The 48,461-nt window shown below is 72.3% G+C and carries 45 protein-coding genes; 29 read left to right on the forward strand and 16 right to left on the reverse strand.

Annotation, left to right across the window (positions count from 1 at the left end):
* Positions 1-724 precede the first annotated feature (724 nt).
* Complete coding sequence (locus MTQ10_RS02270; RefSeq protein ID WP_247461623.1) at positions 725-2,341, reverse strand: MFS transporter; 1,617 nt, start codon at positions 2,339-2,341, stop codon at positions 725-727.
* Between the two features lie 76 nt (positions 2,342-2,417).
* Here MTQ10_RS02270 and MTQ10_RS02275 point away from each other — a divergent pair, with 76 nt between their 5' ends.
* From MTQ10_RS02275 to MTQ10_RS02285, 3 genes are all read left to right on the forward strand, one after another.
* Positions 2,418-3,047 (forward strand): TetR family transcriptional regulator, encoded by a 630-nt coding sequence (locus MTQ10_RS02275; RefSeq protein WP_247461625.1) that lies wholly within the window; start codon positions 2,418-2,420, stop codon positions 3,045-3,047.
* Positions 3,048-3,248: 201 nt separating this feature from the next.
* A complete protein-coding gene (locus MTQ10_RS02280) occupies positions 3,249-4,466 on the forward strand; it encodes an alpha/beta hydrolase (RefSeq protein ID WP_247461627.1) in 1,218 nt (405 codons plus the stop codon).
* A 58-nt stretch (positions 4,467-4,524) separates the two neighbouring features.
* A complete protein-coding gene (locus MTQ10_RS02285; RefSeq protein ID WP_247461629.1) occupies positions 4,525-5,388 on the forward strand; it encodes a DUF4429 domain-containing protein in 864 nt (287 codons plus the stop codon).
* Positions 5,389-5,470: 82 nt separating this feature from the next.
* Here the strand turns inward: MTQ10_RS02285 and MTQ10_RS02290 are convergent, their stop codons facing one another.
* Positions 5,471-5,965, reverse strand: a complete 495-nt coding sequence (locus MTQ10_RS02290; protein WP_247461631.1) for a MerR family transcriptional regulator — start codon at positions 5,963-5,965, stop codon at positions 5,471-5,473.
* Between the two features lie 113 nt (positions 5,966-6,078).
* Here MTQ10_RS02290 and MTQ10_RS02295 point away from each other — a divergent pair, with 113 nt between their 5' ends.
* Together MTQ10_RS02295 and MTQ10_RS02300 are read left to right on the forward strand one after the other, a co-directional pair.
* A complete protein-coding gene (locus MTQ10_RS02295) occupies positions 6,079-6,900 on the forward strand; it encodes a serine hydrolase domain-containing protein (RefSeq protein ID WP_247461633.1) in 822 nt (273 codons plus the stop codon).
* 161 nt (positions 6,901-7,061) lie between these two features.
* The gene (locus tag MTQ10_RS02300) at positions 7,062-9,002 is read left to right on the forward strand and encodes a serine/threonine-protein kinase (protein WP_247461635.1); all 1,941 of its coding nucleotides are present in this window, start codon (positions 7,062-7,064) and stop codon (positions 9,000-9,002) included.
* A 9-nt stretch (positions 9,003-9,011) separates the two neighbouring features.
* On the opposite strand, the gene MTQ10_RS02305 is transcribed toward MTQ10_RS02300, so the two are convergent.
* Positions 9,012-9,692, reverse strand: a complete 681-nt coding sequence (locus MTQ10_RS02305) for a pirin family protein (protein WP_247461705.1) — start codon at positions 9,690-9,692, stop codon at positions 9,012-9,014.
* A gap of 107 nt (positions 9,693-9,799) precedes the next feature.
* Between MTQ10_RS02305 and fasR the strand changes: the two genes are divergently transcribed.
* The 5 genes from fasR (at position 9,800) to fabF (ending at position 14,709) form a co-directional block, all read left to right on the forward strand.
* Positions 9,800-11,005, forward strand: a complete 1,206-nt coding sequence (fasR, locus tag MTQ10_RS02310; RefSeq protein ID WP_247461637.1) for a fatty acid biosynthesis transcriptional regulator FasR — start codon at positions 9,800-9,802, stop codon at positions 11,003-11,005.
* Between the two features lie 88 nt (positions 11,006-11,093).
* Entirely contained in the window at positions 11,094-12,005 is a 912-nt protein-coding gene (locus MTQ10_RS02315) for an ACP S-malonyltransferase (protein WP_247461640.1), read from the forward strand.
* Between the two features lie 24 nt (positions 12,006-12,029).
* Positions 12,030-13,031: a ketoacyl-ACP synthase III gene (locus MTQ10_RS02320; RefSeq protein ID WP_247461642.1), complete on the forward strand. Its 1,002-nt coding sequence runs from the start codon at positions 12,030-12,032 to the stop codon at positions 13,029-13,031.
* Positions 13,032-13,109: 78 nt separating this feature from the next.
* The gene (locus tag MTQ10_RS02325) at positions 13,110-13,358 is read left to right on the forward strand and encodes an acyl carrier protein (RefSeq protein WP_004931691.1); all 249 of its coding nucleotides are present in this window, start codon (positions 13,110-13,112) and stop codon (positions 13,356-13,358) included.
* Between the two features lie 85 nt (positions 13,359-13,443).
* The gene (fabF, locus tag MTQ10_RS02330) at positions 13,444-14,709 is read left to right on the forward strand and encodes a beta-ketoacyl-ACP synthase II (RefSeq protein WP_247461644.1); all 1,266 of its coding nucleotides are present in this window, start codon (positions 13,444-13,446) and stop codon (positions 14,707-14,709) included.
* 170 nt (positions 14,710-14,879) lie between these two features.
* Here the strand turns inward: fabF and MTQ10_RS02335 are convergent, their stop codons facing one another.
* A complete protein-coding gene (locus tag MTQ10_RS02335) occupies positions 14,880-15,374 on the reverse strand; it encodes a DUF3145 domain-containing protein (protein WP_247461646.1) in 495 nt (164 codons plus the stop codon).
* Positions 15,375-15,637: 263 nt separating this feature from the next.
* Here MTQ10_RS02335 and MTQ10_RS02340 point away from each other — a divergent pair, with 263 nt between their 5' ends.
* Both MTQ10_RS02340 and MTQ10_RS02345 read left to right on the forward strand, forming a co-directional pair.
* Positions 15,638-16,537 (forward strand): SGNH/GDSL hydrolase family protein, encoded by a 900-nt coding sequence (locus MTQ10_RS02340; RefSeq protein ID WP_247461648.1) that lies wholly within the window; start codon positions 15,638-15,640, stop codon positions 16,535-16,537.
* A gap of 10 nt (positions 16,538-16,547) precedes the next feature.
* Entirely contained in the window at positions 16,548-17,519 is a 972-nt protein-coding gene (locus MTQ10_RS02345; protein ID WP_247461650.1) for an aldose epimerase family protein, read from the forward strand.
* Positions 17,520-17,761: 242 nt separating this feature from the next.
* On the opposite strand, the gene MTQ10_RS02350 is transcribed toward MTQ10_RS02345, so the two are convergent.
* Both MTQ10_RS02350 and MTQ10_RS02355 read right to left on the reverse strand, forming a co-directional pair.
* Positions 17,762-18,469, reverse strand: coding sequence for a hypothetical protein (locus MTQ10_RS02350; RefSeq protein ID WP_247461651.1), 708 nt, complete (start codon positions 18,467-18,469; stop codon positions 17,762-17,764).
* 239 nt (positions 18,470-18,708) lie between these two features.
* Entirely contained in the window at positions 18,709-21,201 is a 2,493-nt protein-coding gene (locus tag MTQ10_RS02355) for a beta-glucosidase (protein WP_247461653.1), read from the reverse strand.
* A 104-nt stretch (positions 21,202-21,305) separates the two neighbouring features.
* Here MTQ10_RS02355 and MTQ10_RS02360 point away from each other — a divergent pair, with 104 nt between their 5' ends.
* Entirely contained in the window at positions 21,306-21,887 is a 582-nt protein-coding gene (locus MTQ10_RS02360) for a TetR/AcrR family transcriptional regulator (RefSeq protein ID WP_247461656.1), read from the forward strand.
* A 3-nt stretch (positions 21,888-21,890) separates the two neighbouring features.
* Here MTQ10_RS02360 and MTQ10_RS02365 read toward each other — a convergent pair whose 3' ends face one another.
* Complete coding sequence (locus tag MTQ10_RS02365) at positions 21,891-22,229, reverse strand: YrdB family protein (protein WP_247461658.1); 339 nt, start codon at positions 22,227-22,229, stop codon at positions 21,891-21,893.
* A gap of 159 nt (positions 22,230-22,388) precedes the next feature.
* Between MTQ10_RS02365 and MTQ10_RS02370 the strand changes: the two genes are divergently transcribed.
* Complete coding sequence (locus MTQ10_RS02370) at positions 22,389-22,649, forward strand: hypothetical protein (RefSeq protein WP_356758674.1); 261 nt, start codon at positions 22,389-22,391, stop codon at positions 22,647-22,649.
* Here the strand turns inward: MTQ10_RS02370 and MTQ10_RS02375 are convergent.
* Positions 22,600-23,454, reverse strand: coding sequence for an EI24 domain-containing protein (locus MTQ10_RS02375; protein WP_247461660.1), 855 nt, complete (start codon positions 23,452-23,454; stop codon positions 22,600-22,602). The two genes, MTQ10_RS02370 and MTQ10_RS02375, sit on opposite strands and share 50 nt — an antisense overlap.
* Positions 23,455-23,505: 51 nt before the next feature.
* Positions 23,506-24,000: a MarR family winged helix-turn-helix transcriptional regulator gene (locus tag MTQ10_RS02380; protein ID WP_247461662.1), complete on the reverse strand. Its 495-nt coding sequence runs from the start codon at positions 23,998-24,000 to the stop codon at positions 23,506-23,508.
* An 89-nt stretch (positions 24,001-24,089) separates the two neighbouring features.
* On the opposite strand from MTQ10_RS02380, the gene MTQ10_RS02385 reads away from it, so the two are divergent.
* Together MTQ10_RS02385 and MTQ10_RS02390 are read left to right on the forward strand one after the other, a co-directional pair.
* On the forward strand, positions 24,090-25,088 hold the full coding sequence (locus tag MTQ10_RS02385; protein ID WP_247461664.1) for an NADP-dependent oxidoreductase: 999 nt from the start codon (positions 24,090-24,092) through the stop codon (positions 25,086-25,088).
* A gap of 184 nt (positions 25,089-25,272) precedes the next feature.
* On the forward strand, positions 25,273-25,692 hold the full coding sequence (locus MTQ10_RS02390) for an organic hydroperoxide resistance protein (RefSeq protein ID WP_247461665.1): 420 nt from the start codon (positions 25,273-25,275) through the stop codon (positions 25,690-25,692).
* A gap of 37 nt (positions 25,693-25,729) precedes the next feature.
* Here the strand turns inward: MTQ10_RS02390 and MTQ10_RS02395 are convergent, their stop codons facing one another.
* Both MTQ10_RS02395 and MTQ10_RS02400 read right to left on the reverse strand, forming a co-directional pair.
* Positions 25,730-26,875 (reverse strand): serine hydrolase domain-containing protein, encoded by a 1,146-nt coding sequence (locus tag MTQ10_RS02395; RefSeq protein WP_247461668.1) that lies wholly within the window; start codon positions 26,873-26,875, stop codon positions 25,730-25,732.
* Between the two features lie 138 nt (positions 26,876-27,013).
* Positions 27,014-28,081 carry an SCO2400 family protein gene (locus MTQ10_RS02400; RefSeq protein ID WP_247461670.1) on the reverse strand — a complete coding sequence of 356 codons (1,068 nt, stop codon included), beginning with the start codon at positions 28,079-28,081 and terminating at the stop codon, positions 27,014-27,016.
* Positions 28,082-28,363: 282 nt separating this feature from the next.
* On the opposite strand from MTQ10_RS02400, the gene MTQ10_RS02405 reads away from it, so the two are divergent.
* The 8 genes from MTQ10_RS02405 (at position 28,364) to MTQ10_RS02440 (ending at position 38,765) form a co-directional block, all read left to right on the forward strand.
* Positions 28,364-29,530 carry a mandelate racemase/muconate lactonizing enzyme family protein gene (locus MTQ10_RS02405; RefSeq protein WP_247461672.1) on the forward strand — a complete coding sequence of 389 codons (1,167 nt, stop codon included), beginning with the start codon at positions 28,364-28,366 and terminating at the stop codon, positions 29,528-29,530.
* Complete coding sequence (locus tag MTQ10_RS02410; protein ID WP_247461674.1) at positions 29,527-30,531, forward strand: zinc-dependent alcohol dehydrogenase; 1,005 nt, start codon at positions 29,527-29,529, stop codon at positions 30,529-30,531. Before MTQ10_RS02405 ends, MTQ10_RS02410 begins: the two co-directional genes overlap by 4 nt.
* A 249-nt stretch (positions 30,532-30,780) precedes the next feature.
* The gene (locus MTQ10_RS02415) at positions 30,781-31,749 is read left to right on the forward strand and encodes a hypothetical protein (RefSeq protein WP_247461676.1); all 969 of its coding nucleotides are present in this window, start codon (positions 30,781-30,783) and stop codon (positions 31,747-31,749) included.
* A gap of 133 nt (positions 31,750-31,882) precedes the next feature.
* Entirely contained in the window at positions 31,883-32,989 is a 1,107-nt protein-coding gene (chvE, locus tag MTQ10_RS02420) for a multiple monosaccharide ABC transporter substrate-binding protein (RefSeq protein WP_247461678.1), read from the forward strand.
* Positions 32,990-33,022: 33 nt separating this feature from the next.
* Positions 33,023-34,573 carry a multiple monosaccharide ABC transporter ATP-binding protein gene (gene mmsA / locus MTQ10_RS02425; RefSeq protein ID WP_247461680.1) on the forward strand — a complete coding sequence of 517 codons (1,551 nt, stop codon included), beginning with the start codon at positions 33,023-33,025 and terminating at the stop codon, positions 34,571-34,573.
* Positions 34,570-35,814: a multiple monosaccharide ABC transporter permease gene (gene mmsB, locus MTQ10_RS02430; RefSeq protein WP_247461682.1), complete on the forward strand. Its 1,245-nt coding sequence runs from the start codon at positions 34,570-34,572 to the stop codon at positions 35,812-35,814. Before mmsA ends, mmsB begins: the two co-directional genes overlap by 4 nt.
* A gap of 56 nt (positions 35,815-35,870) precedes the next feature.
* Positions 35,871-37,031, forward strand: a complete 1,161-nt coding sequence (locus MTQ10_RS02435; protein ID WP_247461684.1) for an aldose epimerase family protein — start codon at positions 35,871-35,873, stop codon at positions 37,029-37,031.
* Positions 37,032-37,142: 111 nt separating this feature from the next.
* Complete coding sequence (locus MTQ10_RS02440; RefSeq protein WP_247461686.1) at positions 37,143-38,765, forward strand: pyridoxal phosphate-dependent aminotransferase; 1,623 nt, start codon at positions 37,143-37,145, stop codon at positions 38,763-38,765.
* 123 nt (positions 38,766-38,888) lie between these two features.
* On the opposite strand, the gene MTQ10_RS31225 is transcribed toward MTQ10_RS02440, so the two are convergent.
* The 5 genes from MTQ10_RS31225 to MTQ10_RS02465 form a co-directional block, all read right to left on the reverse strand.
* On the reverse strand, positions 38,889-39,197 hold the full coding sequence (locus MTQ10_RS31225; protein WP_441350992.1) for a hypothetical protein: 309 nt from the start codon (positions 39,195-39,197) through the stop codon (positions 38,889-38,891).
* Positions 39,198-39,273: 76 nt separating this feature from the next.
* Positions 39,274-39,921 (reverse strand): DUF4360 domain-containing protein, encoded by a 648-nt coding sequence (locus MTQ10_RS02450; protein WP_247461688.1) that lies wholly within the window; start codon positions 39,919-39,921, stop codon positions 39,274-39,276.
* A 104-nt stretch (positions 39,922-40,025) separates the two neighbouring features.
* A complete protein-coding gene (locus MTQ10_RS02455) occupies positions 40,026-40,445 on the reverse strand; it encodes an RrF2 family transcriptional regulator (protein WP_247461691.1) in 420 nt (139 codons plus the stop codon).
* 44 nt (positions 40,446-40,489) lie between these two features.
* The gene (arfA, locus tag MTQ10_RS02460; RefSeq protein WP_247461693.1) at positions 40,490-41,995 is read right to left on the reverse strand and encodes an arabinosylfuranosidase ArfA; all 1,506 of its coding nucleotides are present in this window, start codon (positions 41,993-41,995) and stop codon (positions 40,490-40,492) included.
* A 173-nt stretch (positions 41,996-42,168) separates the two neighbouring features.
* Positions 42,169-42,318, reverse strand: a complete 150-nt coding sequence (locus MTQ10_RS02465) for a hypothetical protein (protein WP_247461707.1) — start codon at positions 42,316-42,318, stop codon at positions 42,169-42,171.
* A gap of 335 nt (positions 42,319-42,653) precedes the next feature.
* Here MTQ10_RS02465 and MTQ10_RS02470 point away from each other — a divergent pair, with 335 nt between their 5' ends.
* From MTQ10_RS02470 to MTQ10_RS02490, 5 genes are all read left to right on the forward strand, one after another.
* Positions 42,654-43,955, forward strand: coding sequence for an MAB_1171c family putative transporter (locus tag MTQ10_RS02470; protein WP_247461695.1), 1,302 nt, complete (start codon positions 42,654-42,656; stop codon positions 43,953-43,955).
* Positions 43,956-44,049: 94 nt separating this feature from the next.
* A complete protein-coding gene (locus tag MTQ10_RS02475; RefSeq protein WP_247461697.1) occupies positions 44,050-44,559 on the forward strand; it encodes a toxin in 510 nt (169 codons plus the stop codon).
* The gene (locus tag MTQ10_RS02480) at positions 44,556-45,782 is read left to right on the forward strand and encodes an MAB_1171c family putative transporter (RefSeq protein WP_247461699.1); all 1,227 of its coding nucleotides are present in this window, start codon (positions 44,556-44,558) and stop codon (positions 45,780-45,782) included. Before MTQ10_RS02475 ends, MTQ10_RS02480 begins: the two co-directional genes overlap by 4 nt.
* Complete coding sequence (locus MTQ10_RS02485) at positions 45,779-46,936, forward strand: MAB_1171c family putative transporter (RefSeq protein WP_247461701.1); 1,158 nt, start codon at positions 45,779-45,781, stop codon at positions 46,934-46,936. Before MTQ10_RS02480 ends, MTQ10_RS02485 begins: the two co-directional genes overlap by 4 nt.
* A 60-nt stretch (positions 46,937-46,996) precedes the next feature.
* Complete coding sequence (locus MTQ10_RS02490) at positions 46,997-48,436, forward strand: FAD-dependent monooxygenase (protein ID WP_247461703.1); 1,440 nt, start codon at positions 46,997-46,999, stop codon at positions 48,434-48,436.
* Positions 48,437-48,461 lie beyond the last annotated feature (25 nt).

The raw sequence follows: 48,461 nt of genomic DNA on the forward strand, positions 1-48,461 counted from the left end.
GCCCGCAGCGTGCGGCGAAAACGCAGGGCAAGGATCTGAGGGACAGGGCGTCGCACCGAGGACGGACACCCCCCGGCGCGGCCCCGACCCCACCACCGGACAGCCGGCGCTACACCAGCCACCCACCGAAACGGGCCGCCGCAGGCATCAGGGGCGCGGGGAACTGCGCGAAAGCCCCCCACCGGCCCGCGGTGAACAACGAAACCCCAGGCACCCCCAAAGGGGCGCGGGGAACTGCACGAACACCCCCACCGGCCCGCAGGTGAAAACGATGCCCCAGGCACACACAAGGGGCGCGGGGAACTGCGCACAAGGGCGTCACCGGCCCGCGGTGAACAACGAAACACCAGGCACCCCCAAAGGGGCGCGGGGAACTGCGCGAACGCCCCCACCGGCCCGCGGGTGGAAACGATGGCCCCGCCAAACTAAGGGGCGCGGGGAACTGCGCAGGGCGGCGTCACCGGCACGCCGGTGGCAAAAGGGGCCGCGGGGAACTGCGCGAAGAAGGGACTCGGCGCGCTGTCCCCCTCCGGCAGCGCGCCGCAGCCCGGCCCGCCCCCCGGCACGGCGAATGTGCCGATGGAACATTCCGTACCGGAGGACGTGACCCACTGTGACGTGCCGGCGCCCCCGAACAGGAGCGTTCCCGGACGATCTCACCCTGACGAGGGAAACAACTTGACATCATGACATTCCGTCATTTCCCTCGGCGGACGCCACGGCGTCAGATGTGCGCCGCCCCGGCCCCCGCCTCCGCGTTCTCGCCCCGCTTCGTCAGGAACGCCACCAGCACCGCCACGACGGCCACCCCGGCGGCGACGAGCGAGGCGAGGCTCATCCCGGAGATGAAGGTGTCGTGCGCGACGTCGGTGATCTTCGCGGCGATCGCCGCGGGCGTGTCCGGCGCGACGGGCGCGACACCGCCCTTGACCGCTTCGGAGGCCTGGTCGAGCTGTTCCGGCGTGAGCTGGGGCAGGCCGGCGGCCTTCCAGTTGCCGGGCAGGTCGCTGTCGACCTTGGAGGCCATCACGGCGCCCAGCACGGCCGTACCGAGGCTGCCGCCGATCTGCATGGCGGCCTGCTGGAGTCCGCCGGCGACACCGGACAGCTCCAGGGGCGCGTTGCCGACGATGACCTCGGTCGCGCCGACCATGACGGGCGCGAGCCCGAGGCCGAGGAGGGCGAACCACAGGGACATGACGGCGCTGCCGGTGCCGGTGTCCAGGGTGGACATGCCGTACATGGCGATCGCGGTGAGGGCCATGCCGCCGGCGAGCGGGACGCGCGGCCCGAACTTGGTGATCATCGCTCCGGCGAGCGGCGAGCCGACGATCATCATGCCGGTGAGCGGGAGCAGGTGCAGGCCGGCGTCGATGGGGCTCATGCCGTGCACGTTCTGCAGGTAGAAGGTGACGAAGAAGAGGCCGCCCATGAAGGCGATGGCCATGAGCACCATGAGCACGACACCGGCGGACAGCGGCACCGAGCGGAACAGCGCGAGCGGGATCAGCGGTTCCTTGACCTTGGTCTCCCACAGCGCGAACAGGGCGAAGCCGACCACGGACACCCCGACGAACAGCCAGGTGCGTCCGCCGCCCCAGCCCCAGTCGGAGGCCTTGATGAGGGCCCAGACCAGGCAGAACATCGCGCCGGAGAGCAGTCCGATGCCGAGCAGGTCGAAGCTGCGGGGGGCGTTCTCGGCGCGGTGGTCGAGCAGGATCCACACGCCGAGGACGACGGCGAGGACGCCGACGGGCACGTTGATGAAGAACACCGACTGCCAGCTGACGCGCTCGACGAGCACGCCGCCGAGGATGGGGCCGCCCGCGGTGGACGCGCCGATGACCATGCCCCAGATGCCGATGGCCATGTTGAGCTTCTCGGCGGGGAAGGTGGCCCGCAGCAGGCCGAGCGCGGCCGGCATGAGCAGCGCGCCGAACAGGCCCTGGAAGACGCGGAAGGTGACGACCAGCGCGATGCTGTCGGACAGTCCGATCGCGCCGGAGGCGGCGGCGAAGCCGACGACGCCGATCAGGAAGGTCTGGCGGTGACCGAACCGGTCACCGAGCTTGCCCGCGGTGATCAGGGAGACCGCGAGGGCGAGGAAGTAGCCGTTGGTGATCCACTGGACCTGTTCGATCGTGGCGCCCAGGTCCTGCTTGATGGCCGGGTTGGCGATCGCGACGATGGTGCCGTCCAGCGCCACCATCATGACGCCGACGGCCACGGTTATGAGGGTGAACCAGGGGTGCCCGCGCAGGCCGGCCTGCGGCGGGGCCGGCGGGGCGGCAGATGCCCGGTCCCCCGGTCCCGTGGTGTCGACGGTGGTCTGACTAGTCATGCGTGCGAGGCTAGTGACAGCTACTGACAATTGACAAATCATTTCAGAAGTCAGCGACTGCCGCATACTGGCGCACATGGAAACACTGCGCGAACGCAAGAAGCAGCGCACCCGTGACGCGCTGCTGCGCGCCGCTCTGGAGCTGTTCACGACCCGCGGGTACGAGGCGACGACGGTGGACGACATCGTCGCGGCGGTCGATGTCTCGCAGCGCACCTTCTTCCGGTACTTCGCCGGCAAGGAGGACGCCGCGCTCGCGGTGCGGGAGATGAGCGAGGCCCGTTTCGTCGAGGCGGTGCGGGCCCGCCCGCCGCACGAGGCACCGATGCAGGCGCTGCGGCAGGCGGTGATCGAGGGCTGGGACGGTCTGAGCGAGGCGGTCTCGGCGGTGGTCCCGGTGGAGCTGTACCTGCGCATGTACCGGGTGATCGAGTCGACGCCGGCGCTGCTCGCGGCGCATCTGCGGCGCTCCATGGAGGCGGAGGAGAAGATCGCGCGCATCCTCGCCGAGCGGGAGGGCGTGGACGTGGACACCGACCCTCGGCCCCGGCTGGTGGTGGCGCTGTTCGCCGGGGTGATCCGGGTGACGGAGCGGCAGTGGGGGACGGCCGCCGGCGAACTGGACGTCGCGGCGATTCGGGAGCTGACGGCGCGGTACCTGGACCAGGTGGGACCGGCGCTCGCGGAGGACTGGCGGACGCGCTGACCGTCCGCCGACGGCACCGGGAGAGGGACGGCGGGCCGACGGGAGAGGGCCGGAGGGCCTCCGGGCGGGAACCGGAGGAGCCCCCGGAACCCGGCCGCGGCCACCCCCGAGATCGCCTCCGCGGGCCCCGTCCCGCCCGAAACGTGATCCTGGTCACTCGATTCCCGCGAGACCCGCTCGTTCTCCTAGTGTGTCCTCCCAGTGACTTCCTTCGACACCTCACCGCCCCTGAACGTCTGGCGCGCACTGCTGGCGCTGGCCGTGGTGTTCGTGATGCTGGCGACCACCGGGTGGACGGCGCTGCGCCACGACCGGGTGGTGCCCGCGCTGGAGGCCTCGCTCTCCGCGTGGGAGGAGGGCAGCGTCCACGGGCGGCCCCTACCGGACCCGCGGGAGGGGCCCGCCCGTATCGCACGGTTCTTCGCCTCGCTCACCGCCCAGGACCGCACCGGTCTCGCCCGCAGCTATCCGCTGGCGGTCGGCAACATGAACGGCGCGCCCGTCGAGCTGCGGTACCGGGCCAACCGGATCGCGCTCGGGCAGGCCCGGGACTCCGAGCGGAAGCGGACGCACGACGACCGGCTCTCCCCCGCCGGACAGCGGGAGGCGGGCCGCCGGCTGCACCGCTACGAGTCGCTGATGGCTCCCGGCCGGCAGATCCTCGCCTTCGACCCGGAGGGCTCGGGCCGGGTCGCCGAGGTCTTCGGCGACCTCCGCCGGGCGCAGCGGATCTCGGTGATCGTCCCCGGCGTCGACACCGACCTGCTCACCTTCCAGCGCACCGCCCGCAGATACGCGGCCCCGGTCGGCATGGCGCAGTCGCTGTACGCGGCCGAGCGGGAGGCGAGCCCGGACACGCGTACGGCGGTGATCGCCTGGGCCGACTACACCGCGCCCGACGGGCTCGGCATCGACTCGGCGACCGCGATGCGCGCGGAGGACGGCGCCGTACGGCTGAACGCGCTGCTGCGGGCGCTGCCCGGGCAGGCGCCGGTGGCGATGTTCTGCCACAGCTACGGCTCGGTGGTGTGCGGGGTCGCGGCCCGCGGCATGCCCGGGCGGGTCGTCGACATCGCGGTCGCCGCGAGCCCCGGCATGCGGGTGGCGAAGGCCGACCGGCTCGGCACCGCCGCCCGTGTGTGGGCGATGCGGGACGCCACCGACTGGATCCAGGACGTGCCGTATCTGGAGCTGGGCGGGCTCGGCCACGGTGAGGACCCGGTGTCGGCGGCGTTCGGGGCGCGGGTGCTGTCCGCGCGGGACGCACGGGGTCACACCGGTTACTTCGAACCGGGCACCGACAGTCTGCGCAACCTCGCGGGCATCGGGGTCGGCGCGTACGACTCGGTGGAGTGTGCCCACAACGACGACGGCTGCCGGGCGGGTCTGCCCGGCGGCCCCACACCCGGACGCGCGTAGAGGCAGCGGGCTTCGCGGTCCGCGCGGGGTGGCGACGGAGGAGGACGTGCCGCATACGATGAGCCGCATGGGTGACGTACTGGCCGGATTTCATGCCGCCTGGGAGTTCGAGTCCGACTCCGTGCTCATCCGCTACGAACGGGGGATTCGAGCACCGAAGCTTCTCCAGGCTCTCGGCGAGCGGCGCGTGCCGCTCGCCGCGTTGGAAGCGGTGACCCTCACCGCGGGCAGGCGCGGCACGGTCGTGCTGCGCGCCCGCCCCCGCCCCGGCGCGGACCCGCTGATGGAGGCGGCCGACGGGCAGTTGCGGGAGAGCTGTGACCCGTACCGGCTGGTGCTGCCCGCCGGCCGGGAGACCCTCGCCGAGTACTACGCCGACGAACTGCGCGGCCTGTTGGATCCGCCGGGGCCGGCGGAGAGGTTCCTGGTGGAGGCGCCGTCGGTGCCGCGGTCGTTCAAGGCGTACGACGGCAAGGCGTCGTTCGACGGGAGCACGGTCCGCTTCCGCTGGTTCTGGACGGGCGCGTCGTCGGCGAAGTGGAAGGCCGGCGACCAGAGTTTCGCCGTGTCGGAGCTGCGCGGCGTGGAGTGGCGCTCCCCGGAGGTGTTCGAGGGGCATCTGCGGCTGCTGCGCGGGGAGTCGGAGCCGCTGCCGGCCGATCAGGACCCGTCGGCGGTGGTGTTCGGGCTGGGGTACGGGCCGGTGCACGAGTCGCTGCCGTTCGCGGCGGCGGTGCTGGCCGCCGTACGGGAGCGCGGTCCGTCGGCCGTACCGGCGGCGGTCCCGGTGGCGGCCGTGGCGCGCCGGGACCCCGCGGACATCGCCGAGCGGATCAGGCATCTCGGGGAACTGCACCGGGCGGGGCTGGTCACCGACGAGGAGTTCTCCATGAAGAAGGCCCAGCTGCTGGCGGAGCTGTGACCCCGCCGGCGCGGCGAGCGCGCCTGCCCCGGACGCCGCTCGGCACCCCGGGAGCCGCGGCTGCCGCCCCGGGCGGCGCGCGTCATCGTGTCCTTTTCGCGGCGCGGCCGGTGCGGGCCTCCGTGTAGAAGTCGATCTTCCGGTCGAGGACCGCGAGGGTGTCGCGCAGTTCGGCGATCCGGGCGAGGACGTCGCGCCGGGTCGCCTCCAGCAGTTCCCTGCGCTCCTCGTAGGTGCTGTCCCCCTCACGCACCAGCTGGGCGTAGCGCACCATGTCGGCGACCGGCATGCCCGTCAGGCGCAGTTTGCCGACGAGGTCGAGCCAGTCGAGGTCGCGGTTGGTGTAGCGGCGCTGGCCGGTGTGCGAGCGGTCGATGTGGTCCATCAGTCCGATCCGCTCGTACCAGCGCAGGGTGTGGGCGGTCAGCCCGGTGAAGGCGGCGACCTCGCTGATGGTGTAGCGGTCCTGGCCGTCGGGCCGGGGATGGCGCGGCGGCGGGGCGGCGCAGATGTCGGTCCGGGTGGCTTTCTCCTCGGCCTGCTCCGGGCCTGAGGCCGTGGTCTGCATCACCGTCATGGCCTCCACGCTATGACCTTCGAGTGCACTCCAAGCAAGCGTCGCGGGTGAGAACCGGGTGCGGAACGGACCCCTGGGCGAGTCGGGTCCGGGCAGCGCTTAGGCTCGACGGCATGTCGCTGAACAGCCTCGCGTCGATAGAGAACTGGCCGGTCCCCGCCGCCGCGGCGGGTGTCGTACGGGCCGACGGGACCGTGCTCGGTGTGCACGGTCCGGCCGGGCGGCGGTTCCCGCTGGCCTCGGTCACCAAGCCGCTGGCGGCCTACGCCGTCCTCGTCGCGTACGAGGAGGGGGCGATCGAGCTGGACGAGCCGGCCGGTCCCCCTGGCTCGACGGTCCGCCATCTCCTCGCCCACACCTCCGGGCTCGCGTTCGACGAGCACAGGGCGACGAGTGCGCCCGGGGAGCGGCGGCTGTACTCCAACACCGGTTTCGAGCAGCTCGGCGACCATGTGGCGAAGGCGACGGACATCCCGTTCGCGGAGTATCTGCGGCAGGCGGTGCTGGAGCCGCTGGGCATGACGGCGACGTCGCTGGAGGGCTCGCCCGCCAAGGACGGCGTGTCGACGGTGGAGGATCTGCTGCGGTTCGCGGCGGAGGTGCAGGCGCCTCGGCTGCTGGACCCGCGGACGGTCGCCGCGGCGATGACGGTGCAGTTCCCCGGCACGAAGGGCGTGCTGCCGGGGTACGGCCACCAGAACCCCAACGACTGGGGGCTCGGTTTCGAGATCCGCGACGGCAAGTCCCCGCACTGGACGGGCGCCTCGTCCTCGCCGCGCGCCTTCGGGCACTTCGGGCAGTCGGGTACGTTCCTGTGGATCGACCCGGACGCGGGCGCGGCCTGCGTGGCGCTGACGGACCGGGCGTTCGGGCCGTGGGCGGTCGAGGCGTGGCCGCCGTTCACGGACGCGGTCCTCGCCGAGCTGCGGACCTGACCCGTAACCCGCCTCCCCTCTTCCGCTACCCTCCCTGTGCGCACGGGGGACGTTCGCCCGACCGGCCGGCTGTGGGACGCGACGCATGCCCGGACGCGGGGACGGTCCGGGCATCGAGCCCCCGGCCGGGCCGACGTCGTGGATCACGGGGGAAGACAGGGATGGCAGGAGCACAACAGCAGGGTCAGTTCCGTCCGCTGGAGGCGGGCGACCCGGCGTCGGTCGCCGGCTACCGGCTCGCAGCCCGCCTCGGCTCCGGCGGAATGGGCACCGTCTATCTGTCGTACACGCCGGGCGGGCATCCGATCGCGCTGAAGATGATCCGGCCGGAGCTGAGCGAGGACCCCGAGTTCCGCCGCCGCTTCCGCCAGGAGGTGCAGGCCGCGCAGCGGGTGCAGGGCCTGTACACGGCCCCGGTCATCGACTACGACACCGAGGGCACCACCCCGTGGCTGGCCACCGCCTATGTGGCGGGCCCGTCGCTGGCGTCCGCGGTCGCCGAGCACGGCCCGCTGCCGCTGTCGTCGGTGCTGCTGCTGCTCGCCGGGATGGCCGAGGCGCTGTCCGTGGTGCACGGCGCGGGCATCGTGCACCGCGACCTGAAGCCGTCCAATGTGCTGCTGGCGTCCGACGGGCCGCGGGTGATCGACTTCGGTATCGCGCGGGCCGTCGACGCGACCTCGCTCACCGGCACTGGTGTCTCCGTCGGCACCCCGGCGTTCATGGCGCCCGAGCAGGCCGCCGGGCAGCCGGTGACCGCTGCGGCGGACGTCTTCGCGCTCGGGCAGGTCGCGGTGTACGCGGCACGGGGCCGCGGCGCGTACGGCGACGGCCCCTCGCACGCGGTGCTGTACCGGATCGTGCACGAGGAGCCCGATCTGGAGGGGCTGCCCGAGGAGCTGTCGTTCCTCGCCCGCTGTCTGGCCAAGGACCCCGCCGAGCGGCCCTCGCCGGCCGAGCTGATCACGCTGTGCCAGGCGGCGTCGCCTACGCCGCTGCGGCAGTCCGGGTCCTGGCTGCCGGAGCCGATCGAGGAGCAGATCACCCAGCGGGTCTCCGCCTCCGCCGCGCTCGCCGCCGCTCCCACGGCCGCGCCGTCCGCGCCGCCGCCCACCGCGCCGGTCACGCAGCTCGACGCGTCGTCCGCCGGGCACGCGGCGCCCACGGTGGCGGCGGGCCCGGCGACTCCGCCGCCGACGGCCGCGGCCGGCCCCGCCACACCTGCGCCCTCGGTCCCGGCCGGGCCGCCGACCCCGCCTCCGGCGCCCGTGCACGCCGCGCCGACCGTCGTCGCGGGCCCGCAGCCGCAGCACCCCGGCATGCAGGCCACTCCCCCGCCGGGTTTCGCGCCGGGCCCGGCGACGCCGCCGCCGTTCGCCCACGGGCAGCCGGTCCCGCACGGACCGCACCCCATGGCGGGCCCGCACACCGTGCCCGGCCCGCACCCCGGATGGCAGCCGCGGCCCCTGCCGCCGCGCAAGCGGACCGGCCGGTACGTGGGGATCGGCATCGCCGTCGTCGCGGGTCTGGTCTGGCTGGGCGGCTGCCTGTCGGTGGTGAACAACCTCAACGACGGCCAGGACTCCAAGAGCGGCGGCTCCGAATCCTCCGCTGCCTCCGGCGGCTCCGACGGCGACGGCTCCTCGGCCTCGCCGCAGGCTCTGCCGGACCCGGAGCCGGTCACCTTCCGCGGCGTCACCATCCCGCACGACTACTGGATCCGGTTCGCGGACTCCCCGCCCAAGCCGTACACCGAGGAGAGCTCCAACGCCGCCTACGGCGACAACGCGGAGCTGTACTACGACGACGACGTCTCGTACTCGGACGACAAGTCGCCGGTGATCGGCACCGACAGCGAGCGGATGGTGCTGCTGTCCAACAGCGAGAAAGGCTCGCTGGCCACCTGCCGCAGCGTGACCCGGTACACGAAGAAGGTCCATCTGTCGCGGCTGAGCAAGGGCTCGCAGCTGTGCGTGCACACGAACTCCGGACACATCGCGCTGGTCACCTTCCAGGGCGCGTCCCCGGAGAACGACCCCAGCGACTACATCACCGTCGACCTGACGGTGTGGCGCAACGCCGAGGAGCCCACCGAGTCGTAGCGAGCCGGATCACCCCGACCCGGACACCGGTCGGGGGTGCGTCATCTCCCACAGCAGCACCTCCGCCGGTTCCCGGGCGAGCAGCTCCAGCCCCTCGGCGTCCGTGATCCGCACCGCGTCCCCGGCGTCCAGCTCCTCCCCGGCGAGCCGGACCCGGCCGCGCACGACATGCGCGTACACGTACGGCGCGTCGGGTACGGCGGTGCGCTCCCCGGCGCCGGGACGGCTGACGTGCAGGACCGCGCCGGCCTCGGGCACGGGATAGGGCGTACCGTCGGCGAGGCCGCGGACGACCTCGTGGAAGGGGTCGCCGCCCGGTTCCAGCGGGGCCAGCCACATCTGCACGAACGTCAGCGGCCGGTCCCCGTCGTTGCGTTCGACGTGCCGTACGCCGGACGCGGAGCTGAGCCGCTGCACGTCCCCGGCGCGCACCAGGCTCTCCCGGCCGAGGGAGTCGCGGTGGGTCAGCTCGCCCTCGACGACCCAGGTGACGATCTCGGTGTGGCTGTGCGGGTGCTCGTCGAACCCGGCGCCGGGCGCGAGCCGCTCCTCGTTGCAGGCGACGAGCGCGCCGAAGCGGAGGTTGGCCGGGTCGTAGTGCGGGCCGAAGGAGAAGGCGTGCCGGGAGACGATCCCGGCGTCGGGTTCGCCGCCCGGATACCGGTCGCCGGCGCGCTGTACGTCCACCATCACGGCCCCCACCGTAGCGGTGCCGCGGGGTGCCGCGGAGCACGGCACGGGCGGGTGATCCCCACCCGGCCATACACGCCCCCGTCCCGATAAGGCACCCTTGTCCCGTGCCCGAACCCGAGAATCGCCGTCCCGGCTCCCTTCCGCATGACGCCCACCCGCACGCCGCGACCCTGAAGCGGCTGGAGAAGTCCTCCGGCTCGCTCGCCGCGCAGGCCATCGCGCGGATGGACGAGACGCTGCCGTGGTACCGGGCGATGCCCCCGGAGAACCGTTCCTGGATCGGGCTGGTCGCGCAGGCCGGTATCGCCGCGTTCACGGAGTGGTTCCGGCACCCGGACGCGCCGCAGGCGATCTCCACGGACGTGTTCGGCACGGCGCCGCGCGAGCTGACCCGGGCGATCACGCTGCGGCAGACCGTGGAGATGGTGCGCACCACCATCGAGGTGATGGAGTCGGCCATCGACGAGGTGGCCGCGCCCGGCGACGAGAGCGTGCTGCGTGAGGCGCTGCTGGTGTACGCGCGGGAGATCGCGTTCGCGACCGCGCAGGTGTACGCGCAGGCCGCCGAGGCACGCGGTGCCTGGGACGCGCGTCTGGAGTCCCTCGTGGTGAACGCGGTGCTGAGCGGGGAGGCCGACGAGGGCGCCGTCAGCCGGGCCGCGGCGCTCGGCTGGAACTCGCCGGAACATGTGTGCGTGGTGCTGGGCACCGCGCCCGACGGGGACAGCGAGCTGACCGTGGAGGCGATCCGGCGGGCCGCCCGCCACGCCAAGCTACAGGTGCTGACCGGGGTGCTCGGCAGCCGGCTCGTGGTGATCGCGGGCGGCAGCGACAATCCGCTGGCCGTGGCGAAGTCGCTGATCGGGCCGTTCGCGGCGGGCCCGGTGGTGGCCGGGCCGGTGGTGCCGGACCTGCTGGCGGCGACCCGGTCCGCGCAGGCCGCCGCGGCGGGACTGAAGGCGTGCTCGGCGTGGCAGGATGCGCCGCGGCCGGTGCTGGCGGACGATCTGCTGCCGGAGCGTGCGATCGCCGGTGATCCGAACGCGCGCGAGCAGTTGGTGGAGGAGATCTACAGACCGCTGGAGGAGGCCGGGTCGGCGCTGCTGGAGACACTGAGCGTGTATCTGGAGCAGGCGAGCAGTCTGGAGGGTGCGGCGCGGATGCTCTTCGTCCACCCGAACACCGTGCGCTACCGGCTCCGACGTGTGACAGATGTCACCGGATGGTCGCCGTCCGATGTACGCTCCGCTTTCACCCTTCGCATCGCGCTCATCCTGGGGCGTCTGGCCGACGGAGATCCCCAGACCTAGCCTTTGTCGAGGGTCCACAAAACCCCCTCGTGTTCTTCGTCCTTGTCCCCACGGGCGGCCGTGCCCGTCTGCAAGAGAGAGTGTGAGAGTGCTCGTACTCGTCGCTCCCGGCCAGGGCGCCCAGACGCCCGGCTTCCTGACCCCCTGGCTCGACCTGCCCGGTGCCGCGGACCGCGTCGCCGCGTGGTCGGACGCCATCGGACTGGACCTCGCCCACTACGGCACGAAGGCCGACGCGGAGGAGATCCGGGACACCGCGGTGGCCCAGCCGCTGCTGGTGGCCGCCGGTCTGCTCTCGTTCGGCGCGCTCGGCGAGGTGGCACCCGGTGCCGTCGCCGGCCACAGCGTCGGTGAGATCACGGCCGCCGCGTTCGCGGGTGTCCTCGACGACACCGCCGCGCTGACCCTCGTGCGCAAGCGGGGTCTGGCGATGGCGGAGGCCGCCGCGATCACCCCGACGGGCATGTCGGCGCTGCTGGGCGGCGACCCGGCGACGACGCTGCCGCACCTGGAGAAGCTGGGCCTGACCCCGGCCAACGTCAACGGTGCGGGCCAGATCGTGGCCGCGGGCACGCTGGAGCAGCTCGCCGCGCTGGAGGCGGACAAGCCGGAGGGTGTCCGCCGGGTCGTGCCGCTGAAGGTGGCCGGCGCCTTCCACACGCACCACATGGCGCCCGCGGTCGACAAGCTGGCGGAGGCCGCGCAGGGTCTCGCGCCGGCCGACCCGAAGGTGCCGTACGTGTCGAACAAGGACGGCAGGGCCGTGACGGCGGGGGACGAGGTCGTCTCGCGTCTGGTCGGCCAGGTCGCCAACCCGGTCCGCTGGGACCTGTGCATGGAGACGTTCAAGGAGCTGGGCGCCACCGCCCTGATCGAGGTGTGCCCGGGCGGCACCCTCACCGGCATCGCGAAGCGCGCCCTGCCGGGTGTGGCGACGCTGGCCCTGAAGACCCCCGACGACCTCGACGCGGCCCGCGACCTCATCGCAGAGCACGCCTGAGACGCCCAAGGAGCCGATTCGAAGATGGCGAAGATCAAGGCCGGCAAGGGCGCCCCGTACGCGCGCATCCTCGGCGTGGGCGGCTACCGCCCGACCCGGGTCGTGCCGAACGAGGTGATCCTCGAGAAGATCGACTCGTCCGACGAGTGGATCCGTTCCCGCTCGGGCATCCAGACCCGCCACTGGGCGAACGACGAGGAGACCGTCGCCGCGATGTCCATCGAGGCGTCCGGCAAGGCGATCGCCGACGCCGGGATCTCCGCCGAGCAGATCGGCGCGGTCGTCGTCTCCACGGTGTCGCATTTCAAGCAGACCCCGGCGGTGGCGACGGAGATCGCGGACAAGCTGGGCACGGACAAGGCCGCCGCCTTCGACATCTCGGCCGGCTGCGCGGGCTTCGGTTACGGCCTGACCCTCGCCAAGGGCATGATCGTCGAGGGCAGCGCCGAGTACGTGCTGGTGATCGGCGTGGAGCGGCTGAGCGACCTGACCGACCTGGAGGACCGGGCGACGGCCTTCCTGTTCGGTGACGGTGCCGGCGCGGTCGTGGTCGGTCCCTCGCAGGAGCCGGCGATCGGCCCGACCGTGTGGGGCTCCGAGGGCGACAAGTCGGAGACGATCAAGCAGACGGTGCCGTGGACGGCGTACCGTGAGGGCACGGTGGAGCGGTTCCCGGCCATCACCCAGGAGGGTCAGGCGGTCTTCCGCTGGGCCGTGTTCGAGATGGCGAAGGTCGCCCAGCAGGCGCTGGACGCGGCCGGGATCACCTCGGACGACCTGGACGTGTTCATTCCGCACCAGGCCAACGAGCGGATCATCGACTCGCTGGCGAAGACTCTCAAGCTGCCGGAGTCGGTCACGATCGCCCGTGACATCCGGACCACCGGCAACACCTCGGCCGCCTCGATCCCGCTCGCGATGGAGCGGCTCCTGGCGACCGGTGAGGCGAAGAGCGGTGACACCGCACTCGTCATCGGCTTCGGGGCGGGTCTCGTGTACGCCGCGACGGTCGTTACTCTCCCCTAGGCACTCCGTGCCGGATCACCCGGTCCGGACACGGTGGGTACCGCTACACCTCTGGAATATCAACGAAGGAGCGCCAACATGGCCGCCACTCAGGAAGAGATCGTCGCCGGTCTCGCCGAGATCGTGAACGAGATCGCCGGGATCCCGGTTGAGGACGTCCAGCTGGACAAGTCCTTCACCGACGACCTGGACGTCGACTCGCTGTCCATGGTCGAGGTCGTCGTCGCCGCCGAAGAGCGCTTCGACGTGAAGATCCCGGACGACGACGTCAAGAACCTCAAGACCGTCGGCGACGCGACCGACTACATCCTCAAGCACCAGGCCTGAGCCACTGCATGGGCCGGGTAGCCCCGGCCCCGCCACCCGGCGGTGGCGCCGCTCGATCCTCTGATCCGTTGGAGAAAGATTTCCCGTGAGCCCGACCAATCGCACCGTGGTCGTCACCGGTATCGGCGCAACCACACCGCTGGGTGGCGACGCAGCCTCGACCTGGGAGGGTCTGGTCGCCGGTCGTTCCGGCGTCAGCCCGCTGGAGCAGGAATGGGCGGCCGAGCTGCCGGTCCGTATCGCCGCGCAGATCGCCGTCGACCCGGGTGAGGTCATTCCCCGCCCGCAGGCACGCAAGCTGGACCGTTCGGCGCAGTTCGCGCTGATCGCCGCCCGCGAGGCGTGGAAGGACGCCGGGTTCACCGGCCGGGCCGGCGAGGACCCGTCCGTGGACCCGCACCGGCTGGGTGCGGTCGTCGCCTCCGGCATCGGCGGCGTGACCACGCTGCTGGACCAGTACGACATCCTGCGCGAGAAGGGTGTCCGTCGGGTCTCCCCGCACACCGTTCCGATGCTGATGCCCAACTCCCCGGCGGCGAACGTCGGTATCGAGCTGGGCGCGCAGGCCGGTGTGCACACCCCTGTCTCGGCGTGCGCGTCCGGTGCCGAGGCCATCGGCTACGCCATCGAGATGATCCGTACGGGCCGCGCCGATGTCGTCGTCGCGGGCGGTACGGAGGCGGCGATCCACCCGCTGCCCATCGCCGCGTTCGGCAACATGATGGCGATGTCGAAGAACAACGACGACCCGCAGGGCGCCTCCCGCCCCTTCGACGTCGACCGCAACGGTTTCGTCCTCGGCGAGGGCGCCGGTGTGCTGGTCCTGGAGTCGGAGGAGCACGCGAAGGCGCGCGGGGCCCGGATCTACGTGGAGGCCGTCGGCCAGGGCATCTCCGCCGACGCGCACCACATCACGCAGCCGGAGCCGTCCGGCACGGGCATCGCGGCGGCGCTGCAGAACCTGATGGAGAACACCGACCTGGACCCGGCGGAGATCGTGCACGTCAACGCGCACGCCACGTCGACGCCGCAGGGCGACATCGGTGAGATCAAGGCGCTGCGCAAGGCGTTCGGCGACCACGTGGACCACATGGCCGTCTCGGCGACCAAGTCGATGACGGGTCATCTGCTGGGCGGCGCGGGCGGTATCGAGTCGGTCGCCTCGGTGCTGGCCCTGCACAACCGGCTGGCCCCGCCGACCATCAACGTGGCCACCCTCGACCCCGAGGTCGACGCGGACATCGTGCGTGACGAGGCGCGGAAGCTGCCCGTGGAGGGCCGTATCGCCGCGCTGAACGACTCGTTCGGCTTCGGCGGGCACAACGTGGTGCTGGCGTTCCGCACGATCTGATCGCGGCGCAGAGCCGTGCAAGCACGGCAGGGCCCGTACCTCCGAGAGGGGGTACGGGCCCTGCGTCGTGTGTGCCGCCGGGTGCCGATGAGTGCCTTTGTGTGCGTCCGTCGCCTGGCCGTGGGGCGTGCGTGGCCGCGGGATGCCCTGCCGGTGCCGCCGGGGCGGGGTCAGACCACCTGGTGGAGCCAGCGGACCGGGGCGCCCTCACCGGCGTACCGGAACGGCTCCAGTTCGTCGTCCCAGGGCTTGCCGAGCAGCTTGGACAGCTCGGCCTCCAGGTCGGTCTCGCCGCGTCGGCTGCGCAGCAGGGCGGCACGCAGCCGGTCCTCCGGGATGAGGATGTCGCCGTGGATGCCGGTGACGGCGTGGAAGATGCCGAGGTCGGGGGTGCAGGAGTAGCGCTCGCCCTCGGCGGTGGCGCAGGGCTCGGCGGTCACCTCGAAGCGCAGCAGCTGCCAGCCGCGCAGCGCGGACGCCAGTTTGGACGCCGTGCCGGGCTCGCCCTGCCAGGAGAACTCGGAGCGCCAGGTGCCGGGTGCCGCGGGCTGCCGGATCCAGTCGAGGTTGACGCGTGTGCCGAGCACCCCGGCGACGGCCCACTCGACGTGCGGGCACAGCGCGCGCGGCGCGGAGTGCACGTACAGAACTCCACGTGTCGTCACCGGGACCTCCGGAGGGGCGGGTCGTCTTGCGGGCTGGCACAGCGGCGGCGGCAGGGCTGCCACGTTGATGGCGAGGCTACCGTGCGGCGGCGCGAGGAGTGTGACGTACCGTCGGTCCCGGTGTGCTGAAACCCCCGCCATTCACCCAGGGGGACGCTTGTGGGGGTGTGAGCCGTTGCACGGCACGACCGGGGAACCCTCGCGCGTTGTCATGGGGGGAGAGATCTTTCGCCGTTGTGTCGTCGGGCCTAGGGGGTCAGCGGATGCGGAACTCCAGCCGCAGGGTGCGGGCCGGGCTGGCCGTCGTCGTGGCGGCGGTGCTGGGGGCCGCCGGCTGTGACGCGGCGGGCGGGGCGCACGGCTCGTCCGGTGTGCCGGACGGGACGCGCCCGTCGGCGAGTCCGACGCCGTCGTGGAATCCGCACCCGGAGTCGATCGTGGCCGTCGGGGACTCCATCACCCGTGGTTTCGACGCCTGCTCGGTGCTGTCGGACTGCCCGGAGGTGTCATGGGCGACCGGCACCAGCACGGCTGTGGACTCCTTGGCGGTACGGCTGCTGGGGCGGGCGCGGGCGGCGACGCACAGCTGGAACTACGCGGTGACGGGCGCCCGGATGGCCGACCTGCCCGGCCAGATGCGGCAGGCCGCGGCGCGCGACCCGCAGCTGGTGACGGTGATGGCGGGCGCCAACGACGCCTGCCGCCGGTCGGTGACGCAGATGACGGCGGTGGCGGATTTCAAGGCGCAGTTCGAGGAGGCGATGCGCACGCTGCGCGCGGGCGCGCCGAAGGCGCAGGTGTATGTGGCGAGCGTGCCGAATCTGAAGCGGCTGTGGTCGCAAGGGCGGACGAGCGCGCTGGGCAAGCAGATCTGGAAGCTGGGCATCTGCCCGTCGATGCTGGCCGACGCGGACGCGCTGGACGCGGCGGCGAACAGGCGCCGGGAGACGGTGCAGGAGCGGGTGGAGGCGTACAACAAGGTGCTGGAGGAGGTGTGCGCGAAGGACCGGTACTGCCGTTTCGACGGCGGCGCGGTCCATGCCTACCAGTTCGGCACGGACCAGTTGAGCCACTGGGACTGGTTCCATCCGAGCACGGACGGGCAGGCGCGGCTGGCCGAGATCGCCTACCGCACCGTCACGGCGGAGCACCCCGTGGCCTAGGGTTCGCATCATGAGCGAACTTTTCGGCACACTTTCCGATCGCACCCCGGTCCACCGGTGGACGCTGGAGCGCGCGGGCGTGCGCGTGCGGGTGCTGTCGTACGGCGGGATCGTGCAGTCGGTCGAGGTCCCGGACCGGGAGGGCGCCACGGGCGATGTGGTGCTGGGTTTCCCGGACCTGGCGGGTTATCTCGCGCACCCGGGGCCGTTCCTCGGCGCGCTGGTGGGGCGGTACGCCAACCGGATCGGGGGCGCCCGCTTCACGCTGGACGGGCGGACGTACGAGCTCGCCGCGATCGACGGGCCGAACTCGCTGCACGGCGGCCCGCGCGGTTTCGACAAGCGTGTGTGGAACGTCGAGCCGGTCGAGCACGGCCTGCGTCTGACGCGGGTCTCCCGCGACGGAGAGGAGGGCTTCCCGGGCCGCCTGGAGGTCTCCGCGACGTACACCCTGGACGAGTCCGGGGCGCTGCATCTGGCGTACGAGGCGGTCACGGACGCGCCGACCGTCGTGAACCTCACCAACCACAGCTATTTCAATCTGTCGGGCGGCGGGCACGCGGGCGGGCACGAGCTGCGGCTGGCGGCATCCCGCTACACGCCGGTCGACGAGGTGCTGATCCCGCGGGGCGAACCGGCGGACGTCACGGGCACCCGCTTCGACTTCCGCACGCCCCGCAAGACGGGCTCCGGCTACGACCACAACTTCGTGCTGGACAAGGGCGTCACCGACCGTCCGGAGCACGTGGCGGAGCTGTACGACCCGGCGTCCGGGCGGGTGTTGACGGTGGCGACGACCGAGCCTGGCCTTCAGCTGTACACGGGCGACCATCTGGGTGAGCCGTTCGTGCCCAACGAGGGGGTGGCGCTGGAGACCCAGCACTTCCCGGACTCCCCCAACCGGCCGGACTTCCCGTCGACGGTGCTCCGGCCGGGCGAGGTGTACCGCTCGGAGACGGTGTACGGCTTCTCGGTGCGGTGACGTCCCACCGACCCGTCGGCGGCGCCCGCGGGCGGGGCGGGCCGCCCGTGGGCCGGGGCGGATGCCGGAGTATGCCGGGGGGCGGGATGCCCGAGTGTGCGGGGGCGGATGCCCGAGTGCGCGGGGCGGATGCCCGAGTGCGCGGGGCGGATGTCTGAGTGTGCGGGGCGGATGCCCGAGCGTGCCGCGGCGGATGCCCGAGTGTGCGGGGCGGATGCCCGAGTGTGCGGGCGGCGGGGCCGTCAGCTCTGTTCGCCGCGCATGCGCTTGACGGCGCGGCCCAGCAGGGTCATGGCGCCCAGGCAGACGGCGGTGACGGCACCGCCGACGACGAGGGCGGTCGGGTCGGCGCCTTTGACGCCGTTGATGAGCATGGTGGCGCCGAGGACCATGAGGACCGAGTACAGGCTGCGCCCGACCTTGGCCCCGGCGGGGACGACCCGCAGCAGCTGCGGGATCGTGCTCGCGGCGGCCAGTCCCATGCCGAGCGGGATCGCGGCGCCGAGCATGAGGGCGCCGAAGCCGAACGAGTTGCCGTACGCGCCCCAGCCGGCGCCCTTCACCAGCAGCCAGCCGACGGCGCCGAGGTTGAGCAGCGCGAGGACGCCGTTGACGTAGGCGGCGAGGGTGGCGGCGCGGCGGGCTCCGGGCAGATGGGCGGCCGGGGAGCGCCAGGCGTCCGGGGTGATGCCCCGCAACCGCTCGCGCAGGGCACGCATCCGGACCATGGCGACGGCGCCGACAGCGGCGAGGACGAGCCCGATCGCGGCGGCGGCGAATCCGGCGGGCTTCTCGGTGATGCCGTGGTGCAGACCGCCGAAGGTGAGCGGGACGCCGAGGACGAGCCCGATCGCGAACGTCTTCGACTTCTTCTGGATCTCGATGACCAGCTCACGCTGCCCGGCGTCGAGCGTGGGGTCGATCCGCATCTCCCCCTCGCCGAGGCTCATGCGCGGGGCCTGGGGCTGCTGCGGCTGCGGCGGGTAGGGCTGCTGGGGCGGGTAGGGCTGCGGCGGGTACGGCTGAAGGCCCTGCGGCGGCCCGTACGGGTTCGGCTGCGGCTGTTGGGGACACGGCCCGGGCTGCCCCTGATGGGGCGCGGGCTGTCACACCCGCCGCGGCCGTCACGAGCCCCGGCCAGGGGTCAGGTCCCGGGCCGGGGCGCTCACGTCGAGGCGATGTGCCCGGTTCAGACGTTAACCGCTGCGGTGAGTGCGCGGTCCGTGAGAGAGTGGCCCACCTGGATCTCGTACGAACCCTTCACAAAACGCCACGCTCCGCGTGACTCGTCCCATACCTCGAAGGCGCGCCGGGGCAGTTCGACGACGGCGTCGGCCGTTTCGCCGGGGGCGGCGTCGACGCCTGCGAAGCCGGCCAGCCAGCGGGCGGGGCGTTCCGGTGCGCCGGGGTCGGCGGAGGTGGGGGCCAGGTACACCTGGACGGTCTCGTGGCCGGGGCGGGGGCCGGTGTTGCGGACGCGGACCTTCACCGTCGTACCGTCCGTCTCGACGGATTCGTACGCCCAGTCGGTGTAGCCGAGGCCGTGGCCGAAGGGGTAGGCGGGGGTGCGGCCGGCGCGTTCCCAGGCGCGGTAGCCGATGAAGACACCTTCGCTGTAGGTGAGTCGGCCGTCGGTGGGGACGACCTGGGTGACGGGGGCGTCGGCGAGGCTGCCCCAGGTGGTGGGGAGCCGGCCGCCCGGTTCATGGGTGCCGGTGAGGACGTCGGCGAGGGCGGCGCCGCCTTCCTGGCCGGGGAACCAGGTGAGGAGGATCGCGGCGACCCTTTCGCGCCAGGGCAGTTCGACGGGTGAGCCGGCGTTGACGACGACGACCGTGTCGGGGTTGACGGCGGCGACGGCTTCGACGAGGGCGTCCTGGTGGCCGGGCAGGCGCAGGTCCTCGCGGTCGAAGCCCTCGGACTCGACGCGTTCGGTGGTGGCGACCACGACGACGGCGGTGTCGGCGGCGCGGGCGGCCTCGACGGCCTCGGCGATCAGTTCGTCGGGGTCGCGCTGCGGCTCCTGGTGGGCGAGCGCGAACAGGACGGAGCGGATCGGGCGGGCGGGGACGGGGTCGACGGCATGACGCAGGGAGACCTGGACGGGTGTGCCGGCGGTGAGGTCGACGTGGGCGTGGGCCACCGGGGTGCCGAAGGCGGCCTCGAAGGGGTCGCTGCTGTCGGCGGGCGGCTGGTGGCCGTCGAAGTGGGTGGTGCCGTCGACGGTGAGGGTGAAGGTGCCGATGCCGCGGATGCCGAAGGTGTGCGTGCCGGTGGTGCGGGGGGTGAAGGTGCCGGTGAGTTCGACGGTGTGGAGGCGGTCGTGGGTGACGCCGTCGGGCAGGTCGTCGCCGACCCACTGGACGAGGCCGGTGGCGGCGGGGGCGGTGCCGAGGACGGTGCCGTCGGCGGCGCGGCACACGGCGGTGAGGTCCAGGCCCTGTTCGGCGATGGAGAGTTCGGTGGCGGGGTCGGCGCCGACCGTGTAGGTGAGGGTGCCGTCGGGGAGCGCGGCGGTGAGGCCGTCGAGCGGGGAGACGACGTGGTCGGGGAAGACGGTGGCCGAGCCGCCGCCGAGGACGCGGGCGTCGCGGGCGGCGGCGCCGATGAGGGCGACGGTGCGGCCGGGTCGCAGGGGCAGGGCGGCGTTCTCGTTGCGGAGGAGGACGAAGGAGCGGCGGGCGATCTCACGGGCGAGGGCCGTACCGTCGACGGGCGCGGGCGGTTCGGTGACGGCGGGTTCGGCGCCGTCGAGCGCTCCGACGCGGGCGGCGAGCCGCAGGACGCGGCGTACGGCGTCGTCGACGAGGGCCTCGTCGACCTCGCCGGAGCGGACGGCTCGGGCGAGGTGCTCGCCGTACACGGTGTCGGGGCCGGGCATGGCGATGTCGAGGCCGCCGTGGAGGGCGCGGACGGTGTCGCGGGCGGCGGTCCAGTCGGAGACGTTGACGCCGTCGAAGCCCCACTCGCCGCGCAGGATCTCGCCGACGAGGCGGCGGTGTTCGGTCATGGTGGTGCCGTTGACCTGGTTGTACGCGGTCATGATGCCCCAGGGGCGGGCTCCGGCGACGATCGCCTCGAACGGCGCCAGATACAGCTCGCGCAGGGCGCGTTCGCCGACCCTGTTGTCGACGGTGAAGCGGTCGGTCTCGGCGTCGTTGGCGACGAAGTGCTTGACGGTGGTGGCGACGCCGCCGGACTGGACGCCCCGCACATATCCGGTGCCGATACGGCCGGTGAGGCAGGGGTCCTCGCTGTACGCCTCGAAGTGCCGTCCGCCGAGCGGGGAGCGGTGCAGGTTGACCGTGGGGGCGAGCAGCACGTGGACGCCCTTGCGGCGGGCCTCCTGGGCGAGCAGCACTCCGGCGCGGTGGGCGAGGCCGGGGTCCCAGGTGGCGGCGAGCGCGGTCGGGGAGGGCAGGGCGACGGCCGGGTCGTCGGCGCTCCAGCGCACGCCGCGCACACCGATCGGGCCGTCCGACATGACGAGGGACCTCAGGCCGATCTCGGGCAGCGCGGGCAGCGTCCACAGGTCCTGACCGGCCAGCAGCCGGGTCTTGGCGTCGAGATCGAGTGCGGCGAGGGCGGCGGAGACGACGGCTTCCCTGGCGGCGTCGGGCGTGGCGTCGGGTGCGGCGGTGCCGGCGGGCGTGCTCGACGGGCTGGGCGGGGTTCCCGGCATGGGGGTGCCTCCATGGTGACGTCCGTGCGGTGGCCCTCATGGTGCACCCGCTACCTGTAGCACGGTAGGTTTCGTTATCTTGCTGTTATATGACGAGATGAGGGATGCCGTACGGTGGCGCCATGAACGCACGGGTCAGGAGCGCCGAGCGGCGCGCGGAGATAGTCCGGGCGGCGCTGGAGGTGATCGCCGAGCGCGGCTACCGGGGCGCGAGCCTCGCGGCGGTCGCGGAACGGGTCGGCCTGACCCAACAGGGCCTGCTGCACCACTTCCCGACGAAGGAGGCGCTGCTGGTCGCGGTCCTCCAGGAGCGGGACCAGTGGGACGCGGTGCCCGACAGCCGGTGGCGGCTCGACCTGCTCGCCTCACTGGTGGACTACAACGCGATGCGCCCCGGCATCATCCAGACCTTCTCGGCCCTCCTCGGCGAGAGCGTCACCGAGGGCCACCCGGCCCGCGACTACTTCACCGAGCGGTACGGGCGGGTCCGGGAGAGCATGGCGGGCGTCCTGCGTGCCGAGTACGGCGACACCCTCCCGAACGGCCTCACCCCGGAGCGGGTGGCGCCCCTGCTGGTGGCGGTGATGGACGGTCTGCAATACCAGTGGCTGCTCGACCCGGCGTCGGTGGACATGCCGGGGGCGTTCCGGGACTTCCTGCGGCTGCTGGGCGAGGACACCCCCTGAGCCTCACTGCCCCCAGCGCACGGCGAGGCTCTTGCTGACGGCGCACAGCAGCGCGAGGGCGATCGCCCAGCCGACGGCCCCGGCCGCGAGCAGCGCCGCCACCCCCGCCCCGAACCACAGCGCCTCGAAGCCGACGCGGCGGGCACCGTGCGTGCGGTACGGCGCCTTGGGCGAGCCGAACAGGCCCCACAGCACGACCAGGACAGCCGGAGCGGCGAGGCCGAGGAGCCAGGCGAGCGGCGTCGGCACGTCCAGGGTGATGCCCCAGTAGGCGGCGGCCCCTACGGCGCCCAGCTCGATCAGGAAGAGGGCGGCCAGATTCGCTGCCTTGGCTGTTTTCATGCCGGGCAGTATCGCGCGGCAGGCGGCAGGGTCCGTCACGGGGGCCTCGACCGCCCCGTGGCCGACATCGCACCATGGCGGCCCCCGTCGCCGCCCGCGACACTGCGCGCGTCCGGCACCACGCGCCGCCCCACACGCGACGGAAGGACCCCGACCGCCGTGAGAATCGACCGACTTCGCCTCGGTGTGCTCGGCCTGGCCCTGCTGTGCGCTCTCACCACCGCCCCGGCGGCGGCATCGGCGGTCGCCGCCTCACCGCCCCCTCCCTCCGCGGAGGAGCAGCGGCTGGACGGTGTGGTACCGCAGGAGATCCTGCGCATGTCCGGGTTCGACGACGCGGCACCGGAGTTCGCCCGCGACGGGCTCGGCATCATCGCCCAGGTGCGGGAGATCCTGCGGGTGGCTGCGGCCGGGGCGTAGGTACGCCGGTGTCGTTGGCGTCGTAGCGGTCGCCCTCGTGGTCGTCGTCGCCGTCCCGCGTCTCCTCGCCGAGCAGTTCGCGGGAGAGCAGGGTGGCGCCGGCGACCGCGCCGGGCATCAGGAAGACGGCGGCGAGCGGTACGAGGAAGGCGAGGCCGAGCGGGGTGCCGAAGCCCCAGACCAGCATCTTGCGGGAGCGGAGCAGGGCGAGACGTTCCCGCAGCTGGACGCCGCGGCGCTGGAGGGCGACGGCGGTGAGTTCCTCGGTGAGGAAGAACCCGGTGACGAAGAAGCCGATCACCGGGACGACGGTCTGTCCGGCGAAGGGCACGAAACCGAGCGCGAACAGCAGCACACCCCAGATGCCGGCGCGCACCACGATCCGCAGGCTGTCCCGCGCGGAGATCCACAGCTCGCGCCAGAACGACAGCCCGGACTGCGGCGCGGTGCCGTCCGGGGACACGTCCCGGTCGACCTCCTGCGACAGGGTGTCGTAGAACGGACCGCCGATGAGCAGGGTCACGGCGGTGAAGGTGACGACGGCGAGGAGCAGACCGAGCGCGAACAGCACGACGGTGAGGAAGCCGCGGAACAGGCCCTGCCAGGGGCTGCCCCAGTCGTCGGCGAACGGCGTCGCCCAGGCCACGGCGTCCCCGCCCCACACGGCGAGCGCGACGAGCGCCGCGAGGTACAGCACCAGCGTGATCAGCCCGGGCAACAGCCCGAACCCGAACTGCCGGCCGTGCCGGGCCACCCACCGCTGTCCTTCCAGAAGATGACGGAAACCCGCCCCGAGATCACGCATGGCGGAGACTCTATCGGGGGCCCGGCGGCCGTTCGAACGGTCGCCCGGCTCTCAGCGTCCCGTGTCGTCCGGGGCTCCCCCGGCCCCCGCGTCGGCCGCTCCTCCGGCCTCCGTGCCCAGCATGCGGCGGAGGAGGTCGCGGAGGTTGAGGCGTTCGTCCTCGGTGAGGGCGGCGAGGGGTTCGCGGGCGAAGCCGAGGTTGTCGCGGAGGGCTCGGGCGATGCGGCGGCCCTCGTCGGTGGCGACGGCGACCTTGACGCGGCGGTCGGCGGGGTCGGGGCGGCGTTCGACCAGGCCTCGGGCTTCCAGGCGGTCGACTATGCCGGTGACGTTGGACGGCTCGCACTTGAGCTTGTGGGCGAGCTTGCGCATCGGCAGCGGTTCCAGGGTGAGCAGGCCGAGGAGCTTGGCCTGGGCGCCGGTCAGCGCGTGCTCGGCGGCGGCTTCCTCGTACTCCTCGTGGTAGCGGGCCACGACCGAGCCGATGAGGTCCACGACCTCCAGGGTCAGGGCGTCGGGGCGGCGGGTCGGGTGCGAGGTGGCCATGGGTCCAGAATACCCCGTTACTTGACAAGCTGAAATTTTCAGGCGCATGGTTGTTTCAGTTAATGAAGTAAATCGGAAAGGCCTCTGGCATGATCAACCGCGAATGGCATCTGCTCTCCCGCCCGGTCGGCTGGCCCCAGCCGGAGAACTTCGCCCTGGTGGAGACCGAGGTGCCCACGCCCGGCGAGGGGCAGATCCTGGTCCGCAACACCTTCCTGTCCGTCGACCCGTACATGCGCGGCAGGATGTCGAGCGCCAAGTCCTACGTCGCCCCGTTCGAGCTGGGCAAGGTCATGCAGGGCGGCGCGGTCGGCGAGGTGGTCGAGTCCCGCGCCGAGGGCATCGCACCCGGCGATCATGTGCTGCACTTCCTCGGCTGGCGCGAGTACGCGGTCGTGGACGCGAAGACCGCCGTGAAGGTGGACGCGCAGGCCGCACCGCTCTCCGCCTACCTCGGCGTCCTCGGCATGACGGGGCTCACGGCGTACGCGGGTCTGCTGCGTACCGCGTCCTTCAAGGAGGGCGACGCCGTCTTCGTCTCCGGTGCGGCCGGTGCCGTCGGCAGCCAGGTGGGGCAGATCGCACGACTCAAGGGCGCCTCGCGGGTGATCGGCTCGGCGGGCTCCGACGAGAAGGTCGAGCTGCTGGTGAAGGAGTACGGCTTCGACGCCGCGTTCAACTACAAGAACGGTCCGGTGAGCGAGCAGCTGCGGGCCGCCGCCCCGGACGGCATCGACGTGTACTTCGACAATGTCGGCGGCGACCACCTGGAGGCCGCGATCGGCTCGCTGAACCGGGACGGCCGGATCGCCGTCTGCGGCATGATCTCCGTCTACAACAACACTGAGCCCGCCCCCGGCCCGCGCAACCTGGCCCGGCTGATCCAGACCCGCGGCCGTATCGAGGGCTTCCTCGTCGGCGACCACTACGATCTCCAGCCGCAGTTCGTCCAGGAGGTCGCCCCGTGGGTCGCCTCGGGCGAGCTGAAGTACCGGGAGACCGTCGTCAAGGGCATCGGCAACACCCTGGAGGCGTTCCTCGGCGTGCTGCGCGGCGACAACATCGGGAAGATGGTCGTCCGGCTCTGACACCCGCCGAGCGGTGCGGTCAGAGTGCGAGCGGGCCCCTGCGGGGGCCCTTTCGCTCTCCTCTGGGCCCCCGCCGGCCGCTCAGCCCCCTTCCCGCGCCTTCCGGTATGCGGTAACTTCTTTCCGAAATCCGCCGGGCGATCGTGGGCGCGGGTCGCGGCGGACCGAGGAGGAAGAGATCCGCATGCCGATCCAGCAGTCCGACGTCCTGTACACCGCCGTGGCCACCGCGGAGAACGGCCGCGACGGCCGCGTCTCCACGAACGACGGCCGGCTCGACGTCGTCGTGAACCCGCCCGTCGAGATGGGCGGCAGCGGCGCCGGCACCAACCCGGAGCAGTTGTTCGCCGCCGGTTACGCCGCCTGCTTCCAGGGCGCGCTCGGCGTCGTCGCCCGCCAGGAGGGCGCCGACGTCTCCGGCTCCACCGTGACCGCCGAGGTCGGCATCGGCAGGAACGACGAGGGCTTCGGGCTCATCGTGAAGATCTCCGCCGACATCCCCGGCGTGGACGCGGAGACCGCCGCCACGCTGGTGAAGAAGGCCCACGAGGTGTGCCCGTACTCCAAGGCGACCCGCGGGAACATCTCCGTGACCTTGGTCTGACGCCAAGAGCCGCGGCCGGACGCCGCCCGTACGCCCCCTACCCGCGCACCGCGGCCCGGTGCACCGCCTTGACCAGCGCGTTGTTCTCCGGTGCGGCGCCGCCGGGAAAGGCCAGACGGCGCCGCGTGTAGCCGTAGGCGAGGCCGCAGCGCGGGTCGGCGAAGGCCTGGGAGCCGCCGGCGCCGCTGTGGCCGACCGTGCCGGCGCCGAGGAACGGGTACCAGGTGTCGGCGGTCGCCTGGAAGCCCAGCCCGAAGCTCTTGTGCACACGGCTCACCAGGTCGTACCCGGTGGAGTGGATCTGCCCGAACTCGGCCAGCGTGTCCGGCTTCAGCAGCGGCGGCCGGCCGTCCACCTCGCTGATCATCGCCGCGTACATCCCGGCCAGCCCGCGCGCCGAGGCCACCCCGCCCGCCGAGGCGGGCCCCTTGGCGCGTACGGCGCGGGAGTTGGCGTAGTCCTCCGGTACCCCCGGGTCGGGCACCTGCGTGTTGAAGGCGATCGCTGCCAGGGTGTGCGGCCCGTCGGGGCGGGCGTCCAGCGCGGCCTGCTGCGGCGGTGTCGGCAGCATCGGCTGCACGGACCGGAAGCGCGGCTCCTCGGACTCCGGCAGGCCCAGCCAGAAGTCCAGGCCGTACGGCGCCCGCACCCGGTCCTCGTAGATCTCCTGAAGCGTACGGCCGGTGGCGCGGCGCACCACCTCGCCGGTCAGCGCGCCGATCACCAGGGCGTGGTAACCGAACGCGGTGCCGGGGCGCCAGAACGGCTTCTGGTCGGCGAGGCGTTCCGCCATCAGCCGGTCGTCGGCGAGTTCCTCACGGGTGAACCCGTCGTCCACGCCGACCAGCCCCGCCCGGTGCGCGAGCAGGTCCCGCAGGGTCAGGCCGTCCTTGCCCTCGGCACCGAACTCCGGCCACCAGTACGTGACCTCGCGGTCCAGTTCCAGCGTGCCGTCCTGCACCAGCAGCGCGACGACGAGGTGGGCGGCGCCCTTGGTGGAGGAGAACACGCCGTACAGGGAGCCGGCGTCGGCGCCCGCCCACAGGTCGACGACCTTGCGGCCGTGCACGTAGGCGCACAACTGGCCCTCGTAGTCGGGGCGTTCCCCGGCGACGAACGCGGCGAACTCCTCCCGCGCCTCCTCGAACCCGTCCGCGACGGTGCCGTGGATCTCCTGCGTCATCCGCTCTCCTCACCGAGTGCGCTCTGCGCGCCTGCCGTGACCCCTTCCCGCATTCTGGGGTCTCGGTGATCGATACGGCGAGAAGCACCGGGGGACTCGACACGCCGTGCGGGCCCGCTCGGGGGCCGTGAGGGCGGCTCAGGTGCACCACCACAGGAACCGGTTGCAGGTCTCCGCCGGCTCCGGCTCGTCAGAGGGCTCCGCGGTCGTCGGCTCGCTCGTCGGGGTCGGCGTCGGGTCCGGGTCGGAGCCGCCGCCGGAGGGCGCGGAGGTGGCGGTCGGCGCGGGCTGCTGCGCCGGCGGGGGCGCCGCCGAGGACGTCGTACCCCCCGGTGACGGGGACGCCGAGCCGGACGGGGACGCCGAGGCCGACGGCGACGCGGAGGCGGAGGCGGAGGCCTTCGCCGAGGCCGACGGGCGGGCGCCGGTGCCGGCGGTGTCCTCCAGCGGGCGGGGCGACTGCCCGGCGTCGGGGCCGGCCGCCGGCGATGTGGCGCCGTCGGTGGTGTCGTCGTCGGCCGCCGCGGGTTCCGGCGAGGAGAAACCGGGGGCGTCGATGCCCAGCTCGGCGAGGCTCAACCCGCCCGCCGCCAGCACGAAACCGGCGGCCACCAGGACCGCGCGGCGTCGGCGTCTGCGGTGGGCCGCAGCCTTGCGGTCGCGCCGGCCGACCGCCTCCTCGGTGTCGTCGGTGTCGTCGGTGCGCCCCTCCTCGTCCGTGTCCCGCGGAGCCTCGGGGACGCGGCGCCCTCTGCCGCCACGGCGGCGCGCGGCAGCCCTGCCCTCCCACGGGCCGTCGGCCGGCACCCCGGCGTCCTCCGCGGCGGCGTCGGCCTCGCCCGCGCCGGGGTCCTGGTCGTACCCCGCGTACGGTGCGGAGGCGTACGGGTCGTAGGCGTCGTAGGGGTCGTACGGACCCGGGTCGGCGTACGCCGTCTCCGTGCCGTACCGGCCCCGGGCGCCCGGCCCGCCCTCGCCGCCGTGCGCGCCGTATCCGTCGTACCCGCCGAAGGAGCCGTGCGCGCCCTGCGCCGCGTACCCGGCGTGCCCGCCCTGCGCCCCCTGGGCGGCGTACGCGCTCTCGGCGCCGTGGCCGCCGTCGTACCCCTGCGGTCCGGTCGCGCGGAGCTGTTCGGCGGGAATGCCGCAACCCGGGCAGGCCAGGGCTCCGTTGAGGTGACGGTGGCAGGAGTGGCAGAAGTCCATGACGCGGGAAGACTAAGTTCCGCCTCGGCGACCTGCCTAGAGACCGCTGTGAAAGTTGTGTGGGAGAGCGCGTGTCGGGCTGCGCCAAGCCGGGCCATCGGCACCCATCCCGGCCGCACCGGCGCGAAAGCGGCGTACGAAGGACGGTCGTCGAAAACTGCCGAAAGCAACCCGTGCGGCACCCATTGACACGTCCCGCGCCCCGTCCTTACTGTCACGCCAGCATTTCGAACGTGTGACGAAATTTCGAACACAGCCGACGTTCACGAGGGGTCGAACAGCGTGCGCATCACCGGAATCAGCACACACGTGGTCGGGACGCCCTGGCGGAACCTGACCTACGTGCTGGTGCACACCGACGAGGGGATCTCGGGAGTCGGCGAGACCCGGATGCTCGGTCACACCGACGCTCTGCTCGGCTATCTGAAGGAAGCCGAGGTCAACCACATTCTCGGCAGCGACCCGTTCGCTGTCGAGGATCTGGTGCGCCGGATGAAGTACGGGGACTACGGGCGGGCCGGCGAGATCGTGATGTCCGGTGTCGCCGTCGTCGAGATGGCCTGCTGGGACATCAAGGGCAAGGCGCTCGGCGTGCCGGTGTGGCAGCTGCTCGGCGGCAAGGTCACCGACAGGGTGAAGGCGTACGCCAACGGCTGGTACACCACCGAGCGGACCCCGGAGGCGTACCACAAGGCGGCCCGCGCGGTCATGGAGCGCGGCTACCGCGCGCTGAAGATCGACCCCTTCGGCACCGGCCATTTCGAGCTGGACCAGCAGCAGACCCTGTACGCGGTCTCCCTCATCGAGGCCGTACGGGACGCGATCGGCCCCGACGCCGAGCTGATGCTGGAGATGCACGGCCGCTTCTCCCCCGCCACCGCCGTACGGCTCGCGAAGGAGCTGGCGCCGTTCCGGCCCGCCTGGCTGGAGGAGCCGGTGCCGCCGGAGAACCTGAAGGCACTCGAGAAGGTGGCCGCCAAGGTGGACGTCCCGGTCGCCACGGGCGAGCGCATCCACGACCGGATCGAGTTCCGCGAGCTGTTCGAGAGCCAGGCCGCGGACATCCTCCAGCCGGACGTCGGCCACATCGGCGGCATCTGGGAGACCCGCAAGCTCGCCGCGACCGCCGAGACCCACTACATGCTCGTCGCCCCGCACAACGTGGGCGGCCCGGTGCTCACCGCCGCCAGCCTCCAGGTCGGGTTCACCTCCCCCAACTTCAAGGTGCTCGAGCATTTCAACGACTTCGCGGACGCCGAGATCAAGAAGGTCGTGAAGGGCGCCCCGCAGGTGGACCCGGAGGACGGCTGCTTCCATCTGTCCGACGCGCCCGGCCTCGGTGTCGAGCTGGACGTGGACGCCGCCGCCGAGTTCCCGCAGCAGCGCGCCCACTTCGATCTGTGGGCCGAGGGCTGGGAGAAGCGCAAGCCGAAGGAGGGCGGCGCATGAGCACGGCCGTCGTCGTCGACAAGCCGGGCGAGCACCGGCTCGTCCCGCACATCCCGCGCCCGCCCGAGGCCGGTGAGGCCCTGGTGCGGGTGCACGCCGCCGGGATCTGCGGCAGCGACCGCGAGGTCTACCAGGGCAACCGGCCGGAAGGGTACGTCCGTTACCCGCTCACGCCCGGCCATGAGTGGTCCGGCACCGTGGCGGCCGTCGGCGCGGGCGTGCCCGGCTCGCTCGTCGGGCGGAAGGTCGTCGGGGAGGGGTTCCGCAACTGCCAGGTCTGCGACCGCTGCCACGCCGGTGACACCACCCTGTGCACCGCCGGGTACGAGGAGACCGGCTTCACCCAGCCGGGCGCCATGGCCCCGACGCTGACCCTGCCGGCCCGGCTGCTGCACGTCCTGCCCGACCACGCCGACCTGACGGCGGCGGCGCTGCTGGAACCGGCGGCGTGCATCGCCGCCGCCGCGCTCAAGGCGAACGCCCGGCCCGGTGAGCGGGTCGCGGTCGTCGGCACCGGCACCCTCGGCATGTTCGCCGTGCAGTTCCTGCGCGCGGCCTCGCCCGGCGAGCTGCTGGTGGTCGGCACACGACGGGACCGCGAGGAGCTGGCCCTGCGGTTCGGGGCGACCTCCTTCCGCACCAAGGACGAGGAACCGGACGGCGGTTACGACGTCGTCGTCGAGACCGCCGGGTCCGCCGACGCCGCCCGCACGGCCGCGGCCCTGCTGCGCCGGGGCGGCCGGCTGGTGCTGACCGGCATCCCGGCGCCGGGCGCGGACGGACTCGACCCGACGGATCTCGTCGTACGGCAGCTGGAGGTGCACACCGTCTTCGGGGCGCCGCCCGACGCGTGGGCGCACACCTGCCGGGTCTTCGCCGCCGGGCTGCTGGACCCCCGTCCGCTCGTCACGCACGAGCTGCCGCTCACCGAGTTCGCCCGCGCCATCGACCTGGTGGGCTCCGGCGACCCGAAGGTGGGCAAGGTGCTGCTGCACCCCTGACCGGCCTCGCACGGCGGCTCCGTGCGACCTCGTACGGCGTCCCGTGCGATCCGCCGGTACGGCGGCCCGGACGCCGGACCCGTGCAGGACGCCGCACCGCACCGTCCGCGCCGCACCTGACCTCCGCACGCCCCACGACACGAACCACGTCCGATATATCGAACACCAGGGGTCCCGGCCTCTCGGCCGCCCGGGTCTCTCCTCCCGTCGGACCGTCAGCCCCGGCCCCCAGGACTCTAAGGACAGCTTGTGACCGACCCCTCCGCCCCGGCACCCCGACGACCCGGCGAGCAGGCACTCGCCGCGCTCGGTCTCGACGCTCCTCCGCCGGACCCCGCCGACGCCTCGCCGCACACCTTCCCGGGCGGCGGGCGCTGGCGCACCGAGATCCCCTCCTGCGAGGGCCCGGAGGCGCTCGCGGTGGTGCTGAAGGAATCCGCCCGGCTCGATGTGCCGATCCACCGGATCAGCCAGGGCAGCGGCGTGTGGATGCTCACCGACGCCGAGATCACCGAGATGGTCGAGGCCACCGCCGAACGCGACATCGAACTGTGTCTGTTCACCGGGCCGCGCGGCACCTGGGACATCGGCGGCTCGGTGCGCACCGACTCGCGGGGGGCCGGACTGCGCGCCCGTGGTCATGACGCCGTCGCCGGGTGCGTCGAGGACGCCGTGCGCGCGACCGAGCTGGGTGTGAAGTGCCTGCTCGTCGCCGACGAGGGCGTGCTGTGGACGCTGCACCGGGCACGCGCCGAGGGCGTCCTGCCCGCCGACACCACCCTGAAGGTGTCCGCACTGATCGGGCCGGTCAACCCGGCGAGCTACGCGGTGTACGAGCGGCTCGGCGCGGACTCGATCAATGTGCCGAGCGATCTGACCCTGGACCACCTCACGGAGATCCGCCGGGTGTCGGCCGCCCCGATGGACATGTACATCGAGGCGCCGGACGACCTCGGCGGCTATGTGCGGATGTACGAGGTGGCCGAGCTGATCCGGCGCGGGGCGCCGCTGTATCTGAAGTTCGGCCTGTCGAAGGCCCCCGGCATCTACCCGTACGGCCACCACCTGCGGGAGCTGACCCTGGCCACCGCGAAGGAGCGGGTGCGGCGGGGCCGGCTGGCGCTGGACCTGCTGGCCCGGCACGGCGCCGACGGCGACATGGCGCCGCCCGGGACACGGCTGCCGGGCACCCTGCGCCGCTTCGAAACACGTTCATAAAGTTTCCGACACACCTCTTCACAGAAGCCGACGCAGTCCAACAGAATCCCACACACCTGCTCGGCCGAGTTCACCCCGCAGCGTCACCCGCACCGCCCGATCGAGCCGTGCGCCTACATCGAGGATGATGATCATGCGCAATCGCAGAGCTGCTCTCGCCGCCATAGCCGGAGCCGTCTCCCTCGCTCTCTCCCTGACCGCGTGCGGCCAGGACAGCGAGGGCGGAAGCAAGGAGGACAAGGGGTCCGCCAAGGGCGGCACCATCGGCATCGCGATGCCGACGAAATCCTCCGAACGCTGGATCGCCGACGGCAACAACGTCAAGAAGGACCTGGAGTCCAAGGGCTACAAGACCAAGCTGGTGTACGGGGAGGACGACCCCGACCAGCAGGTCTCCCAGATCGAGAACCTGATCACCCAGGGCGTCAAGGCGCTCATCGTCGCCGCCATCGACAACAAGTCCCTCAACAACGTCCTCCAGCAGGCCAAGGACGCGGGCATCCCGGTCATCGCGTACGACCGGCTGATCCTCGGCACGCCCGACGTGGACTACTACGCGTCCTTCGACAACGAGAAGGTCGGCCGGCTCCAGGCCACGTACATCGTCGACAAGCTCGGCCTGGAGAGCGGCAAGGGCCCGTTCAACATCGAGCTGTTCGCCGGCTCCAACGACGACAACAACACCAAGTACTTCTTCAACGGCGCGATGAGCGTGCTGAAGCCGTACATCGACAGCAAGAAGCTCGTCGTGCGCTCCGGCCAGACCGAGCTGACCCAGGTCACCACGCTGCGCTGGGACGGTGCCACCGCCCAGCGGCGCATGGACGACATCCTCACCAAGTCGTACAAGAGCGCCCGCGTCGACGCGGTCCTCTCCCCGTACGACGGCATCTCCATCGGTGTGCTGTCCGCGCTGAAGTCCGACGGCTACGGCTCCGGCGACAAGCCGCTGCCCGTGCTGACCGGGCAGGACGCGGAGCTGGCCTCCGTGAAGTCGATCATCGCCGGGGAGCAGACCCAGACCGTCTACAAGGACACCCGCGAACTCGCCAAGGTCGCCTCGAACATGGTGGACGCCGTCCTCAACGGCAAGAAGCCCGAGGTGAACGACACCAAGACGTACGACAACGGCTCCAAGGTCGTCCCGTCCTACCTGCTTCAGCCGGTCAGCGTCGACAAGACCAACTACGAGAAGGTCCTGGTCGAGGGCGGCTACTACACCGCGGACCAGCTCAAGTAACCGGGCATCCCTCACGGATTGGAAGGCACGACCATGGCGGGACCCGTCCTGGAAATGCGCTCGATCGTCAAGACCTTTCCCGGTGTCAAGGCGCTGTCGGACGTCACCCTGACCGTCCGTCAGGGCGAGGTCCACGCCATCTGCGGGGAGAACGGCGCCGGCAAGTCCACCCTGATGAAGGTGCTGTCCGGCGTCCATCCGCACGGCAGCTACGAGGGCGAGATCCTCTTCGACGGAGAGGTCTGCCGGTTCAAGGACATCCGCGCGAGCGAGGAACGCGGCATCGTGATCATCCATCAGGAGCTGGCCCTCGTGCCGTTCCTGTCGATCGCGGAGAACATCTTCCTCGGCAACGAACACGCCCGGCGCGGCTTCATCGACTGGAACGACACCCTGCGGCACGCCACCGAACTGCTGCGCCGCGTCGGTCTCGACGAGCACCCCGAGACCCGCGTCGCCGACATCGGTGTCGGCAAACAGCAGCTCGTGGAGATCGCCAAGGCGCTGTCGAAGAAGGTGAGGCTGCTCATCCTCGACGAGCCGACCGCGGCGCTCAACGACGAGGACAGCGGCAAACTCCTCGATCTGATCCTTCAGTTGAAGGACCAGGGCATCACCTCGATCATCATCTCCCACAAACTCAACGAGATCCGCAGGGTCGCCGACTCCGTCACGATCATCCGCGACGGCCGGTCCATCGAGACCCTCGATGTGAAGGCGCCGGAGACCACCGAGGACCGCATCATCAGCGGCATGGTCGGCCGGGACCTCGACAACCGCTTCCCCGACCGCACCCCGCACCACGCGGAGGACGGCGCCGCCCCGGCGCTGGAGATCCGCAACTGGACCGTCCTCCACCCCATCGACCAGCAGCGCAAGGTCGTCGACGATGTGTCGATCGAGGTGCGCCGCGGGGAGATCGTCGGCATCGCCGGGCTGATGGGCGCCGGCCGCACCGAACTCGCGATGAGCGTCTTCGGCCGCACCTACGGCCGGTACGCGGGCGGCACGGTCCTCAAGGACGGCAAGGAGATCCGCACCCGTACCGTCGCCGAGGCGGTCGGGCACGGCATCGCGTACGTCACCGAGGACCGCAAGCACTACGGCCTCAACCTCATCGACACCATCAACCGGAACATCTCCCTGACCGCGCTGTCCAAGGTCGCGCGCCGCGGGATCGTCGACGAGCACGAGGAACGGCAGGTCGCCGAGGAGTTCCGCACCTCCATGAACATCAAGGCGCCGACCGTCTTCGAACCGGTCGGCAAGCTGTCCGGCGGCAACCAGCAGAAGGTCGTCCTCAGCAAGTGGATCTTCGCCGGGCCGGATGTGCTGATCCTCGACGAACCCACGCGCGGCATCGATGTCGGCGCCAAGTACGAGATCTACACGGTCATCGACCGGCTCGCCGCCGAGGGCAAGGCGGTCGTCTTCATCTCCTCCGAACTGCCCGAGCTGCTCGGCATGTGCGACCGGATCTACACCATGGCCGCCGGGCGGCTCACCGGCGAGGTCCCGCGGGCCGAGGCCACGCAGGAAGTGCTGATGCGTCAGATGACCAAGGACAAAGAGGTAACGCGATGAGCACCGAAGTGACCAAGAGCCCGGCCGCCGCACCGCCGGGCGCCGGCGGCGGCGACACCGACGGCCGGGGCCTGCCGGCGCTGGTGATCGACGGGCTGCGCCGCAACATGCGCCAGTACGGCATGCTGCTCGCCCTCGGCCTGATCGTCGCCGTGTTCGCGGTGTGGACCGACGGAGATCTGCTGCTGCCGCGCAACGTCTCCAACCTGGTCCTGCAGAACAGCTATGTGCTGATCCTCGCGATCGGCATGATGCTGGTGATCATCGCCGGGCACATCGATCTGTCCGTCGGCTCGGTCACCGCCTTTACCGGCGCGTTCGCGGCCGTGCTCACCGTGCAGCACGGGGTGCCCTGGCCGGTCGCGTTCGTGCTGTGCCTGCTGGCGGGCGCGGCGGCCGGCGCGGCGCAGGGCTTCTTCATCGCGTATCTCGGCATACCGTCGTTCATCGTCACCCTCGCCGGCATGCTGATCTTCCGCGGGTTCACGGAGATCCTGCTGGAGGGGCAGACCCTCGGCCCGTTCCCGAACGGGTTGCAGAAGATGGGCAACGGCTTCCTGCCGGAGGTCGGCCCGCACACCAACTACCACAACCTCACCCTGCTGCTGGGTCTCGCGCTGATCGTCTTCGCGGTCCTCCAGGAGGTCCGCGACCGCAGGCGGCAGCGGGAGTTCTCGCTGGACGTCGTGCCGCTCAACCTGTTCCTGCTCAAGCTGGTGTCGATCGTCGCCGCGATCCTCGTGGTCACGCTGCTCCTCGCCAGCTACAAGGGCGCCCCGATCGTCCTGCTGATCCTGGGCGCGCTGGTCGTCGGCTACGGCTACGTCATGCGCAACTCGGTGTTCGGACGGCACATCTACGCGATCGGCGGCAACCTGCCGGCGGCGAAGCTGTCCGGTGTGAAGGACAAGAAGGTCACCTTCTTCGTCTTCCTGAACATGGGCGCGCTCGCGGCCCTGGCGGGACTGGCGATCGCCGCCCGCCTGAACGCGGCCTCGCCGAAGGCCGGCCTGAACTACGAACTCGAGGCGATCGCCTCGTCGTTCATCGGCGGCGCGTCCATGAGCGGCGGTGTCGGCACCGTCCTCGGCGCGATCATCGGCGGCCTCGTCCTCGGTGTGCTGAACAACGGCATGAACCTCCTCAGCGTCGGCACCGACTGGCAGCAGGTCATCAAGGGCCTCGCCCTGCTGGCCGCGGTCGGGTTCGACGTGTGGAACAAGCGCAAGTCCGGTTCGTAAGTCAGCGCGGGCCCCGCACGGTGTGCGGGGCCCTCTCCCCTTCAGGAGCCGCACTCATGGAACTGAACAGACGCACCGTCCTCGCATCGGCAGCGGCGGCGGGCCTCGCCGCGACGGCGCTCGGCGGCACCGCCGAGGCCGCTCCCGCGTCGGGGAAGGGAAGGAAGCCCGTGAAGGAGCTGTTCGGCACGCTCGCCGACGGGACGAAGGTGCACCGCTGGTCGCTGGAGAACGGCGGCACCCGGCTGAAGGTGCTCTCGTACGGCGGCATCGTGCAGTCCCTGGAGATCCCCGACCGGCACGGCCGGTACGCCAACGTCTCCGCCGGCTTCGACAACCTGGACGACTATGTGGCGTCCAGCCCGTACTTCGGCGCGCTGATCGGCCGCTACGGCAACCGCATCGGCAAGGGCCGCTTCACCCTCGACGGCAGGACGTACCAGCTGTCCGTCAACGACGGCGACAACAGCCTGCACGGCGGGGCGAAGGGCTTCGACAAGCGGGTGTGGGACGTGGAGCCGTTCACGCACGGCAGCGACGTGGGGCTGCGCCTGCACCACGTCAGCGTGGACGGCGAGATGGGCTACCCGGGCACGCTGCGCGTCACGGTGACGTACACGCTGACCCGGCACGGCGACTGGATCATCGACTACGAGGCCACCACCGACAAGGCCACCGTCGTCAACCTGACCAGCCACGTCTACTGGAACCTCGGCGGTGAGGGCAGCGGCGGCATCGAGGACCACGAGCTGCGGATCGCGGCCTCCCGGTACACGCCCACCGACAGCGGCCTGATCCCGACGGGCGAGCTGGCGAAGGTCGCCGGGACACCGTTCGACTTCCGGCGTGCCAAGCCCGTCGGACGGGACATCCGCGCCGGGCATCCGCAGCAGATCCTCGCCCAGGGCTTCGACCACAACTGGGTGCTGGACAAGGGCATCACGGCCCGGCCCGAGCACGCGGCGACGCTGCGCGACCCGTCCTCCGGCCGCACCCTGAGCATCGCCACCAACGAGCCCGGCCTCCAGTTCTACTCGGGCAACTTCCTCGACGGCACCCTCACCGGCACGAGCGGCCGGGTCTACCGGCAGGGCGACGCGCTGTGCCTGGAGACGCAGCACTTCCCGGACTCGCCGAACCAGCCGTCGTTCCCGTCGACGGTGCTGCGGCCGGGGCAGGTGTACCGGACGCGGACCGTGCACTCCTTCGATGCCTGAGGGGTCCGCGGGACGGGTGTTCCCCTCCGTTTGAACATCCGCGCGCCGGCGCGCGTACACAGGGGTGGCCCGTGCTCCCCCGCACGGGCCACCCCACACACGGAGGTCGCCTTGGCCGGAAACGTCACCTCGCTCTTCCGCAGCACCGCGGCGCACAGCCCGTCGATGGCTTCGCTGACCAGGGAGAGCGGCGACGGTTCCGGCCCGGTCGACTTCTGCATCCCCTGCAACCCGTACTTCCCCACCCCGGCGATGTTCGACGAGATGGCGGCGCGGCTGCGGGAGATCGTCACGTACTACCCGAGCAGCGCCGAGACCATCACGGCCGAGCTGTGCGGTCTGCTGCACCTTCCGGCGCAGTGCGTGGCGATGGGCAACGGCTCCACGGAGCTGATCACCTGGATCGACCATCTGCTGGTCCGTGAGTCCCTCGCCGTGCCGGTGCCGACGTTCGGGCGGTGGACGGACCAGCCGATGGAGACCGGCAAGCGGGTGGACATGTTCCCGTTGCAGGAGGCCAACGGGTTCGCCCTCGACCTGGCGCAGTACGCCGAGTTCGTACGGGTGCGCGGCACCCGCACGGTGGTGATCTGCAACCCGAACAACCCCGACGGCGGCTATCAGCGCAAGCAGGCGGTCGTGCAGTTCATGGACGCGATGGCCGACCGGGACCTCGTCGTGATCGACGAGAGCTTCCTGGAGTTCGCGGACGCCGAGCAGGACACGTCGGTGGTGCAGGAGGCGATGGTGCGGCCGAACGTGATCGTGCTGCGCAGCCTCGGAAAGAACTTCGGCCTGCACGGCATCCGCTTCGGCTATCTGGTGGCGAACCCGGCACTGGCCCGGCGGGTGCGCTCCATGCTGCCGAAGTGGAACCTCAACTCCTTCGCCGAGCATGTGGTGTTCATGTTGAAGGAGCACGGCGCGGAGTACGCGCAGAGTCTGACGCAGGTGCGCCGGGACCGTCTGGAGATGGCGAGCCGGCTGTCGGAGCTGCCCGGCCTGACCGTCTATCCCTCGCAGGGGAACTTCCTCTTCGTGCGTCTGCCCGTGGGCGCCGAGGGCACCGTGGTGCGGGACCGGCTGCTCACCGAGCACCGGATCCTGGTCCGCGAGTGCGGCAACAAGATCGGTTCGTCCAGTCGCTTCCTGCGTCTCGTGGTACGCCCCCAGGTGGACGTGCGTCGCCTGGTGTCCGGCCTGGAACAGGTGCTCTACGGGACGTCCAGGAGGGGAGCCGCCGTACCCGAGCCGGGCAACGGGACCAGCTACAGCTCGGGTACGGCGGCGGTGGACCGGCTGGTGAGCGCGACGAACGGGGCGGGGATCGCGGCGGTGACGGCGGGGGCGCCGCAGCCGCAGCCGCTGCCGCAGGTGGCGCCGGGCTCCGCGCCCGCGGCACCGGCGGCAGCCGCCAGGCCCGCGCCCGCACCCGCACCCGCACCCGCACCCGCACCCGCACCGGCCCCTGCCCCCGCACCGGCTCCCGCTCCGGCGCCGGTGCCGGTGCCGAGCCCCGCTCCGGCGCCGATGCCGCAGCCGGTGCCCGCCGCGGCGGGGCTGACACCGCCGGGGCTGACACCGCCGGGGCTGACACCGCCGGGGGTCCCGGCGCGCGGAGGGCTCACGGCCGCGCAGGTGCGGGGCACCAATGGGCTGACCCCGGCCCCGGCGACGGGCTGGCCGAGCCCGGGCATGTGGCCGAATGCGGCCGGTATGGAGCAGGCGGGATAGCGAGGGCCCGCCTTCCGGTTCCGGGGAGCGCTGAGGGAAGGGTCCGGGACCGGCACGGTGGTGTGTGCGGGGCGGTCCGCCGGCCCGCCCCGCACACGCGGCGCCGTCTCAGTGGGCGACGGGTCAGCCGCTGCTCCAGTTCAGCAGGTTGATGCCCAGCTCGGGTGTGCCGTGGTCGTTGCCGTCGCAGCAGTGGTGGACGATCAGGTTTCCGTCGACGTCCTTCGTGATCGGCTGGCCGCCGGGGCCGATGCAGCGGCCGTCGTCGCTGGAGGAGGTGGAGGTGCAGACGACGCCGCAGTCGGTCCAGGTGCCGGGCAGGCCGGCGGTGGACCCGGCGAGGCCGATGGCCGAGGTGTTCCGGCCGAATGCGGAGACGGCGCAGTGACGGGTCACGCGGAGATCAGGGAGCGCGATCTGACGGTCCGTCATGTCGGACAGAGGAGGCGGGGCAGGGACACGCCTCCGCCGCCGCCCCGGGCGGGCACGGCGGCGGATGCGGTGTACGTCAGCGCGCCGGGCAGGGCTGCCACGCCAGGTGGTAGACGGTGCTGATGTCGCCGTCCGTGGAGTCCATGGTCATGAAGCTGACCTTGTTCGGGGTGGACCCCGCGTTGACGCGCAGCTCGGTGTTGATGTTGAAGTTGCGCTGCACACCGCAGGGCGCCCATACGAGCTGGGCCCAGTCGGTCTCGTCCGTGGCCTGCCAGTTGTCGTTGTACGGCCCGGAGACGGGGTGGGCGCGGTACTCCGTCTGGGGCGAGCCCTGGAAGTAGTACGACGCCCGCTGCATGCCCGTGGCGCCCTTCTGGAGGGACGCGAAGCCCCGGTAGTCGGCGCTGGCGATGGCGTACGTGAAGCCGCCGGGCACGTGCACGACCAGCGACAGCTGGCAGTTCTTGCGGAACGCGGTGGGGTCGGAGTTGCCGCCCGCCTGGGCGAGGTAGTCGCTGTAGGTCACGGTGAAGGCCGTGTTGTCCTCGCTGACCGCCACCGCCGTCGTGCCCTGGGGACAGCCGGAGCCGTTCACTGTGGCGACCTTGATGACGATCTTGTCCGGGGGCGGGTCGGTGAAGGCCGGGGAGGACTGCGGCACGGCGGTGGCGGAGGTGAGCAGCGCGGCGAGCGCGCCGCCCACGAGAAGGCCGGCAGGCATGGTCGACCGTCCTTTCGGGTGGGGGGTGTCTGTGTCCGTTGGGACTGTGCGCGAGGTGTGCGCTTTCTGTGAAGGCCGCGCTCCGGCCATTCACTTGGCGCTGTTCACTCCCCCCGGCGGCGTCTCGCGGCGATGTCGGCGACGCTGACGCCCTCCAGGATGCGGCGCACGTTGGCGCGCAGCGCGATCCACAGCGGCAGCAGGGGCTCCGCGGTGCCCTGGTAGGTGAGGGCGGTGGGGCGTTCGCCGCGGACGGAGACGATGGGGCCGTCGACGGCGCGGATGACGTCGGCGACGGTGATCTCGGCCGCGGGGCGGGCGAGGCGGTAGCCGCCGCCACCGCCGCGGCGGCTGTCCACGATGCCGCCGCGGCGCAGATCGCCGAGGATCCCTTCGAGGAACTTGTGCGGGATGCCCTGGGCGGCGGCGACGGCCTCCGCCTTGACGGGGCCGTCGCCGTCCTGCCGTACGGCCAGCTCCAGGACCGCCCGTACCGCGTAGTCCGCCCGTGCCGAGATCCTCATGCGCCCATTGTGGAGGAGCCGGTACGGCACCCCCGGACCGCCGGTCAGGCGAGGCGGATCACGTTCCAGGACAGCGGCTCCAGTACGGCGGTGAGCCGCCCGTCCTCGACGCGGGTGCCGTCGACCGGGTGCGGGGCCACCCGGTCGGGCTGGGCGAGGGTGTTGCGGGCGTCCGGGTCGGCGTCGGAGAGGGCGCTGTGCTCGGTGACGCGGGTCAGGTCGAGGCCGTTCAGGGCCACCTCCAGGGGCAGGGCCTCGGCGCGGCTGCGGTTGACGGCGAACACGGTGACCGTGCCGTCGTCGGCGCGGACGGCGGTGGCGTGCAGCAGGTCGGCCTCGCCGTACTTCTCCGTCTCGTACACCGGCGAGTCCACGCGCACGTCCAACACCTCGCCGCGGCCGTGCTTCGAGGCCTGGGCGAAGGGGAAGAACGTGGTCTGCCGCCAGGCGGGGCCGCCGGGCTCGGTCGTGATCGGGGCGATGACGTTGACGAGCTGGGCGAGGCAGGCGACGGTCACGCGGTCGGCGTGCCGGAGCAGCGCGATCAGCAGGGAGCCGAGGACGACGGCGTCGGTGACGGTGTAGTTGTCCTCCAGCAGGCGCGGGGCCTCGGGCCAGTCGAGGACGCTGACCTGGTCGTGGGTGCGGGACATGTACCAGACGTTCCACTCGTCGAAGGAGAGGTTGATCTTCTTCTTCGACTTCAGGCGGGCGCCGACGTGGTCGCAGGTGGCGACGACGTTCTCGATGAAGGACTCCATGTCGACGGCGGACGCGAGGAAGGAGTCGGCGTCGGTGGCGGAGGGGTCGTAGTAGGCGTGCAGGGAGATGTAGTCGACGAGGTCGTAGGTCTCGGCGAGGACCTTCGCCTCCCATTCGGCGAAGGTGGGCATGGACTGGGTGGAGCTGCCGCAGGCGACGAGTTCGATGCCGTTGTCGATCTGGCGCATGGCGCGGGCGGTCTCGGCGGCGAGCCGGCCGTACTCCTCGGCGGTCTTGTGGCCGGTCTGCCAGGGGCCGTCCATCTCGTTGCCGAGGCACCACAGGCGGATGCCGAAGGGGTCCTTGTCGCCGTGGGCGACGCGCAGGTCCGACAGGGCGGTGCCGGAGGGGTGGTTGGCGTACTCCTGGAGTTCCAGGGCCTCGGCGACACCTCGGGTGCCGAGGTTGATCGCCATCATGGGTTCGGCCTGCGGGCCGAGCTTCTTCAGGAAGGCGATGTACTCGGACAGGCCGAAGCGGTTGGTCTCCGTGGAGCGCCAGGCGAGGTCGAGCCGGCGCGGGCGGGACTCGACGGGGCCGACGGAGTCCTCCCACTTGTAGCCGGAGACGAAGTTGCCGCCGGGGTAGCGGATCGTGGTGACGCCGAGTTCGCGGATCAGGTCGAGCACGTCCTGACGCAGGCCGGCCTCGTCGGCGGTGGGGTGGCCGGGCTCGAAGATGCCGGTGTAGACGCAGCGGCCGAGGTGTTCGACGAAGGAGCCGAACAGGCGGGGGTTCACTCGGGCGACGGTGAAGGCGGGGTCCAGGGTGAAGCGGGCGGTGCGCATGTGTTCCTTCCGGGAGCGTGACATGGTCGGTTGCGGTCGGTGGACGGCCGGGGCGGCGTGCGCGGTGCCGGCCGTCCCACGCCCACCAGGTCGCCCTTCGGCCCGCTCGGGCGGTCGGGGCCGGGTGAGGGTGGGTCGTCGTCGGCGGCGCGGGGTCTCGGCGTGCGTGCGGCTCACTGGCCGGCGAGGCCGGTGCGGGCGAAGCCGTATCCGGCGAGGGCGTCGGCGCCCGTGCCGAGAGCGGCGAAGCCGAAGCTGCCCGCGACCGCCAGGCCGCCCGCCGTGGCCAGAAGATGCCTGCGATTCAGGCCAGGTCGTCCCATTGCCTGCCCTTACAGTTCGGGATCGTGCCGGGGGTTCGTCCGCGCACCGCACGGACGTGGGCGTACAGGAACACCCAAACATGTTCGATATTTCGGATGACGCTCGTAACTTCGAACGGGACCGTAAAGTGCTCACGCCTGCCCGTCAATGGGTGCGGCACGAACTTCCCGACCGCGTGGTGAAAGCCCTTCCCCCCGGACGTCGCCGACGGGTGCCCGGAGCGGCCAAAAGCGGTCGGTCCGTACGGCCCGCACCGGCCCGCCCGTCCGGTGAAAGTGACGGGGACACGTCCGGCCCCGTACGCTCGGAACACCTCGCGGCGGAAGGAGGCGGATTGGCAGGGCTGGCGCTCACCCCGTCGGCGTTCGTCACCGACTTCTACACCTCGTTCTGGTGGTTCCCGACAGCCGTCCTCGCCTGCGCGCTGGCCGTCAAACTGCCGACGATCCTCCGGCTGTGGAAGGACCCGCTGCTGCGCGCCGTCGGCGGACTGCTGCTGCTGGCCTGCGCGGTGTTCGTGTGCGTCGCACCGTCCACCATCGCCTGGACCAACCGCGTCACCGGCATCCCCAACTTCGCGGCACCGCTGGTGTATTCGCTGCTCACCGCGTTCTGCGGGGCCTGCCTGCTGCTGATCATCGCCTGGCGCAACGGCCCCGCCCACTCCGCCGCCACCCGCCGCGCCCGCCGCCTCGTCCTCACCTCGTACGCGGCGGTCATCGTCGCGCTGTGGGTGCTGTTCGCCCTCGCCGACGCGCCCGTGGAGCGGCTGCGCGACCTCGACACGTACTACGCCAACACGCCGTACATGCGCGAGCTGATCCTGCTCTATCTGCTCGCGCACTGCGTGGCCGTGCTCATCACCTGCCGGCTCATCTGGAACTGGGTGCGCACCGACGGCCTCGACGGCTGGCTGCGCTGGGGGCTGAGCTTCCTCGGCGGAGGCTACGCCCTCAACCTCGTCTTCGACGCCGCGAAACTCACCGCCGTCACCGCCCGCTGGACCGGCCACGACCTGGACGTCCTCAGCACCAACGTCGCCCCGCCCGTCGCCGGCCTGTCCGCCGTGCTCCTCGCGGTCGGCTTCATCCTGCCGCACCTCGGGCAGTACCTGCTGGACCGCTGGCGGGTCCGGCTCGCCCACCGCGAACTGCGCCCGCTGTACCGGCTGTTACGGTCCGTGCACGGCTCGGGCGTGCCGTTCGAGCTTCGGGCCGCGCCGGAACTGCGTCTCGTACGGCGCGAGACGTTCATCCGCGACGTCCTCCTCCCGCTCGCCCGCGACCTCGACGAGGAGCTGCGGCGCGCCGCCCTGGACGCCGCCCTCGCCCTCGGCCACCCGCCCGAGCGGGCCCGCGCCCTCGCCGCCGCCGTGACCCTGCTGGACGCCGCCGAGGCCCGTCGCGGCGGACAGCACACCGGGACCGCCGGGGACACCGCCGGCGTGGACCCCGCCGGGCTGCTGAGGGAGATCGGCGCGGTCTCCCGCGCGCTGCGCCGCCCCGACGTCCTCCAGGAGGTCCGCGCGCTCGCCGGGGCACACGGCACGCGCACCGGTCCCGCCGCCCCGGACCGGCGGCCCGGCCGGGCCGCGCCCCGCGACCCCGGCCTCGTCGGCGACCCGCCTCCCGGGTAGTGCGCTCCCCCCGCTCCTTGGGATAGTGCACAGATGCCCCCCACAGCACATCAGGACGGTGCCGAGAACAGTGCGTTGGCGTACCAGCAGGGAGATGCGTCGGCTGGCCGACGCCCTCATCGAGCCGATACGGGTGCCGCTCCCGACCGATCCCGAGCAGCTGTTCGCCGCGCTCGTCGACTCCGTGAGCGCCTGGCGCGGCCACGAGGTCACCGTCCAGCGTGAGGTCTTCCCCCCGCACACCGCGAGCGGACTGTGGCTCGCCCGCGAGGCCCAGGACATCGTCGTCGTCGACAAGCGGGCCGCGGTGTGGCACCAGATCGTGATCTTCTGCCACGAGGTGTGGCACATGAACCGCGCCGGTGAGGAGCCCGCCCCGGCGCCGGGAGCCACCCCGTCGCTGCCCCGGCCGGTCGCCGCCCGCACCGACTTCACCCTGGCCGAGGAACAGGAAGCGGACCGTTTCGGCATGCTGATGGGCCGCAGGCTCAGAGCCTGGCTGGAGGCCTCCCCCGACTCGGTGTTCGCCGCCGGCGGCGACGGCCCCCAGGACCTCGCGGGCCGCATCGGCGCCGCCCTCAACTATCGGGGGACACGCCGGTGAACGGCCTGACCAACTACATCAGCTGCGGCGTGCTGTGGCTCGGACTCGCCGTGAAGGCACCCGACCTCGTCCGGCACCGGCACGACCCCTACCTGCGGGCCATCTGCGCCGTCCTCGGCCTGGCCGGGCTGTGCTTCTTCCTCGGCGCGCCGCCCACCGTCGGCGCGGTCAACGGGCTCAGCGGCATACCCAACCTCGCCGCGCCCCTCACCTACGCCGCGATCACCGCGTACGGCGCCGCCTCCCAGGTCCTCATCGTGCGCTGGCGAGGCGGGCCCGGCGTACGGCGTGTCGCACGCCGCTGGACGGTCGCCTACGCGGGTGTCGTCCTCGGCATCGCCGTGACGTTCGCGCTCGGCGACGCGCCCGTGGAACGCCGCACCGACCTGGACACCTACTACGCCACCACGCCGTTCATCGCCGAGATGATCGTGCTGTACCTGGTCGCGCATCTCGTCGCCGCCACCGTCACCATGGTCTCCGCGCTCACCTGGGCCCGGCAGGTCACCGGCTGGCTGCGCGCCGGACTGCTGTCCCTCGGCACGGGCACCCTGTGCACGGCCGTCTTCAGCACCGCCAAGCTCGTCGCGGTCACCGCCCGCTGGTCCGGGCGCGACTGGTCGGCGCTGGACACCGGCGTCTCCCCGGCCGCCGCCGGGCTCGGCGCGCTGCTCACCTCCGCCGGCATCCTCCTGCCGCTGGCCGGGCCCCGGCTCGCGGAACGGCACCGGGCACGGCGGGCGTACGCGCGTCTCGCACCGCTGGAACGGGAACTGGACGGCGTCCTCTCACGGCGCGCCCTGCGGCTGCCCCGGCCCCGCTGGTCCTCCCCGCACGCCCTGCTGATGTGGCGTCAGACCAGCGTGCAGAACGCGCTCGGCTACCTGGACGGCACCTGGGACCCGCGGCTGTACGCCGAGACCCGTGAGGCCGCGCTGCGCGCCACCGCCGACCCGCCCCGCGCCGAGGCCACCGCCTGGGCCGCGGTCATCGCGGAGGCGGCCCTGCGCGACGGGACCGGCGCCGGGGCGCGGCCGGCGGCCGGTGATCCGCCGCTGATGCTCGCGGCGCCCCCCGCGGGCCCGGACGCCGGGCCCGTGGACCTGGCCGCCGTCGCGGACGCGCTGCGGCAGTCCGCGCTCGTCGCCGACCTGCGGCAGAGGCTGCGCCGGACCGGGCCGGGCACCGGTGTCACCGGCGTGAACGAGGTGCGCCCGGTATGAGCCTCGTGGTGTATCTGGCGGCCGGCGTCTTCGGGTTCTCGTCCGTGCTGCTGTTCCGGCGCCGTCCCGGCGCGCTGCGCGACCCGCTGGCGCTCTCCACCTGCGCGGCGATCGTCCTCGGCTCCCTCGTCTTCGTGTGCGCCGCCCCGCTGACGCTGTCCGCGGTCAACGACCTCACCGGTGTCCCCAACTTCGGCGCGCCGCTGACGTACGGCATGCTCTCGGCGTACAGCTGCTCGCTGCTGGTGCTGCTGGTCAACTGGCGCGGCGGGCCCCGCGAGCGGGTGCGCAGGCTGGTGCTGCGCTGCATGGCCGCCTACGCGGCGCTCATCGTGGCGATCGTCGTGCTGTTCGCCCTGGGCGACGCCCGCACCGAGCGGCTGACCGACCTCGACACCTACTACGCGACGACGCCCGGGCTGCGCGAGATGATCGCCCTGTATCTGACCGGGCACGGTGCCGCGCTCGTCGCGATGTGCGCGGTGTGCGTGAAGTGGGGGCGGGAGGTCACCGGGCTGCTGCGCACCGGGCTGCGGCTGATCCTGGCGGGTGCGCTGCTGGACCTGCTGGGCTTCCAGGCCACCAAGTCGACTGCGGTCGTGGCCCGTTGGACCGGGCACGACCTGGACTTCCTGTCCACGACGGTGGCCCCGCCGCTGGCGTCCCTGGCCGCGCTGCTCTGCTCGGCGGGTTTCGTGCTGCCGCGGCTGCTGCCGGCGGCGGTGGCGCAGTGGCGGGGACTGGGCGAGCACCGGGAGCTGCGCCCGCTGTGGGCCGCGGTGCGGTTCGCCTCGACCGCGCCGCAGCCGCGCACCGCGTGGTGGTGGCTGCCGCAGGAGCGGCTGCGCTGGCGGGAGGTGTCCATCCATGACGCGCTGCTCGCGCTGGCGCCCTACTTCGACGAGGACGTCCGTACGCGAGCCCTGGACGCGGCGCTGCGCGCGGGCCGCTCCCCGCATCAGGCGCGGATCGACGCGGAGGCGGCGATGCTGGCCGCCGCCGCCCGCCGGGCCGCCGCGCACGAGCCGCCGCTGGACGCCCCGAGCCCGTACCGGCTGCACGCCACGGAGGTCCCCGGCACGAGCGGGCTGGTGGAGCTGGCGCGGGCACTGCCGGGCTGCCCCTGGACGCCGAGGGAGTCGCAGGTACGGTAAGTGCCGCCTCCCCCACGGCCTTTCCCCCCGCGCACGCGCCCGCCGATCCGAAGGAGCCCCATGCCCTACCGAGCTGTCGTCGTCGGAGCCGGCCTCGCCGGAATGCTCGCCGCGGCGGCCTTGTCGGCCGCCGTGGACGAGGTGGTCGTCGTGGAGCGCGACGACCTGCCCGACGGGCCGGCGCACCGCAGGGGCGTGCCGCAGGGCCGGCACGCGCATCTGTTGATGCCGGGCGGCCTGGAGGCCATGGAGGAACTGATACCGGGCGCGGGGGTGCGCGAGAGACTGCTGGAGGCGGGCGCGCACGAGGTGGCGTTCGGGTCCGGCATGGTGGCGTGGACCGCGCAGGGCTGGCTGCGCCGCTGGCGGGACGGCGGGCCGCGCATGGTCACGTGCAGCAGGGCCCTGCTGGACTGGGTGGTGCGGGACCTGGTGCTGGAGCGGTTCCCTCGGGTACGGATCGAACGGGGCCGGGCGGAGGGGCTCGCGGGTTCGGCGGCACGTGTCACGGGCGTACGGATCGTGCCGGGCACGGACGACGACGGCACCGCGGCGGAGCGGGAACTCGCCGCCGACCTGGTGGTGGAGGCGTCCGGGCGGGGATCGCGGATCACGGCCTGGCTGGAGGAGCTGGGCATCGGTGGGGTGCGGGAGCGGACGATCGACGTCGGCCTGGTCAACGCCACCCGCCTGTACCGCACGCCGGAAGGCGCGGAGGACTTCCCGCTGACGGTGCTTCAGGCCGATCCGTACGGGGGCAGGCCGGGACGCAGCGGCATGGTGCTGCCGATCGAGGGCGGCCGGTGGATGGTCAGCCTGGCGGGGACACGCGGCGGCGGGGAGCCGCCGGCGGACGCGGAAAGCTTCCTGCGGTACACGCTGGATCTGCCGCACCCGATCGTCGGGCAGCTCATCTCCGGTGCGGAGCCGCTCGGTGAGGTGCACGTCAGCCGCAGCACGAAGAACACGCGCCGCTATCTGGAGCGGCTGCGCACCTGGCCGGAGGGGCTGATGGTGCTCGGCGACGCGGTGGCCACGTTCAACCCGGCGTACGGGCAGGGCATGTCGGTCGCCGCGATCGGTGCCGTGGAGCTGCGCCGGGAGCTGGAGCGCGGCGGGCCCGTGGCGCCGGGTCTGGCGCGGCGGGTGCAGCGGCGGGCGGCGCGGGTGGTGGAGGCGGCGTGGGCGTCGGCGGTGGGGCAGGACGTGTTCTTCCCGCAGGTGCGCGGGGGGCGGCCGAACCTCGCCGACCGTCTCGTCAGCGGCTATTCGCGCCGGCTGACGGGCTCGGCGGCGTCGTCGCCGGGCGCGGCGCGGGCGCTGTGGGACGTGACGAGCATGCGGACCGGGCCGAGCCGGCTGCTGCGGCCCGACGCGCTGCTCGCCGCGCTCGCCGGGCCGCTGCTGCCGCCGTTGGCGGGACCGCCGCTGACCCCGGCCGAGCGCAAGATCCTCGCGGAGCTGGACGGGACGGGGGGCGGGACGGGCTGTCTCTTATAAACATTTCCGAGCCCACGAGACTACG

The organism is Streptomyces sp. XM83C, assembly GCF_023072675.1.
GTDB lineage: Bacteria > Actinomycetota > Actinomycetes > Streptomycetales > Streptomycetaceae > Streptomyces > Streptomyces thermocoprophilus.

Coding starts and splice junctions, on each gene's coding strand:
- MTQ10_RS02270 (WP_247461623.1), bottom strand. CDS start 2,341: ATGACTAGTCAGACCACCGTCGACACCACGGGACCGGGGGACCGGGCA.
- MTQ10_RS02275 (WP_247461625.1), top strand. CDS start 2,418: ATGGAAACACTGCGCGAACGCAAGAAGCAGCGCACCCGTGACGCGCTG.
- MTQ10_RS02285 (WP_247461629.1), top strand. CDS start 4,525: ATGAGCCGCATGGGTGACGTACTGGCCGGATTTCATGCCGCCTGGGAG.
- MTQ10_RS02290 (WP_247461631.1), bottom strand. CDS start 5,965: ATGACGGTGATGCAGACCACGGCCTCAGGCCCGGAGCAGGCCGAGGAG.
- MTQ10_RS02295 (WP_247461633.1), top strand. CDS start 6,079: ATGTCGCTGAACAGCCTCGCGTCGATAGAGAACTGGCCGGTCCCCGCC.
- MTQ10_RS02300 (WP_247461635.1), top strand. CDS start 7,062: ATGGCAGGAGCACAACAGCAGGGTCAGTTCCGTCCGCTGGAGGCGGGC.
- MTQ10_RS02305 (WP_247461705.1), bottom strand. CDS start 9,692: ATGGTGGACGTACAGCGCGCCGGCGACCGGTATCCGGGCGGCGAACCC.
- MTQ10_RS02320 (WP_247461642.1), top strand. CDS start 12,030: ATGGCGAAGATCAAGGCCGGCAAGGGCGCCCCGTACGCGCGCATCCTC.
- MTQ10_RS02325 (WP_004931691.1), top strand. CDS start 13,110: ATGGCCGCCACTCAGGAAGAGATCGTCGCCGGTCTCGCCGAGATCGTG.
- MTQ10_RS02340 (WP_247461648.1), top strand. CDS start 15,638: ATGCGGAACTCCAGCCGCAGGGTGCGGGCCGGGCTGGCCGTCGTCGTG.
- MTQ10_RS02345 (WP_247461650.1), top strand. CDS start 16,548: ATGAGCGAACTTTTCGGCACACTTTCCGATCGCACCCCGGTCCACCGG.
- MTQ10_RS02350 (WP_247461651.1), bottom strand. CDS start 18,469: ATGAGCCTCGGCGAGGGGGAGATGCGGATCGACCCCACGCTCGACGCC.
- MTQ10_RS02355 (WP_247461653.1), bottom strand. CDS start 21,201: ATGCCGGGAACCCCGCCCAGCCCGTCGAGCACGCCCGCCGGCACCGCC.
- MTQ10_RS02360 (WP_247461656.1), top strand. CDS start 21,306: ATGCCGTACGGTGGCGCCATGAACGCACGGGTCAGGAGCGCCGAGCGG.
- MTQ10_RS02365 (WP_247461658.1), bottom strand. CDS start 22,229: ATGAAAACAGCCAAGGCAGCGAATCTGGCCGCCCTCTTCCTGATCGAG.
- MTQ10_RS02375 (WP_247461660.1), bottom strand. CDS start 23,454: ATGCGTGATCTCGGGGCGGGTTTCCGTCATCTTCTGGAAGGACAGCGG.
- MTQ10_RS02380 (WP_247461662.1), bottom strand. CDS start 24,000: ATGGCCACCTCGCACCCGACCCGCCGCCCCGACGCCCTGACCCTGGAG.
- MTQ10_RS02385 (WP_247461664.1), top strand. CDS start 24,090: ATGATCAACCGCGAATGGCATCTGCTCTCCCGCCCGGTCGGCTGGCCC.
- MTQ10_RS02390 (WP_247461665.1), top strand. CDS start 25,273: ATGCCGATCCAGCAGTCCGACGTCCTGTACACCGCCGTGGCCACCGCG.
- MTQ10_RS02395 (WP_247461668.1), bottom strand. CDS start 26,875: ATGACGCAGGAGATCCACGGCACCGTCGCGGACGGGTTCGAGGAGGCG.
- MTQ10_RS02400 (WP_247461670.1), bottom strand. CDS start 28,081: ATGGACTTCTGCCACTCCTGCCACCGTCACCTCAACGGAGCCCTGGCC.
- MTQ10_RS02410 (WP_247461674.1), top strand. CDS start 29,527: ATGAGCACGGCCGTCGTCGTCGACAAGCCGGGCGAGCACCGGCTCGTC.
- chvE (WP_247461678.1), top strand. CDS start 31,883: ATGCGCAATCGCAGAGCTGCTCTCGCCGCCATAGCCGGAGCCGTCTCC.
- mmsA (WP_247461680.1), top strand. CDS start 33,023: ATGGCGGGACCCGTCCTGGAAATGCGCTCGATCGTCAAGACCTTTCCC.
- mmsB (WP_247461682.1), top strand. CDS start 34,570: ATGAGCACCGAAGTGACCAAGAGCCCGGCCGCCGCACCGCCGGGCGCC.
- MTQ10_RS02435 (WP_247461684.1), top strand. CDS start 35,871: ATGGAACTGAACAGACGCACCGTCCTCGCATCGGCAGCGGCGGCGGGC.
- MTQ10_RS31225 (WP_441350992.1), bottom strand. CDS start 39,197: ATGACGGACCGTCAGATCGCGCTCCCTGATCTCCGCGTGACCCGTCAC.
- MTQ10_RS02450 (WP_247461688.1), bottom strand. CDS start 39,921: ATGCCTGCCGGCCTTCTCGTGGGCGGCGCGCTCGCCGCGCTGCTCACC.
- MTQ10_RS02455 (WP_247461691.1), bottom strand. CDS start 40,445: ATGAGGATCTCGGCACGGGCGGACTACGCGGTACGGGCGGTCCTGGAG.
- arfA (WP_247461693.1), bottom strand. CDS start 41,995: ATGCGCACCGCCCGCTTCACCCTGGACCCCGCCTTCACCGTCGCCCGA.
- MTQ10_RS02465 (WP_247461707.1), bottom strand. CDS start 42,318: ATGGGACGACCTGGCCTGAATCGCAGGCATCTTCTGGCCACGGCGGGC.
- MTQ10_RS02475 (WP_247461697.1), top strand. CDS start 44,050: ATGCGTCGGCTGGCCGACGCCCTCATCGAGCCGATACGGGTGCCGCTC.
- MTQ10_RS02485 (WP_247461701.1), top strand. CDS start 45,779: ATGAGCCTCGTGGTGTATCTGGCGGCCGGCGTCTTCGGGTTCTCGTCC.
- MTQ10_RS02490 (WP_247461703.1), top strand. CDS start 46,997: ATGCCCTACCGAGCTGTCGTCGTCGGAGCCGGCCTCGCCGGAATGCTC.